Annotated in this window: 59 protein-coding genes and 1 pseudogene (2 of these 60 running past the window's edge); 44 read left to right on the top strand and 16 right to left on the bottom strand. The window is 32.4% G+C overall.

The annotated features are described in order from the left end of the window. The 9 genes from SBL16_RS02365 to SBL16_RS02325 form a co-directional block, all read left to right on the top strand. On the top strand, window positions 1-721 hold the 3' portion of the coding sequence (locus SBL16_RS02365) for an ABC transporter ATP-binding protein (protein ID WP_053017195.1). It extends 77 nt beyond the left edge of the window; the window shows 721 of its 798 coding nt (coding positions 78-798); its start codon lies beyond the left edge, outside the window; the stop codon is at window positions 719-721. 34 nt (window positions 722-755) lie between these two features. Then, window positions 756-1,760: a FecCD family ABC transporter permease gene (locus SBL16_RS02360; RefSeq protein WP_053041172.1), complete on the top strand. Its 1,005-nt coding sequence runs from the start codon at window positions 756-758 to the stop codon at window positions 1,758-1,760. Next, window positions 1,757-2,773, top strand: coding sequence for an iron ABC transporter permease (locus tag SBL16_RS02355; RefSeq protein WP_317952592.1), 1,017 nt, complete (start codon window positions 1,757-1,759; stop codon window positions 2,771-2,773). Before SBL16_RS02360 ends, SBL16_RS02355 begins: the two co-directional genes overlap by 4 nt. Before the next feature lie 275 nt (window positions 2,774-3,048). Then, window positions 3,049-4,011 (top strand): dihydroxyacetone kinase subunit DhaK, encoded by a 963-nt coding sequence (dhaK, locus tag SBL16_RS02350; protein ID WP_107611951.1) that lies wholly within the window; start codon window positions 3,049-3,051, stop codon window positions 4,009-4,011. A 33-nt stretch (window positions 4,012-4,044) separates the two neighbouring features. Further along, a complete protein-coding gene (dhaL, locus tag SBL16_RS02345; protein ID WP_107611952.1) occupies window positions 4,045-4,626 on the top strand; it encodes a dihydroxyacetone kinase subunit DhaL in 582 nt (193 codons plus the stop codon). Next, window positions 4,623-5,003 (top strand): dihydroxyacetone kinase phosphoryl donor subunit DhaM, encoded by a 381-nt coding sequence (dhaM, locus tag SBL16_RS02340; protein ID WP_053018745.1) that lies wholly within the window; start codon window positions 4,623-4,625, stop codon window positions 5,001-5,003. Before dhaL ends, dhaM begins: the two co-directional genes overlap by 4 nt. Window positions 5,004-5,147: 144 nt before the next feature. Further along, window positions 5,148-5,648, top strand: a complete 501-nt coding sequence (locus SBL16_RS02335) for a hypothetical protein (RefSeq protein WP_053017201.1) — start codon at window positions 5,148-5,150, stop codon at window positions 5,646-5,648. A 587-nt stretch (window positions 5,649-6,235) separates the two neighbouring features. Next, the gene (locus tag SBL16_RS02330; RefSeq protein ID WP_107611953.1) at window positions 6,236-7,303 is read left to right on the top strand and encodes a hypothetical protein; all 1,068 of its coding nucleotides are present in this window, start codon (window positions 6,236-6,238) and stop codon (window positions 7,301-7,303) included. 134 nt (window positions 7,304-7,437) lie between these two features. After that, window positions 7,438-8,484 carry an alpha/beta hydrolase gene (locus tag SBL16_RS02325; RefSeq protein ID WP_107611954.1) on the top strand — a complete coding sequence of 349 codons (1,047 nt, stop codon included), beginning with the start codon at window positions 7,438-7,440 and terminating at the stop codon, window positions 8,482-8,484. 235 nt (window positions 8,485-8,719) lie between these two features. Here SBL16_RS02325 and SBL16_RS02320 read toward each other — a convergent pair whose 3' ends face one another. Continuing rightward, window positions 8,720-9,226, bottom strand: coding sequence for a GNAT family N-acetyltransferase (locus SBL16_RS02320; protein ID WP_011276497.1), 507 nt, complete (start codon window positions 9,224-9,226; stop codon window positions 8,720-8,722). A 110-nt stretch (window positions 9,227-9,336) separates the two neighbouring features. Between SBL16_RS02320 and SBL16_RS02315 the strand changes: the two are divergent. From SBL16_RS02315 to SBL16_RS02285, 7 genes and pseudogenes are all read left to right on the top strand, one after another. After that, window positions 9,337-10,261 (top strand): annotated as a pseudogene (locus tag SBL16_RS02315) (NAD(P)H-binding protein). A 14-nt stretch (window positions 10,262-10,275) separates the two neighbouring features. After that, the gene (gene graR / locus SBL16_RS02310; protein ID WP_107611955.1) at window positions 10,276-10,950 is read left to right on the top strand and encodes a response regulator transcription factor GraR/ApsR; all 675 of its coding nucleotides are present in this window, start codon (window positions 10,276-10,278) and stop codon (window positions 10,948-10,950) included. Next, complete coding sequence (locus tag SBL16_RS02305) at window positions 10,943-11,977, top strand: HAMP domain-containing histidine kinase (protein ID WP_107611956.1); 1,035 nt, start codon at window positions 10,943-10,945, stop codon at window positions 11,975-11,977. Before graR ends, SBL16_RS02305 begins: the two co-directional genes overlap by 8 nt. Before the next feature lie 137 nt (window positions 11,978-12,114). Beyond that, window positions 12,115-12,876, top strand: a complete 762-nt coding sequence (locus SBL16_RS02300; protein ID WP_053018741.1) for an ABC transporter ATP-binding protein — start codon at window positions 12,115-12,117, stop codon at window positions 12,874-12,876. Next, window positions 12,866-14,755: an ABC transporter permease gene (locus tag SBL16_RS02295; RefSeq protein ID WP_317952586.1), complete on the top strand. Its 1,890-nt coding sequence runs from the start codon at window positions 12,866-12,868 to the stop codon at window positions 14,753-14,755. Before SBL16_RS02300 ends, SBL16_RS02295 begins: the two co-directional genes overlap by 11 nt. Before the next feature lie 275 nt (window positions 14,756-15,030). Next, window positions 15,031-15,648, top strand: coding sequence for a DUF47 domain-containing protein (locus SBL16_RS02290; RefSeq protein WP_011276491.1), 618 nt, complete (start codon window positions 15,031-15,033; stop codon window positions 15,646-15,648). A gap of 14 nt (window positions 15,649-15,662) precedes the next feature. After that, window positions 15,663-16,667: an inorganic phosphate transporter gene (locus tag SBL16_RS02285; RefSeq protein WP_053017208.1), complete on the top strand. Its 1,005-nt coding sequence runs from the start codon at window positions 15,663-15,665 to the stop codon at window positions 16,665-16,667. A gap of 201 nt (window positions 16,668-16,868) precedes the next feature. Here the strand turns inward: SBL16_RS02285 and SBL16_RS02280 are convergent, their stop codons facing one another. Beyond that, a complete protein-coding gene (locus tag SBL16_RS02280; RefSeq protein WP_053041164.1) occupies window positions 16,869-17,687 on the bottom strand; it encodes a LysM peptidoglycan-binding domain-containing protein in 819 nt (272 codons plus the stop codon). Window positions 17,688-18,216: 529 nt separating this feature from the next. On the opposite strand from SBL16_RS02280, the gene SBL16_RS02275 reads away from it, so the two are divergent. The 5 genes from SBL16_RS02275 (at window position 18,217) to SBL16_RS02255 (ending at window position 23,182) form a co-directional block, all read left to right on the top strand. Continuing rightward, window positions 18,217-18,846, top strand: a complete 630-nt coding sequence (locus SBL16_RS02275; RefSeq protein WP_411840601.1) for a Bax inhibitor-1 family protein — start codon at window positions 18,217-18,219, stop codon at window positions 18,844-18,846. A 321-nt stretch (window positions 18,847-19,167) separates the two neighbouring features. Further along, complete coding sequence (locus SBL16_RS02270; RefSeq protein WP_107612015.1) at window positions 19,168-21,315, top strand: helix-turn-helix transcriptional regulator; 2,148 nt, start codon at window positions 19,168-19,170, stop codon at window positions 21,313-21,315. 148 nt (window positions 21,316-21,463) lie between these two features. After that, window positions 21,464-21,823, top strand: a complete 360-nt coding sequence (locus SBL16_RS02265) for a transcriptional regulator, SarA/Rot family (RefSeq protein WP_053017212.1) — start codon at window positions 21,464-21,466, stop codon at window positions 21,821-21,823. Between the two features lie 154 nt (window positions 21,824-21,977). Continuing rightward, window positions 21,978-22,694, top strand: a complete 717-nt coding sequence (locus SBL16_RS02260) for a YebC/PmpR family DNA-binding transcriptional regulator (protein ID WP_011276485.1) — start codon at window positions 21,978-21,980, stop codon at window positions 22,692-22,694. Beyond that, window positions 22,694-23,182 (top strand): cupin domain-containing protein, encoded by a 489-nt coding sequence (locus SBL16_RS02255; RefSeq protein WP_107612016.1) that lies wholly within the window; start codon window positions 22,694-22,696, stop codon window positions 23,180-23,182. The genes SBL16_RS02260 and SBL16_RS02255 overlap by 1 nt, the downstream gene beginning before the upstream one ends. 59 nt (window positions 23,183-23,241) lie before the next feature. On the opposite strand, the gene SBL16_RS02250 is transcribed toward SBL16_RS02255, so the two are convergent. Further along, on the bottom strand, window positions 23,242-24,345 hold the full coding sequence (locus SBL16_RS02250; protein ID WP_107612017.1) for a 5-methyltetrahydropteroyltriglutamate--homocysteine S-methyltransferase: 1,104 nt from the start codon (window positions 24,343-24,345) through the stop codon (window positions 23,242-23,244). Between the two features lie 221 nt (window positions 24,346-24,566). Here SBL16_RS02250 and SBL16_RS02245 point away from each other — a divergent pair, with 221 nt between their 5' ends. The 4 genes from SBL16_RS02245 (at window position 24,567) to SBL16_RS02230 (ending at window position 27,927) form a co-directional block, all read left to right on the top strand. Continuing rightward, window positions 24,567-25,178: a DUF402 domain-containing protein gene (locus SBL16_RS02245; RefSeq protein ID WP_016930913.1), complete on the top strand. Its 612-nt coding sequence runs from the start codon at window positions 24,567-24,569 to the stop codon at window positions 25,176-25,178. Between the two features lie 142 nt (window positions 25,179-25,320). After that, the gene (locus SBL16_RS02240; RefSeq protein ID WP_037536488.1) at window positions 25,321-26,175 is read left to right on the top strand and encodes a LysR family transcriptional regulator; all 855 of its coding nucleotides are present in this window, start codon (window positions 25,321-25,323) and stop codon (window positions 26,173-26,175) included. Window positions 26,176-26,218: 43 nt separating this feature from the next. Continuing rightward, a complete protein-coding gene (locus tag SBL16_RS02235; protein ID WP_053017216.1) occupies window positions 26,219-27,439 on the top strand; it encodes an MFS transporter in 1,221 nt (406 codons plus the stop codon). Continuing rightward, a complete protein-coding gene (locus SBL16_RS02230; RefSeq protein WP_107612018.1) occupies window positions 27,439-27,927 on the top strand; it encodes a DUF456 domain-containing protein in 489 nt (162 codons plus the stop codon). Before SBL16_RS02235 ends, SBL16_RS02230 begins: the two co-directional genes overlap by 1 nt. Before the next feature lie 153 nt (window positions 27,928-28,080). On the opposite strand, the gene SBL16_RS02225 is transcribed toward SBL16_RS02230, so the two are convergent. Next, window positions 28,081-28,770 (bottom strand): DUF1129 family protein, encoded by a 690-nt coding sequence (locus SBL16_RS02225; protein ID WP_011276478.1) that lies wholly within the window; start codon window positions 28,768-28,770, stop codon window positions 28,081-28,083. A gap of 125 nt (window positions 28,771-28,895) precedes the next feature. On the opposite strand from SBL16_RS02225, the gene SBL16_RS02220 reads away from it, so the two are divergent. The 4 genes from SBL16_RS02220 to SBL16_RS02205 all read left to right on the top strand — a co-directional run bounded on the left by SBL16_RS02220 (window position 28,896) and on the right by SBL16_RS02205 (window position 31,023). Then, window positions 28,896-29,345: a GNAT family N-acetyltransferase gene (locus SBL16_RS02220; RefSeq protein WP_107612019.1), complete on the top strand. Its 450-nt coding sequence runs from the start codon at window positions 28,896-28,898 to the stop codon at window positions 29,343-29,345. A 65-nt stretch (window positions 29,346-29,410) separates the two neighbouring features. After that, window positions 29,411-29,887, top strand: a complete 477-nt coding sequence (locus SBL16_RS02215; protein WP_317952577.1) for an SA0632 family lipoprotein — start codon at window positions 29,411-29,413, stop codon at window positions 29,885-29,887. Between the two features lie 192 nt (window positions 29,888-30,079). After that, window positions 30,080-30,376, top strand: a complete 297-nt coding sequence (locus SBL16_RS02210) for a hypothetical protein (protein ID WP_037536478.1) — start codon at window positions 30,080-30,082, stop codon at window positions 30,374-30,376. Between the two features lie 101 nt (window positions 30,377-30,477). Further along, on the top strand, window positions 30,478-31,023 hold the full coding sequence (locus tag SBL16_RS02205) for a GNAT family N-acetyltransferase (protein ID WP_107612021.1): 546 nt from the start codon (window positions 30,478-30,480) through the stop codon (window positions 31,021-31,023). Between the two features lie 90 nt (window positions 31,024-31,113). Here the strand turns inward: SBL16_RS02205 and SBL16_RS02200 are convergent, their stop codons facing one another. From SBL16_RS02200 to SBL16_RS02185, 4 genes are all read right to left on the bottom strand, one after another. Continuing rightward, entirely contained in the window at window positions 31,114-31,680 is a 567-nt protein-coding gene (locus tag SBL16_RS02200) for a TIGR00730 family Rossman fold protein (protein WP_011276473.1), read from the bottom strand. A gap of 11 nt (window positions 31,681-31,691) precedes the next feature. Continuing rightward, window positions 31,692-32,138 (bottom strand): YaiI/YqxD family protein, encoded by a 447-nt coding sequence (locus SBL16_RS02195; RefSeq protein WP_053018731.1) that lies wholly within the window; start codon window positions 32,136-32,138, stop codon window positions 31,692-31,694. 6 nt (window positions 32,139-32,144) lie between these two features. Further along, window positions 32,145-32,819 carry a hypothetical protein gene (locus SBL16_RS02190; RefSeq protein ID WP_107612022.1) on the bottom strand — a complete coding sequence of 225 codons (675 nt, stop codon included), beginning with the start codon at window positions 32,817-32,819 and terminating at the stop codon, window positions 32,145-32,147. 213 nt (window positions 32,820-33,032) lie between these two features. Continuing rightward, the gene (locus SBL16_RS02185) at window positions 33,033-33,908 is read right to left on the bottom strand and encodes an undecaprenyl-diphosphate phosphatase (RefSeq protein WP_037536471.1); all 876 of its coding nucleotides are present in this window, start codon (window positions 33,906-33,908) and stop codon (window positions 33,033-33,035) included. Between the two features lie 303 nt (window positions 33,909-34,211). On the opposite strand from SBL16_RS02185, the gene SBL16_RS02180 reads away from it, so the two are divergent. Beyond that, window positions 34,212-35,843: an ABC transporter ATP-binding protein/permease gene (locus SBL16_RS02180; protein ID WP_317952572.1), complete on the top strand. Its 1,632-nt coding sequence runs from the start codon at window positions 34,212-34,214 to the stop codon at window positions 35,841-35,843. After that, the gene (locus SBL16_RS02175) at window positions 35,840-37,501 is read left to right on the top strand and encodes an amino acid ABC transporter ATP-binding/permease protein (protein WP_107612024.1); all 1,662 of its coding nucleotides are present in this window, start codon (window positions 35,840-35,842) and stop codon (window positions 37,499-37,501) included. The genes SBL16_RS02180 and SBL16_RS02175 overlap by 4 nt, the downstream gene beginning before the upstream one ends. 148 nt (window positions 37,502-37,649) lie before the next feature. On the opposite strand, the gene SBL16_RS02170 is transcribed toward SBL16_RS02175, so the two are convergent. Further along, the gene (locus tag SBL16_RS02170) at window positions 37,650-38,087 is read right to left on the bottom strand and encodes a MarR family winged helix-turn-helix transcriptional regulator (RefSeq protein WP_037536464.1); all 438 of its coding nucleotides are present in this window, start codon (window positions 38,085-38,087) and stop codon (window positions 37,650-37,652) included. Window positions 38,088-38,310: 223 nt separating this feature from the next. On the opposite strand from SBL16_RS02170, the gene SBL16_RS02165 reads away from it, so the two are divergent. The 4 genes from SBL16_RS02165 (at window position 38,311) to SBL16_RS02150 (ending at window position 42,822) form a co-directional block, all read left to right on the top strand. Next, window positions 38,311-39,240, top strand: coding sequence for a CobW family GTP-binding protein (locus SBL16_RS02165; RefSeq protein WP_107612025.1), 930 nt, complete (start codon window positions 38,311-38,313; stop codon window positions 39,238-39,240). Window positions 39,241-39,313: 73 nt separating this feature from the next. Further along, complete coding sequence (locus SBL16_RS02160) at window positions 39,314-39,610, top strand: hypothetical protein (protein ID WP_037536459.1); 297 nt, start codon at window positions 39,314-39,316, stop codon at window positions 39,608-39,610. Window positions 39,611-39,784: 174 nt separating this feature from the next. After that, complete coding sequence (locus tag SBL16_RS02155) at window positions 39,785-41,350, top strand: SLC13 family permease (RefSeq protein ID WP_107612026.1); 1,566 nt, start codon at window positions 39,785-39,787, stop codon at window positions 41,348-41,350. Window positions 41,351-41,448: 98 nt separating this feature from the next. Further along, window positions 41,449-42,822: a cryptochrome/photolyase family protein gene (locus tag SBL16_RS02150; RefSeq protein WP_037536456.1), complete on the top strand. Its 1,374-nt coding sequence runs from the start codon at window positions 41,449-41,451 to the stop codon at window positions 42,820-42,822. 479 nt (window positions 42,823-43,301) lie between these two features. Here SBL16_RS02150 and SBL16_RS02145 read toward each other — a convergent pair whose 3' ends face one another. The 3 genes from SBL16_RS02145 to SBL16_RS02135 all read right to left on the bottom strand — a co-directional run bounded on the left by SBL16_RS02145 (window position 43,302) and on the right by SBL16_RS02135 (window position 44,845). Further along, complete coding sequence (locus tag SBL16_RS02145) at window positions 43,302-43,580, bottom strand: hypothetical protein (RefSeq protein WP_011276462.1); 279 nt, start codon at window positions 43,578-43,580, stop codon at window positions 43,302-43,304. Further along, window positions 43,577-44,194 carry a DUF1361 domain-containing protein gene (locus SBL16_RS02140; protein ID WP_107612027.1) on the bottom strand — a complete coding sequence of 206 codons (618 nt, stop codon included), beginning with the start codon at window positions 44,192-44,194 and terminating at the stop codon, window positions 43,577-43,579. The genes SBL16_RS02145 and SBL16_RS02140 overlap by 4 nt, the downstream gene beginning before the upstream one ends. 231 nt (window positions 44,195-44,425) lie before the next feature. Further along, complete coding sequence (locus SBL16_RS02135; RefSeq protein WP_107612028.1) at window positions 44,426-44,845, bottom strand: PPC domain-containing DNA-binding protein; 420 nt, start codon at window positions 44,843-44,845, stop codon at window positions 44,426-44,428. 239 nt (window positions 44,846-45,084) lie between these two features. Between SBL16_RS02135 and norA the strand changes: the two genes are divergently transcribed. From norA to SBL16_RS02090, 9 genes are all read left to right on the top strand, one after another. Next, entirely contained in the window at window positions 45,085-46,257 is a 1,173-nt protein-coding gene (gene norA, locus SBL16_RS02130) for a multidrug efflux MFS transporter NorA (protein ID WP_037536448.1), read from the top strand. Between the two features lie 260 nt (window positions 46,258-46,517). After that, complete coding sequence (locus SBL16_RS02125; protein ID WP_107612029.1) at window positions 46,518-47,003, top strand: hypothetical protein; 486 nt, start codon at window positions 46,518-46,520, stop codon at window positions 47,001-47,003. 96 nt (window positions 47,004-47,099) lie between these two features. Then, the gene (gene ybaK, locus SBL16_RS02120) at window positions 47,100-47,579 is read left to right on the top strand and encodes a Cys-tRNA(Pro) deacylase (protein ID WP_053041153.1); all 480 of its coding nucleotides are present in this window, start codon (window positions 47,100-47,102) and stop codon (window positions 47,577-47,579) included. Window positions 47,580-47,732: 153 nt separating this feature from the next. After that, complete coding sequence (locus SBL16_RS02115) at window positions 47,733-48,488, top strand: DeoR/GlpR family DNA-binding transcription regulator (RefSeq protein ID WP_107612030.1); 756 nt, start codon at window positions 47,733-47,735, stop codon at window positions 48,486-48,488. 2 nt (window positions 48,489-48,490) lie between these two features. Next, complete coding sequence (gene pfkB / locus SBL16_RS02110) at window positions 48,491-49,411, top strand: 1-phosphofructokinase (protein WP_037536441.1); 921 nt, start codon at window positions 48,491-48,493, stop codon at window positions 49,409-49,411. A gap of 5 nt (window positions 49,412-49,416) precedes the next feature. Next, window positions 49,417-51,390 (top strand): fructose-specific PTS transporter subunit EIIC, encoded by a 1,974-nt coding sequence (locus tag SBL16_RS02105; RefSeq protein WP_037536438.1) that lies wholly within the window; start codon window positions 49,417-49,419, stop codon window positions 51,388-51,390. Window positions 51,391-51,945: 555 nt separating this feature from the next. Then, window positions 51,946-53,322, top strand: a complete 1,377-nt coding sequence (locus SBL16_RS02100) for a hemolysin family protein (RefSeq protein WP_037536437.1) — start codon at window positions 51,946-51,948, stop codon at window positions 53,320-53,322. Window positions 53,323-53,561: 239 nt separating this feature from the next. Continuing rightward, a complete protein-coding gene (locus tag SBL16_RS02095) occupies window positions 53,562-54,401 on the top strand; it encodes an aldo/keto reductase (protein ID WP_317952563.1) in 840 nt (279 codons plus the stop codon). 163 nt (window positions 54,402-54,564) lie between these two features. Then, on the top strand, window positions 54,565-55,557 hold the full coding sequence (locus SBL16_RS02090) for a glycosyltransferase family 2 protein (RefSeq protein WP_107612031.1): 993 nt from the start codon (window positions 54,565-54,567) through the stop codon (window positions 55,555-55,557). 47 nt (window positions 55,558-55,604) lie between these two features. On the opposite strand, the gene SBL16_RS02085 is transcribed toward SBL16_RS02090, so the two are convergent. The 4 genes from SBL16_RS02085 to queC all read right to left on the bottom strand — a co-directional run. Beyond that, window positions 55,605-56,216, bottom strand: a complete 612-nt coding sequence (locus SBL16_RS02085; protein ID WP_107612032.1) for a DUF2273 domain-containing protein — start codon at window positions 56,214-56,216, stop codon at window positions 55,605-55,607. 104 nt (window positions 56,217-56,320) lie between these two features. Further along, window positions 56,321-57,037 (bottom strand): 7-carboxy-7-deazaguanine synthase QueE, encoded by a 717-nt coding sequence (queE, locus tag SBL16_RS02080; RefSeq protein WP_107612033.1) that lies wholly within the window; start codon window positions 57,035-57,037, stop codon window positions 56,321-56,323. Continuing rightward, entirely contained in the window at window positions 57,037-57,456 is a 420-nt protein-coding gene (gene queD / locus SBL16_RS02075; protein WP_053017232.1) for a 6-carboxytetrahydropterin synthase QueD, read from the bottom strand. Before queD ends, queE begins: the two co-directional genes overlap by 1 nt. A gap of 1 nt (window position 57,457) precedes the next feature. After that, a protein-coding gene (gene queC / locus SBL16_RS02070) for a 7-cyano-7-deazaguanine synthase QueC (protein WP_107612034.1) crosses the window boundary here: on the bottom strand, window positions 57,458-57,671 show its final stretch. 458 nt of this gene lie beyond the right edge of the window; the window shows 214 of its 672 coding nt (coding positions 459-672); its start codon lies beyond the right edge, outside the window; its stop codon occupies window positions 57,458-57,460.

Here is a 57,671-nt window from a genome sequence, read left to right as displayed (position 1 = left end):
ACCAGATGGCAAGGTTACGTCTATCATTGGGCCTAATGGTTGTGGGAAATCTACATTATTAAAAGCATTGTCACGCTTATTAACAATCAAAAATGGCGAAATTCAATTAGATGGTGAAAATATTCATACGCAATCAACTAAAGAAATTGCTAAAAAAATTGCTATATTACCACAAACACCAGAAGTAGCAGATGGTCTTACAGTTGGAGAATTAGTATCTTATGGTCGTTTTCCACATCAAAAAGGGTTCGGCCGTCTATCTGCTGAAGATAAAAAAGAGATTGATTGGGCTTTAAATGTTACTGGCACATCTGAATTTAGACATCGTTCTATTAATGATTTAAGTGGTGGTCAGCGTCAACGAGTTTGGATTGCGATGGCATTGGCTCAAAAAACAGACATTATTTTCCTAGATGAACCCACAACATATTTAGATATCTCACATCAATTAGAAATTTTAGAATTAGTTCAACAATTAAATAAAGAACAAGGTTGTACAATCATTATGGTCTTACACGACATTAACCAGGCGATTCGTTTTTCTGATCATCTTATCGCAATGAAGAAAGGTGAAATCATTGCTTGTGGCGCTACTGAAGACGTGTTGACTAAAGATATTCTAGAAAAAGTGTTTAATATTGATGTCGTACTTAGTACGGACCCTCGTACAGGTAAACCATTATTAGTGACATATGACTTATTCGAACGTAATTATTCATAATATATAGATAAACTAAGAAAAGGGAATTTTTATCATGATGGAGAAAGATAAAAAAGTAAACATAGGTTTTATTGGCTATATTATTTTAGTCTTTGTGTTGTTAATAGGCGCATTGCTTGTATCTATCTTGATAGGTGAAGCGAAAATTAGTTTTTCAACTATTATGGATGCTATTTTTCATTATAATCCTAAAAATCAACAACATAATATTATTAGTGAGATACGTATACCGCGTGATTTAGGTGCGGTATTAGTTGGAATGGCATTATCAGTTGCTGGTGCTGTTATTCAAGGCGTAACTAAAAACGGACTTGCAGATCCAAGTTTAATAGGTTTAAACTCTGGGGCTTCATTTGCATTGGCGTTAACATTTGCTTTTTATCCGGCAGCACCATTCTTAATGCTCATGTGTGCAGGGTTTTTAGGTGCGATGTTGGGTGGCTTTATTGTCTTAACAATAGGTCGATCTAGACGCGATGGCTTCAATCCTATGAGAATCATTTTAGCAGGTGCTGCTGTAAGTGCACTTTTAACGGCTTTGAGTCAAGGTATTGCTTTAACATTTAAGCTGAATCAAACACTTACTTTCTGGACTGCTGGTGGTGTTTCAGGTACGACTTGGAAACAACTTATGTGGAGCGGACCTGTTATTATCATTGCTATTGTTATCATCATAGCAATGAGTAAACAATTAACGATTTTAAATTTAGGAGAGACACTTGCTAAAGGCTTGGGACAAAATATCACGTTGATTCGTGGAGTAAGTTTGTTCTTAACAATGATATTAGCGGGGGTAGCCGTTTCAATGGTAGGACAAATTGCCTTTGTTGGCTTGATGGTACCTCACATTGTCAGATTCTTAGTAGGTACAGACTACGCAAAGGTATTACCATTAACAGCTTTAACAGGCGGTTTACTTATGATTTTAGCTGATACTGTAGCACGAATGTTAGGTGAAGCGCCAGTGGGAGCGATTATTTCATTTATCGGTGTGCCTTACTTCTTATACTTAGTTAAAAGAGGGGGGCGCACAATATGATTCATCCTAAACTAAGACGGAAACAAATCGTTACTTTAGTAATTTTTTCAATATTATTATTAGCCGCATGTACATGGAGTGTGTCTTCAGGAGAATTTAAAATTCCAGTTGATCATTTTTTAAAGACGCTCATAGGTCAAGGTGAATATTATGATCAATTAATCTTAATGGAATTTCGTTTTCCACGAATGTTAATTACTATTTTAGCAGGTGCTGCGTTAAGTTTAAGTGGCGCTATTATTCAAAGTGTCACTAAGAATCCAATTGCGGAGCCAGGTATTTTAGGTATTAATGCTGGTGGTGGATTCGCAATAGCATTATTTATTTCAATAGGACAAATTAACCCTGATAATTTTGTGTATGTGTTACCAGCGATTAGTGTCATTGGCGGTGTAGCTACTGCAATTGTTATCTTTTTATTTAGTGTGAACAAGCGAGATGGCATTACACCTTCAAGTATGGTGCTAATTGGTGTAGGCATGCAGACAGCCTTATATGGTGGTTCTATTACGCTTATGTCTAAATTTAATGAAGATCAGTCAGAATTTATAGCTACTTGGTTTGCTGGTAATATCTGGGGCGATGACTGGACATTTGTAATCGCAACTATTCCATGGCTTATCATTATTATTCCATTTCTTTTATATAAATCTAATGTGCTGAACTTAATTAATACACATGAGCATATTGCAAAAGGACTTGGTGTTAAGATTGAACGAGAACGTGTAGTTTTATTCTTTATTGCTGTTGTTTTATCATCAATTGCCGTGGCTGTTGCAGGTGCTATTGCATTTATTGGTTTAATGGGGCCACACATTGCAAAATCAATTATTGGACCGCGTCATCAACTATTTTTACCAATTTCAATTATTGTAGGTGCCTTCTTACTTGTTTTATCAGATACCATTGGTAAGGTTATTCTTGAACCGACAGGGGTACCTGCTGGTATTGTAGTTGCTATTATAGGCGCACCTTATTACATTTATTTAATGTATAAATCTAAAAGTATTTAAAAATTGGTGAAATAAATAGTAATACTTAAAGATAAAATATATGTAAGACATCGTTTCTAATTAGTTAAATATTAAACTTTTTACGATTGTAGTAATCTTCGTGGGAGTGGACAGACCTTAGTAGTGAATTTTACGATGAAATTCTCTGTGTTTGAGTAAGGATAAATTCTGTTCCATTTCCACTTTTTTATTAAAGTCGATTTAAATGTAAATGATAGCGCATACATTGTGCTTGATTTATAATTAAATTGATAGGCCAAAGGAGGAAGTTGCATATGAAAAAGCTAATAAAACAAAAAGAAGACTTTTTAAAAGATATGTTAGACGGTTTAAAAATAGCAAATAATGATATCGAAATCATTGCAGAAACTGTTGTCGTGCGACGTAAAAAGAAATCTAAAGGCGTAGCGATTGTTTCAGGTGGCGGTAGTGGACATGAACCGGCTCATGCAGGTTATGTTGCGCAAGGGATGCTTGATGCGGCGGTTTGCGGAGAAGTATTTACTTCACCAACACCCGATAAAGTGTTAGAAGCAATTAAGGCTGTCGATACTGGTGATGGTGTTTTATTAATTGTTAAAAATTATGCTGGCGATGTAATGAACTTTGAAATGGCGCAAGAAATGGCGGAAATGGAAGATATTCAAGTAGAGATGGTTGTCGTTAAAGATGACATATCAGTGTCTGAAGAAACGCAAAGACGTGGTGTTGTAGGCACAGTATGCGTTCATAAATATGTAGGTTATTTAGCTGAACAAGGTTTAGCTCTACAGGATATTAAAGAAAAAGCGGAAACAATAGCTTCACAAATTAAAAGTATTGGTATGGCACTGACACCACCAATGGTTCCGACAACAGGCCAATATGGATTTGATATTAATGATGGGGATATAGAAATTGGGATAGGTATTCATGGCGAAAAAGGAATTGAACGAATACACTATGAAGAAATCGATAGTATCGTTGAACGGTTATTAAGTCGATTACTTAAAGAAAATCAAGAGCAATCATTAATCGTTATGGTTAATGGAATGGGTGGTACACCACTATCAGAGTTAAATATTGTGACTAAGTATTGTTCACTTTATTTAGAAAAGCAAAATAGAGATGTAGCGCAATGGTTTGTTGGTGACTATATGACTTCATTAGATATGCAAGGTTTTTCAATCACACTACTTCCTAATAATGAAGAACTACTCAAAGCTTTACAAGCACCTACTACGTCTCGCTACTTTTAAAAAGAAAACTACATTCAAATGAGGTGATTAAAAATGGATGTTAAAGATATGAAACAACGATTATTAAATTTAGAGGCAGTGTTTTCAGAGAAAGAAACATTATTAACGGATTTAGATAGAGCAATTGGTGATGGCGATCATGGTGTCAATATGTTGCGTGGATTTAAAAGTTTGAAAGACAAGATAGATGATAGTAGTATGTCATCGCTATTTAAATCTACTGGTATGGCATTAATGTCAAATATTGGTGGTGCATCTGGTCCATTATATGGATTTAGCTTTGTTAAAATGGCTAATGTTGTTAATGAAGAAATGGACAAAGAAAATTTAAAAGCTGTTGTTACTGAATTTGCTAATGCGATTGCGCAGAGAGGTAAAGTACAACGAGATGAGAAGACGATGTTTGATGTCGTAGATCGAGCGCGTGAAGCTTTAGAAAATGATGAAACAATCACGTTAGAGATACTACAACAATTTGCTACTGATACGAAAGAGATAGAAGCTACAAAAGGACGTGCAGCATACTTTAAAAAGGATTCAATAGGTTATATCGATCCTGGTTCCCAAAGTATGGTTTACGTATTAAGTGCACTGATTGGAGATGACATTGAATGACAACAATTATAATTATTAGCCATAGTGAAGACATTGCGAATGGTACTAAAGCTTTGCTTAATCAGATGGCGCAAGATGTTAACGTTGTAGCTCACGGCGGTGTCGATGGAGGCATAGGTACATCATTTGATGATATCCAAAATATTATCAATAACTTAGATGATGACGCATTGTGCTTTTATGATCTAGGTTCTTCCGAAATGAATTTAGATTTAGCAATTGAGATGTATGAAGGACCACATCATATTAAGAAGATAGATGCACCAATAGTAGAAGGTAGTTTTACTGCCGCAGTGAAACTCTCAGTTGGCGGAACAACTGATGAAGCGATACAAGAAGTCGCTCAAACTTCATTTAAAGAAAATACATTTGACTAATGTTTAAATAATGTGCGTAAATATAATAATCAAATAAATGCGCAAAATAAATTTTATAATTAAGTAATTTATAAAATGAAAATGACAAATGATTGTGATAAAATAGGTTATTATAGTAAAGCGAAAGAGTAGGTGGGCAAGGTCATGCAAAGCAGCATCAAGGAATACGTTTTAAGTGGAGAATTTGAACAAGTAAGACAACTAATGGCCAAAGCAGACTTTTTAGATTTTGAAGAAGCCTACATTTCATGTGCACATGAAAATGAAAGCATGATGTTTTATACTTGTATTTTGGATATGATTAAATTTGAAGAAACGTCTGAATTGCATGATTTAGCATTTCTATTGCTTGTCTATCCCCTAAGTGAGATAGAAGGCGCATTAGATTCTGCTTATTACCATGCGCAAGCGTCCATTCAGTTGACGAATGGTAAAGAAATTAAGAGTCTATTACAAATGTTATTATTACATGCCATTCCAGAACCTGTTATTACTGATTCTGAAGCTTTCAAAGTTGCTAAACAAATTTTGAAATTAGATCCAAGTAATCATGTTGCAAGAAATGCACTTAAAGAAACAGCTAAACGTATGGATAATGTTGTTGTTGATATTAATGAATTACAACAATATGGAAATTCTAATTAATAAGCGTGTGAATATTGTATCATTAAGCAAATAATTACTTTCTAGATTTTAGATATGGAAGTAGGACAGAAATAGTATTTTTCCAAATATCCCCAGGCAAGGATGACTAGGTACGAAAAAAGCTTGATTCAAGATCAATTTCAAATCAGTCAGCTATTGCCAAATTGGTAAAGTAGGCTGAGACATTTTATTTTGTCTCAGCTTTTTTATTTCACGTCATTTTTAAATTTAATTATTTATTTTTAATTTAAAAACTAATGACTAGTGCGATAATAGCCAATATTAAACCTGTAGTTACCCCTTAATTCATTTTTTACCTCTGCTATAATGATTGCTATTAACTGTTTTAAAATGTAGATATGATGTTCATCATTAATATAAAATTAAATATGATTTACTAGTTACTTATTTATGAAAAATAAGATAATTATAATAAATTTTAAAGAATTTTAAATCCTTAACAAGTGTATATAGCATAGTGTTTATAGCCGATAAACGCCGGTTCGTAACCTTTATGCACTGTTGCATATTATTTGAAGTGCGTTATAATGCACAATGTGTCAAATTTAAGGAGGTTATATTTTCGCATGGGATTAAATAAAGAAGCTGTAAAAATTGGTTTCGCCTATGTCGGCATTGTAGTAGGTGCCGGATTCTCAACTGGACAAGAAGTTATGCAATTCTTTACACCATATGGTTTATGGTCTTATATTGGTGTGCTTATTTCAGGTTTGATTCTTGGTTTTATAGGTAGACAAGTTGCTAAAATAGGTACAGCATTTGAAGCTACGAATCATGAGTCAACATTAAAATATTTATTCGGAGAAAAGTTTAGTAAAATCTTCGATTATATATTAGTATTCTTCTTATTTGGTATAGCAGTCACTATGATTGCAGGGTCTGGTTCAACATTCCAAGAGAGTTTTGGCATACCTACGTGGTTAGGTGCCTTAATTATGACTATTGTCATTTATTTAACATTATTATTAGACTTTAACAAAATCGTGAGCGCACTTGGTGTCGTCACACCATTCTTAATAATTATGGTAATACTTATTGCCGTTTACTACTTATTTGCAGGTAGCGTTCCTTTGAATGAAGTTAACAGTACTGTTGATAAAACAAGTGTATTTTGGGGTATAGTTAGAGGATTAATGTACGGTGGTCTAGCTTTTGCAGTGGGCTTTAGTACAGTTGTTGCAATTGGAGGCGACGCTTCTAAACGTAAAATTTCAGGTGGAGGTGCAATGTTTGGCGGTGTGATTTACACTATCTTACTTGCTCTAATTAACTTTGCATTACAATCTGAATATCCTAAAATTAAAGATGTTGAAATTCCAACATTAACATTAGCTAATGCTATTCATCCATGGATTGGTCTTGTTCTAACTGTCATCATGTTAGCAGTTATGTACAATACAATCTTAGGACTATGCTATTCATTCGCAGCACGTTTTACAGAACCATATAGTAAAAAGTATCACATCTTTATCATTATTATGATGATTGCTGCATTTATTTTAAGCTTTGTAGGTTTTGCAGACTTAATTAACTTCTTATATAATATTATGGGTGTTGTTGGTCTGTTTATCGTAGTTGCAGTATTAATTAAATACTATGTACGTAAGAGTGATAATAAAGATCATATAGCATAGATTTAAAATAGCAATACTTTACAATTGAAAGTGAATGTTTTAATCTTAAAAGCAATTCGTATGATTATACGGGTTGCTTTTTCTATTAAATGAACAAGCAAACTTTCTATAATCAATTGAAAGGAACGTAGGGAATGAATACTCAGAAAAAATGGACGATTATCACAGGTGTCATTATCGTGATTGTGAGTGTTGTAGTTGCTTGGGGGCTATACCACCATCAACAAGAGAGTGAGAAGAAAAAACAACAACGTGAAAAAGTTCAAATTAATAATCCTAACGTCAAATTATTTCAAAATATTACCTATAATAATCATCTTCCTGAAAGCCAACTTGATATTATGATGCCTGACGATGTAGATAAGGATACTAAATTGCCAGTTATCTTCTGGATGCATGGAGGGGGTTATGTTGCAGGTGATAAACAATATAAAAATCCATTGCTATCGCAAATTGTGGAACAAGGCTATGTAGTAGTCAATGTTAACTATGCTTTAGCACCTAATTATAAATATCCCACACCACTCATTCAATTTGGTGATGCAATTCAATTTATTAAGCATAATAAAGACCGCTTCCCAATTGATTTAGATCAAGTTGTTATAGGCGGTGACTCTGCCGGTGCACAACTTACAAGTCAATATGTTGCTATGCAAACAAATAGTTCACTACGAAGTGAAATGGGATTTGAACAGCGTTTTACACCATCACAAATAAAAGGCGCTATCTTTTTCGGTGGTTTTTATGATATGAATACAGTTAGAGAAACGGAATTCCCAAGAATTCAAATGTTTATGCATAGTTATACTGGTGCAACAAAATGGGAATCAGAATTCAAAAATATTTCTCAAATGTCAACAATCAATCAAGTGACTAAAGATTATCCTTCAACGTATCTATCAGTAGGTGATGCTGATCCTTTCTACAGTCAAAATATTGAATTTTACCGTAAGTTGAAGGAAGAAGGCATTCCTGTTAGTACATTGTTCTATGATGGTTCACATCATTTACATCATCAATATCAATTTCATTTAGAGAAGCCAGAATCTAAAGAGAATATGAAACGTGTACTCGCATTCTTAAGCAGAAATACTTCATCATCTGGTGTAGAACGAAATCAGCAATCTCCATTTGATGGTTCTACGAGTTCGGATAAAAGTTTCTCATTATCACCTTACTAACCACGATAAAATGATATTATTATCAAACTTTATTGGTTACAACACTATAGCTAAGAATAAAAAGCTTATTTCCTAAATGTTAAATCATTAAGGAAGTAAGCCTTTTTAATTTTTATTATTCTATGATAGTGGTATTTAAATACTATAGGTGTATTGTTATTTAATCTAACATTTTAGTAATGTTGTTTAATATTATTGAGACTAGAGTATAATATAATGATAGTAAATTTAAATATTAAATAAGCAGTTTGGCCATGACATATTTATTGAAGTATTGACCATTAATATATAGCTTATCCTTTAATTCGCCCTCAATATTAAATCCAGCAGCTTTAAAGAGTTCAACTGCGCGCGCGTTTTCAGGGACAACGGAAGCTTCGATACGTCTAATATCATGGTTGATTGACCAAGCTTCAGTCGCATTTACTAATGCCATACCTATGCCATGTTTCTGATATAGTTGTCTAACACCAATTGTGATAACTGCTTCGTGACGTTTGCGCTCAAAATCTTCAGTTGTAATGAATGCGTAACCAACCAGTTGATCATCTTGCTCTGCAACATAAACAGTATTTCTTGGAGAAGTGATAATGCGTTCTAAACGATCGCTAACACTTGAGATGCTGGGCGTATATTCACCCGGGTTATATAATGTATATTCAGATTCATCATAAATTTTGCTTAATAATTTAATAAAGTCTTCAACGTCTTTTATACTAATTTCACGAATAATATGAGCCATAAGGCTTCCTCCCAAATTAATAAACTATTGTGTCTTACATGGTATTATAGCAATAAATCTTAGATATACATAAAATAAAAAACTTTTAAACTAAAGGGGTAATCTTAAATATGAAACCGAATGTACTATTAGCAGGTGGTAGTGGTTATATTGGTAAGTATATAAGAAGTGTTATTGAAAAAGATGCAAACATATATGCCCTATCAAAGTATCCAAATACTAAAAAAGAAGATAATGATCGAATTATTTGGTTGAAAAGAGATATTTATAATTATAATGATGTTGTAAAAGCTATGGAAGGTATGGATATTGCTGTTTTTTATTTAGATCCTAATAAGAATTCAGCAAAATTAACCCAAGCAACGGCACGAGATTTAAATTTGATCGCCGCAGATAACTTTGCCAGAGCAGCAGCTCAACAAGGTGTGTCTAAAATAGTATATATAAGTGGTAGTCGATTTGATAGTGAGACAGTACAAAGGCTAGAGAATTACGGCGTTCCTGTGGAAAAGACAAACACACAAATTAAACGACCACATATAAATGCTGAATTACAGATGTCTAAATATGATGATATAAGAACAGCGATGCGAATGATATTACCTAGGAAATGGACATTATCCTATCTAGTAGACTACTTTATGAAATGGCTTAATGATACACGTGATACATTCATGCACACATATCAAGATAATGATAGATACATTGTTTATGCACGAAAAAAGTCTAAACCATTATTAATTATGGAAAAAGTTGAAGACGACTCGGGACTTATAACACTACACTTGATTTCAGGTTCAATGATAAAATCTAATCAAAAAGAAACAAGGTAAATTAGAATTTAGGCAAATTAAAGGTACAAGATTAGTCATTGTTCATTTATATGATTATATTCCGAAATTACTATGGCCAATTTACTACTTCGTTCAAGCACCATTACAAGGTTTGATTATGCGAGGGTTTGAAATTGATTGCCGAATTAAACATTTTAACGGACGGGTTCAATCAGGGGAAAAAATGAAATATACAAAATAATAGGTGATAAAGTGATGCAAGTATTATTAGTAGAAGATGATCAAACAATCTTCCAAGAATTGAAAAAAGAATTAGAACATTGGGATTTCTTTGTGACAGGTATAGATGATTTTAGTGCAGTAATGGATATTTATGAAGAAACAAATCCTGAAATTGTTATTATGGATGTTCAATTACCTAAATACGATGGATTTTATTGGTGTAGAAAGATTAGACAAGTATCTAATGTCCCCATCTTATTCTTATCATCACGTGATAATCCAATGGACCAAGTCATGAGCATGGAATTGGGAGCCGATGATTATATGCAAAAACCATTCCATACAAACGTCTTAATAGCTAAATTGCAAGCCATTTATCGACGTGTTTATGAATTTGGAGCAGAAGAAAAGAGAACATTGAATTGGCAAGATGCACTTGTGGATCTATCAAAAGATAGTATTCAAAAAGGTGATTCAGTTATCTATTTATCGAAGACTGAAATGATTATTTTAGAAATGTTAATTCAAAAGCAAAATCAAATTGTTACTAGAGATACCTTAATTACTGCGCTATGGGATGATGAAGCGTTTGTAAGTGATAATACGTTAACTGTTAATGTTAACCGTTTGCGTAAAAAGTTGTCTGATATCGGTATGGATACACAGATCGAAACTAAAGTAGGTAAAGGTTACATGGCACATGAGTAACTTGAAATGGTTTTGGTTATTCCTCAAAACGCGAAGTAACTGGATTTTTTGGATTGTGTTTCTACATCTGATTTTATTAGGTATGGCTTACATTGATTATGATATTTCCATCGAGAGTATAGGATTTATAGTAACGTTAAATCTCGGTCTTACAGCGATGTTTTTAATTTTTACTTTTTTAAAAGAAGTAAAGCTATATCAACATTTATATAATAATAAAGAAATTGAAGAAATTAAGCATAAAGATTTAGCAGAAGATCCGTTTCAAAAGGAAGTTGTTAATTATCTTTATCGCAAATTAACGAGTCAAAAGGAACGTGTTGTTGAACAACAATTACACATACAATCGACAGAACAATCTCTAACAGAATTTGTTCATGATATTAAAACACCTGTGACAGCGATGAAGTTGTTAATCGATCAAGAAGAAGAGGGAAAACGTAAAAAGTCATTATTGTATGAATGGGCACGTATTAATGAGTTGTTAGATAAGCAACTTTATTTAACGCGTTTAGAGTCTAAAAATAGAGACATGTATTTTGAAGAGACATCACTGAAGCGTCTTGTGATTGATGAGATCCAATTAACACGTCACATTAGCCAAGCCAAAGGTATAGGCTATGATTTGGATTTAGAAACAAACTTAGATGTATACACGGATGTGAAATGGTGTCGCATGATGATTCGCCAAATTTTATCTAACTCATTAAAATATTCTCAAGGACAAGATATTATTATTCGTTCTTATACAAATGATGGTCATGTAACATTGGAAATTAAAGATTTTGGTAGAGGTATCAGTCACAAAGATTTACCACGTATATTTGAGCGTGGTTTCACTTCGACTGCGAATCGTAATGAAACAACTTCTTCAGGAATAGGGCTATATCTGGTTAACAGTGTAAAAGATCAATTAGGTATTAATGTTCGAGTAGAATCTACAGTAGGACAAGGGACTACTTTTGTATTAACTTTTCCAAAACAGAATGAATTGATGGCCCGTATGACCCAAGTGACAACAATGTAACCTTAAAACTTAGATTTGTTACTCCATCTTCATTTCATCAAAAGCGATAACTTTTATAATTAAACTGATTAAAGTAGTGCGGTATTTCTAAAGTAAACGCACATGTAGATAAAATGAATGGCGAGGTGAACAAAACCGTGGCAATATTACAGGCAAAGCAAATTGCCAAAACTTATGGAAATAAACAAACTGAACAAGAAGTTTTAAAAGATATAGATCTGTCAATTGAAGCGGGAGAGTTTGTAGCTATCATGGGGCCATCGGGATCAGGCAAGACAACGTTATTAAACGTGTTAAGTTCAATTGACTATTTAACACATGGTTCTATTATTTTAGATGGTCAACAATTAGAGAAATTATCTAATAAAGCGTTGTCTGAAATTAGAAAAAAAGATATTGGTTTTATTTTTCAAGAATATAATTTATTACATACGTTAACAGTTAAAGAAAACATCATGTTACCTTTATCAGTTCAAAAGTTAGATAAAAAAGAAATGAATGAACGCTATCAACGTATTACGCAGGCTTTAAATATTTTCGAAATTAGTGATAAATATCCATCAGACATTTCTGGTGGACAGCGACAAAGAACATCCGCAGCGCGTGCATTTATTACGTATCCTAAGATTATTTTCGCGGATGAGCCAACAGGGGCACTTGATACTAAAAATACTCGCGATTTATTACAACGTTTTCAAAAAATCAATGAACTTTATAACGCAACGATAGTAATGGTAACGCATGATCCTTTGGCAGCAAGCTTCTCAGAGCGTGTGATTATGTTAAAAGACGGGCAGGTATTTACTGAAATTTATCAAGGTGAAGATGATAAAAATGTCTTTCACAAAGAGATCTTACGTGCGCAAAGTATATTAGGTGGCATGATGTATGAGTTTTAGTCAAATTATATGGAAGAACTTTCAACAGAATATAATTCATTACGCGATTTATATCTTTTCACTTGTATTAAGTATCGTGTTGTTTTTTAGTTTTATAACAATTAAGTATGTACACCATTTAAATGTGCATCAATCGTTGTCAATGATACAACAAGGAACACAAGTGGGAAGTTATTTTTTATTTATCATTATTGTTGTATTTATTATGTATACGAATATGTTGTTTATCAAACGACGTAGTTATGAATTCGGATTATTGCAAACGATTGGTTTAGGTAAAAAGAGTATTATTTATATGCTAATGCTTGAACAATTATTTATTTTTATTATAACCGCGTTATTAGGTATGATTATCGGTATTTTAGGATCAAAAATACTATTAATGATTGTTTTAAAATTATTAGGTATACATACTTCTGTATCAATCATTTTTAGTTTTCAAGCGATTGCGCAAACATTATTTATACTTGTCATTGCTTATATACTTATCATTATTCAAGCATCTATTTATTTAAGCAAATCTTCAATTAAAAGTTTAATGGCCTCTCAAGACAGTAAAGAAGATAGTCATATTACACTAACATTAGGTGAAGTTATATTAGGTGTTTTAGGTATTGTATTGATATTAACAGGTTATTATTTATCGACGCGTTTTGTCGAGATTGTAGATGATGTGATACTACCGTTTGTTATTCTAATTCTTACTGTTTTAGGAACTTACTTTTTCTTTCGAAGTACGATTTCTCTCATTTTAAAGACGATTAGATACCTTAAAGGTGGTAATGTTTCTGTAAATGATGTTATTTTTACATCATCACTCATGTTTCGAATTAGAAAAAATGCATTTTCATTAACTGTAATGGCAATCATTTCAGCAATAACTGTATCTGTACTGTGTTTCGCTGCGATTAGTAGGGGCTCTTTGACAAATGAAGTTCTATTAGAATCTCCTCATGAGGTTACACTTAAAGAAGAGAAAGTAGCTAATGAATTAGGTTTTGAATTAAATCGACATCATATTCCTTACCATTACGATTTTAAACAAGTTGTTTATTCTCAACTATACAAAGATCATTTATTTGATAAAAATCAGGTGCAACCATACGCGATTACTGTAACGAGTGAAAAATATTTCCCTAATGTTTCTATAGAGAAGGGTGAGGCTAATTTAATTATGCCTGAAGGGTTAATTCATGATTTATCGAAACATACACCGCATGGTACGGCTTCTATAGGAACTAAAAAGCATCATGTAAAGATTAAATTGAATAAAGTGATGGATAAAATTTATTTTAAACAGAGTATTGACTTAGGAGGTCCTACTTTAGTTTTAAATGATACAGATTATAACTATTTGAAAGCACATGCGAAAAATAAATATATCGTTTCACAATATGGTTTTGATTTAAAACACAATAGAGATATACCAAAACTTGAGAGTATAACAAAGGATCTTGATGGTAATGTTCAAACGCGTAGTGAAGTGGTGAGCGAAGTATCAAGTTTGACTGGAATATTGTTATTTGTAACATCATTTTTAGGAATTGCATTTTTAATCGCTACAGGGTGTATTATTTACATTAAACAAATTGATGAAACAGAAGATGAGTTAGAAAGTTATTCTGTATTACGTAAATTAGGTTTTATTCAAAAAGACATGGCAAAAGGGTTAAAACTCAAAGTGGCATTTAATTTTGGTATACCACTTATTATTGCCTTATTACATTCATACTTTGCGGCAGTGGTCTTTATGAAGGTTATAGGCTTTGATAATAAAGTTCCTATTTTCGTTGTAATGGCTATTTATACAATCATTTATAGTATTTTTGCAGTTATCGCCTATAATCACTATAAAAGAACGATAAACCACTCAATTTAAGTCAATATTTATCTAATATTTCGTATTTGTAAAGAATTTGTAAATGTAATTGTGGTTATGTAAATTTTGTGATATTTTCAAATAGGGACAAATTCAGTAATGGAGTATTACGTGAATAACAGTAAAACATTATATTTACATAAAATTTACAAATAGTCAGAAAATAGACTCTTTGAATGTTCTTATTGTAAATGTATTCTTTATCTAAAGTTGTCTTACAATAATAAAAATTTACAAATGTGATTGGAAACGATCGCTATAATGGAGGCTTTATAATGTTTACTAAGAAAAAGGATAAGTTCATGGTTCAATTAGAGGAAATGGTATTTAATTTGGACCGTGCTGCAGTTGAATTCGGGAAAATGGATTTCAATACGCACTTAGATTTAAAAGCTTATTCTGACAATATCAAGACATATGAGTCACATGGTGACGAATTAATGCATCAAGTTATTACGGATTTAAATCAAACATTTATTACACCAATTGAACGTGAAGACATTCTATCTTTATGTAATGCAATTGATGACGTTCTTGACGCAATGGAAGAAACTTCAGCAATGTTTGAAATGTATTCAATTGAATATACAGATGAATACATGGCAGAATTCGTAGAAAATATCCAAAAAGCAGTAGCGGAAATGAAATTAGCTGTTGGTTTATTAGTTGAGAAGAAATTATCTCACATGCGCATTCATTCTATTAATATTAAAGAATTTGAAACAAATTGTGATGGCATTTTACGTCAATCTATTAAACACATTTTCAACAGTGAAACAGATCCAATCACACTAATTAAAATAAAAGATATTTATGAAAGCATGGAAGAAATCGCAGATAAATGTCAAGTTGTAGCAAATAATTTCGAAACGATTATTATGAAAAATAGCTAAGGGAGTTTTAATTTATGGAATATGTATTAATTATCACTATAGCTATCGTTATATTTTCTTTAATCTTTGACTTTATCAATGGATTCCATGATACAGCCAACGCGATTGCTACAGCAGTATCGACACGTGCCTTGACTCCTAGAACTGCAATATTTTTAGCGGCAATTATGAACTTTATCGGTGCTTTAACATTTACTGGTGTTGCCGGTACAATCACTAAAGACATTGTTGATCCATTTAAGTTACATAATGGGTTAGTAGTTGTATTAGCCGCTATTTTAGCAGCAATCATTTGGAATTTATTAACATGGTTTTATGGTATTCCAAGTTCATCATCTCACGCATTAATAGGTTCAATCGCTGGTGCAGCGATTGCAGCACAAGGATTTGGTGTACTTCACTATCAAGGTTTTACTAAGATTATTATTGTTTTAATCATTTCACCAATTATTGCATTTTGTGTCGGATTCATTATGTACACAATTGTTAAAATTGTCTTTAAAAATGCTAACCTTACTCGAGCGAATCGTAATTTCCGATTCTTCCAAGTATTTACAGCAGCATTACAATCATTCTCACATGGTACGAACGATGCACAAAAATCAATGGGTATCATTACATTAGCTTTAATCGTTGCTAATATTCAAGATCCTACAAACGTTGAGCCGGCATTATGGGTAAAAGTTGCCTGTGCAACTGCAATGGGTCTAGGTACTGCAATTGGTGGATGGAAAATTATTAAAACAGTAGGCGGAAACATTATGAAAATTCGCCCAGCAAATGGTGCTGCTGCTGACTTATCATCAGCATTAACAATATTTGTAGCTTCATCATTACACTTCCCATTATCTACTACACACGTTGTATCATCATCAATTCTTGGTGTAGGTGCTTCTAACAGAGCTAAAGGTGTTAAATGGAACACTGCACAACGTATGATAATTACATGGGTTATTACATTACCAATCTCTGCGATTTTAGCCGCATTGATATTCTATGTTATGAACATTTTCTTATAATATATTAAAGAAGGGCTAGCGATACATTGTCGCTAGCCCTTCTTTAATATATATGAAGTAAGACATAATAGAATTTAAATCATCTTTTGAATTCAAGTTGAAACAGTGGGATGATTTATTAAATTTTATTATTTTAATGCAGAAAAAAAGAGCAATCCAATTGAACTTAATTAGCTGCTCTTATACTCTATATTTAATTTCTTAGTGAATGAAGTTGTAGCTTGAAACTACAGATGCAGGAATTGTTCTAGTATTAGTGTTATATGGTCCGTTAGCATAATTCATTTCTGAAATTAAGATACTACCATCAGCATTAACACGTTCAACATAAGCTACGTGTCCATAGTAGCCAGTAGTTGTTTGCATGATTGAACCTACAGTTGCGTTATGATCTACTGTATAACCATCTGCTGCTGCATTGCCTGCCCAATATTTTGCATCTGACCAATAAGTACTAATTGGTTTACCAGCTTGAGCACGTCGGTCGAATACGTACCATGTACATTGACCAGCAGTATATAGGTTTTGGTGACTAAATGTTGGACTAGAATAACCGCCACTTCCGCCTACATTATTGTTTGTACTAGGATTTGTTTTACTAGGTGTTGTAGTTGAACCATTAGGTATTTTTAATTTTTGATTTGGTGTAATTAAGTAACCTGATAAATTATTGGCTTTCATTAATGCATTGACAGTTACACCATTTTTACTAGCAATTGCATATAAAGAATCGCCAGCTTTTACAGTATATGTTGATGAAGAAGTTGTTGCATTTGAACTGGCATTGTTAGAGTTATTACTGCTGCCCCCAATAGTAATAACTTGACCAGGGAAAATCATATTGTTTGAAAGATTGTTGCTCTTCTTAATACTATCTACAGATGTATTATATTTACTAGCGATGCTCCAAAGCGACTCGCCGGATTTTACAGTATGTTGTGTTGATGCTTCAGCATTATGGTTTGATAATACTGCAACTGCTCCGGTTGCGACAGAAGCTGCGACTGCTAACTTTTTCAACTAAATATCCTCCTTGAGAAAATTGATTTTATTTATAATTAATAAATTCCTAAACTATTAATTTATCTTATATATTCATTTACATATATCACGTATTCATACTATCAAAAAAAAGACACAATTTGGGCGTTGTTATTATCTTGTAATATTGTTAATATTTGTCTCTTATTATGTAAAAGCGTCTAATCTATTGATATGATAGCATTCATTAAATGTTTGACTGCACATTTTAGTAAAAAAATTAAGCGATTTGTAATATTTCTATTAGAAATAAATATGAGTTGAGTGGAAAAATTTAAGCTCAAAATGGCTTAACAATAGGCTTTAAGGTTGTGTTAAATTTAATTGCAGTGCATATTTTGCGGTCTAGTATTAATAACTAATGTAAATGTAATTGTAGAAAACATATCATTCGTTAATGATTTATTTTTTGAAAAGTAGTTAGAATGCGATACAATCATGTTGAAAAAGTGATATCTGATAAGGAGAGATTCATTGTATGTCTCAGTCGTATAACAATACACACCACATGAAGACAAAACATCGAGATAAAGATAGAACGCGTGATTACGCCAAGGTATGGCTATTTTTTATGTATTATTGGATTATATTTGGAATTGGATGTTACTTCGGACAATACTTACCTTTGGAATGGAGACGTCCTTTATCTATAGCATTATTAGTACTTATTTTGGCAACGTTATTTATTCAACGTGCGCGTAAGTATGGTTTGGTTATTTCGCATATTTACGCCATTATTGTAGGTCTTTTATCATACGCTACTTTTACAACCTATATGCAAAATTTAGGACCAGAGGTCTTCTATAAGAATGTCTTATTAGCAATTGGCGCATTTATAGTTTTCGGTATTTTAGGTTTTTTCATTATTAATGATGCTTCTAGTATTGGTAAATATTTATTTGTAACATTAATTGCGTTAATTATTGCCGGGTTGATTGGAATGTTCATTCATAATCCTATATATCATACTGCCATTACGGTTGTAGGTTTAATACTTTTTCTATTATATACATTGTATGATTTCAATCGTATGAAGCGGGGGAATTTTTCACCACGTGAAATGGGTTTTAATCTATTTATTAATTTATTGAATATTATAAAAGATGTATTAAGACTTGCAAATCGCTTTAAAAATTAAATAAGAAAGAATATAATGAGAAACTATATCTTTGAGATGTCTACGTGTTGCATTCAATGATTTTATTTTGTTTAGTAATTGTATGATTGATCGTATTACTATATACATGATTGAATTTGAAGCAATAACGGGACATTTTTTTATCAAATTCATAACTTAAATTAATAATAACAAGAAATTAATTTATAAAAAATTGTATTTTTGATTTGTTTATCATGTTGTGGTAAATTTACATTTAATCACCATGATAGTGCTAAGAAACAAAAAGGAAATTAGTACAACATTTAGAAAGACTATCATGAATTAGAAAGAGGTTAATCAATGTCTAATACCAATATTCATATATTGACTAAGAATGAATACAAAATGACACGTTGCCAAGACGGTATTATTCTGTTGTTTCCGATAGAAGGTCAACTTAAACTTCAGCACTTTACTAAAACTGTTAACGTCGAAAATGACATTTACGTTATTAATAATACAGATATTTTTTCAATTCTAAAAAATAAAAAAACCATCATGCTTTATATCGCTAGTGATTGGTTTAGAGATCGCCATTTTGATTTCTTCAATTATAAATACTCAACTAATCTAGTTAAGTCCATTAACTCCATTAAACGCATATTATTGCAACTTGCCCTAAACCATTTAAACGCAGACTCAGTTTCTGAAGATACTACATATATTACTTCTGTTGTTGATATTATTGGGAAAGAAGGCGCCATTGAGAAATCAATCGCAAATCATCAATATAACTTCTCTTTTTACGGTGAATTAAGCGAAATATTAGAATATATCAATCAAAATATTACTAAGAAATTAACGCTAACGGGTATAGCATCAAAATTATTTACTTCTAAATCTAATCTTTCGGCACAGTTTAATCAATTGCTAAATATGGGTTTCAAGACATATGTAGATACTTTAAAAATTGCAAATTCATTTGAATGGCTATTAACAACGGAATACACGATAAGTTTAATAAGCGAAAAAGTAGGATTTAGCAATGCTTCAAGTTATTCTAAAACATTTAAAAATTATGTTGGCATGACTCCCAACGAGTACCGATACTGTGATAGATATGAAAAATCTATTGATATGGATTATGAAATTATAAGCGAAGGAAATATTGACTACATTAATCAATTAATCAAGATTAAACAACAATATTATAACCAACACGATGATCATATAATCTACGCAGATTCAACAATTGGTTCTACTGTGAATCCGTATTATTTAGTGCTTCAAATTAATACTATAGAAGAAATAAGATTATTATTTTTTCAAGATTTTGCACGACCTTTGTATTACGAACACTCAACATTGAAGTTTTATTTAAATGTAGATATGCGTGATATTAAAGATCAAATGACAAAGTATGAGAGACAACGATTGTTTGAATACATCATTATTAATGAATTAAATGTAGTATTTAGACTGGAAGATTTAACGTTAACGGATTTTTTAGAGTCTAATTTTGAGGATGTAGCAAACTACTTCAGAGAACATCAACTTCCTACGAGTGGTAATCATAAATTAGGTCTTATATTTGATTTAGATGAAGTGAATTTGAAATCCATTTATCGAATTATTTTAAAAATACAGCATAAAACGCAACAATTTTCATTTGGGTTAGAAATAAGTAAGCTACTAAACGACCCTGTATTGTTTAAAACATTAGAATCACAAATCAAACGCATTAATTTTGAATTTTTATATATTGATAATGCACAACTAAAAATGCCTTACCTAATTGAACAGAATGAACATTTACTGGTGAAAAATATATTACGATACCAAAATATTAGACAAATATTAAAGCAATTTGATCTAGAAGATCAGAAAATAATATTTTTAAATTTTGAAAACCACAAATTTTTAAATAGTAAATATAATGATTTGAATAATAGTGCACCTTTATTAATTGAGACATTTGTGAGAACAGCGTCATATTTTAACGGAATTGGCTTTAACTTCAAGCATAGTGGTAATTTGTTTAATGCACTTCACATATTCGATGAAAACGGTTTTAAGTCGATATTAGGAGCGATTTTAGAGCAACTCATTGAAATTAGTATGAAACCCAAATTATTTAATGAAAATTACATCTTAATTGACAATGAAGACCAATATACTGTTCTAATTTACGATTGGCGTGTTTTAGAAAGTGAATCATTGCAAGTCAATTATGATCAAACAGATATATTTATTGATTTTACAGATGATGTATTAAAAGATACCTATTTAGTTCAAATTCAACTCATCGATGACTATAACGGTAATATTAATCATCTTATTTCTCAGCGTATTAGAAAAAAACATAAATGGTCAAAACGATTTTTAAGAAAACTAGATTATTTAATTCATCCAACATTTCAAATGATAGAACATAACTTTAATAATGCACCTCTTCAAATTAAACTTAATTACAATGCGTTGTATATCGTTAAAATTTTAAAAAAATAAAATCTACTCAATTGTGTTTTGCGCAACTATATTTAACATTGTTAGTAAATTCGACAAAAATTTCTAAACAAAGTTATAGGACATACCTAAAAATATAAAGGATAATAGTAATTAAGTTGTCTGCTTATATTTGGAGGTGCAAAAATCATTGAATAATGACAAATTAAATAGATTACTAGAATTCTATAAACAATATAAAGCATTGTCAGAGTACATAGATAAACAATATAAGTTGACATTAAATGATTTGGCTTTGCTCAAACTTGCTCATGAACATATTGCTAAAGATCAAATGTTAATGCAAAAATTTCTAAAAATAGCAATTAGTGAGTTAGAGTTAAGTAGAACTAAATTATTAGTCTCAATTCGACGACTTATAGAAAAAGAAAGACTAAGTAAGGTTCGATCAACTGAAGATGAGAGAAAAATTTTTATCTATATGGATGAGAAGAATGTTAAAAAATTCGATGCTTTATTCAATGATGTTGAAGAATTCTTAGATATTTAATTTAATATGTTGAACGAGAATACTGACAAAGACATTCTGTCAGTATTTTTTTATGCTTATTTTTACTTCGTACAATGCGTTTATTTCCTTTTTAGACAATGCTTTATTAATGCTATATAATAAGGAGTATTGAGTATGAAAGTGAGATGACATTATGGGACGTAAATGGAATAATATTAAAGAGAAAAAGGCCCAAAAAGATAAAAATACAAGTAGAATATATGCGAAATTTGGTAAAGAAATATATGTAGCAGCCAAATCTGGTGAACCAGATCCTGAATCTAACCAAGCATTAAGATTAGTACTTGAAAGAGCGAAGACGTATTCAGTACCTAATCATATTATTGATAGAGCAATTGACAAAGCTAAAGGTGCTGGTGATGAAAATTATGACCACCTACGTTACGAAGGCTTTGGACCAAGTGGTTCAATGCTTATCGTAGATGCATTAACTAATAATGTAAACCGTACGGCTTCAGATGTGAGAGCTGCTTTCGGTAAAAATGGCGGAAATATGGGTGTATCAGGTTCTGTAGCTTACATGTTTGATCACACGGCTACTTTCGGCATTGAAGGTAAATCAGCTGATGACATTTTAGAGGCATTAATGGAACAAGATGTTGATGTTAGAGATGTAATTGAAGATGGAGATCTTACAATCGTTTATGCCGAACCAGACCAATTTGCTCATGTACAAGATGCATTACGCCAAACAGGTGTAGAAGAATTTAAAGTTGCTGAGTTTGAAATGTTACCTCAAACTGATATTGAATTATCAGAGGATGACCAAGCAACATTTGAGAAATTAATTGATGCACTCGAAGACCTTGAAGATGTTCAAAATGTTTTCCATAATGTGGATTTAAAATAATGAAGAAAAATGCAGATTATTGGATTAAACAACTTGATCTAACACCTCATCCAGAAGGTGGCTATTATAAAGAAACAATTCGAGAAACAACAAATGAGGCACAACGTGCACCATTCAGTAGTATATACTTCTTGTTAAATACTGGTGATATTTCTCATTTTCATCGTATCGATGCGGATGAAGTATGGTATTATCATGCAGGTGAATCTTTGACCATTCATATGATTACACCTCAGGGGAGCTATCAATCAGTACAATTAGGTGCTTCAATTGAAAATGGCGACGTATTGCAGTATTTAGTGCCTAAAGGTACTATTTTTGCATCGAGTTTAACAGACAGAGAAGGCTATAGCTTGGTTGGATGTATGTGCCAACCAGCATTTGATTTTAATCATTTTGAATTATTCACACAAGATGAGTTGTACAGTATGTATCCTCAACACGAGGCAATTATTAAACAGTATGCCTTATTAAACAGAGACCAATAGACTTAAAAACACAAAGTTAGATTCATCTAACTTTGTGTTTTTTAGAATTCAATAAGGTACTAATTAGCGCTGCCTAATAACTCATTAGATAGCTCTACGACATATTTTAATTTAGTCCATTGTTGTTCTTCTGTGAGCTGATTACCTTCTTCAGTTGAAGCGAATCCACATTGAGGACTCAAACATATTTGATCTAGGGAGATGTATTGTTGTGCCTCTTTAATACGTTGTTTAATTAATTCTTTATCTTCAAGTTCGGGTGTCTTAGAAGTAATTAAACCTAGTACGGCATAAGCATCCTTATCAAAATAGCGTAAAGGCTCAAAGTCGCCAGAACGCTCATCATCATATTCTAAGAAAAATCCATGCAGGTGCTCTTTAAATAAATACGGAGCAATCGCTTCGTAACCACCTGAAATTGCCCATGTTGATTGATAATTACCACGACAAATGTGTGTAGTTAAAATTAAATCTTTTGGAAGACCTTCGACAGCATCATTTATTACCTTATATGCTAATTCACGAGCTTGAACTTTTTCTTCATCTGTACGTTGACGTCCTCGAACTTTATGTGTACCGTCAGTCAGACCAGCCCAATATACATCGTCTATTTGTATGTATCTTGCACCTAAATCATAAAAATGTTGCAATGATTGGCGATAAGCTTCAGAAATATCATGAGCAAAGTCTTCAATATTTGGATAAATATCTTCATTCAATATGTTAGGGTGGAATAATTGGTTTGGACTCGGAATTGATACTTTTGCGGTAGCGCGTCCATTAACTCTGTCATATAAGAACTTGAAATGGTCAAAATGGGGGTGATTAGGATTATATCTAACTTTATCAACTACTCTTACATTATGGGCACGCGTTTCTAGCCCTTCAAATTCTAGCCCGTGTTCAGGAGTGTAACCTTCGACACCATCTAGATTTTCTAAGAAATCAAAGTGCCACCAACTTCTTCGAAATTCACCATCAGTAATACTATGTAAACCTATTTCTAATTGCTTCTCTATAATACGGTCGATTTCCTCATCTTCTATTTGTTTTAACTCTGCACCACTGATTTCATTTTGATTATATTTAGCGCGAGCGTCCTTTAATCTTTGAGGTCGTAACAAACTTCCAACATGGTCTGCTTTAAAAGGTCTGTAAGTCAATAGCAGTTCCTCCTTTATCAATTTATTTAGAATTTTCAGATAATATAAACATAAATTATCAAATACGAGTATTTTTGTCAATTTTCCCTAAAAATTAATTAGTTGTAGTAAAATAAAATTGAAAATTTTTATATGTTTATGTGCGTAATTCAATTAAAAACGACCAAAGATGACATCAATTAGTTAGTTTAATATAATAATGACAAGGAGTTGGTGGCTTTATGAAAATTAAATATATAGATAAACGTCACTGGCGTCGCCTATTAGAACGTGATTACATAGAAGTTAAGGTGAATAATAATAGATTTAAGGGTATTATTGGCTTGGTCACGATGAAGAAGGTTCGTGAACCTTTAGAGGTGACGGTAGTAGGCCAGAATATAATTGTTGCTGATGACAATTATCAATGGTTGCAAATTTTGCCGGAAAAGAAACGATATAGTATTACTGCAATGTTTGATGATAAAGGAAATCCATTGGAGTATTACTTCGATATCAATATTAAGAATATTACTCAAAAGGGCAATGCTAGAACACTCGATTTATTCTTGGATGTGCTTGTGTTACCATCAACTGGAGAATATGAGCTCGTTGATGAAAATGATTTGAAATTAGCATTAAAAAATGAACAAATCACTAAAAAGCAATATCATGAAGCTTATATGATTGCGCATCAATTGATGATTGAAATCAATGAAAATTTTGATGATGTTAATAATCGAATTATGTATTGCTATAACAAGATGGTTGGTAAGTTGAAAAAGCCAAATTATAATAAGACGTATAAAAAACATATTCAACATCATAAGCCACATGTAAATAAAGGGAAATGATGGAACTCTAAGCCTTTAATATTAGGAGCGAAGCGGAACGATAAGTAAATGTGAAGCATTGTTTATATAGTTTTCGTTTCGGTCTTAAATTTTTTTGTTGCTCATAGCCATGTTCATGAATAAACATTAGTAGGGGGAAGCTATGAAAATAGAAGACTATCGATTATTAATTACATTAGATGAAACCAAGACGTTACGTAAAGCAGCAGAAATATTATATATTTCTCAACCAGCTGTAACACAACGACTTAAAGCAATAGAGCATTCATTTGGTGTAGACATATTTATCCGTACAAAGAAACAATTAATCACTACCACTGAGGGTGCTATGATTATTGAGCATGCTCGTGACATGTTAAAACGAGAGCGTGTATTTTTTGATAAAATGCAAGCACATATTGGAGAAGTGAATGGTACCATTTCAATCGGCTGTTCATCATTGATTGGTCAAACGTTATTACCAGAAGTATTAAGTTTATATAATTCACAATTTCCAAATGTTGAGATACAAGTTCAAGTAGGTTCTACAGAACAAATTAAAGCAAATCATAGAGACTATCATGTGATGATAACTCGAGGAAATAAAGTAATGAACTTGACTAATACACACCTCTTTGACGATGATCATTATTTTATCTACCCAAAAGAAAGAAAGAGCGAGGTTTCTAAATTACCTTTCATAGAGTTTCAAGCTGATCCTATCTATATTAATCAAATTAAAGAATGGTATAATGAGAATCTTGGACAAGACTATCACGCAACGATAACAGTGGATCAAGTTGCTACATGCAAAGAAATGTTAGTAAGTGGTGTAGGGGTTACGATTCTTCCGGAAATCATGATGAGAAATATAGATAAAAATATGTTTGAATTTGAAAAGGTAAACATCGACAATCAACCACTTATTCGCTCAACGTTTATGAGTTATGACAGTAGCATGTTACAACTCCCTCAAGTTGAGTCATTTGTTACTTTGATGCTTAACTTTATTCGCTAATCATTGAAACACGTGTAATTAAAAAAAGAATAGAGGTAGAAAAATGTTTGCAGCATTGTTGCATATAAAAAACTACAAATTATTCGTTGTGAATATGATGCTTTTAGGTATGGGGATTGCCATCACAGTACCTTACTTCGTCTTATTCGCGACTAAAGAGCTAGGGATGACAACTAACCAATTCGGTATTCTACTTGCCCTAGCAGCAGTGAGTCAATTTACAGTCAATTCTATTGTCGCTCGCTTTTCAGATACGCATAGCATTAATAGAAAAGTACTCATCATTAGTGCACTTATGATGGGGGCTATTAGTTTCTCGATTTATTTTTATATTCATAATATTTGGTTGTTTATTATTGTATACGCTATTTTTCAAGGGTTATTCGCTCCAGCAATGCCACAATTATATGCATCTGCACGTGAATCCATTAACGTTTCATCTTCAAGAAATAATGCTAAATTTGCCAATACTGTTTTACGTTCTATGTTTTCTTTTGGTTTCTTATTTGGTCCGTTAATCGGAGCGTATTTAATTCAATTTATGGGATATGCTGGACTTTTTGGTGGCACCGTCTTTATTTTATTATTCACACTTGTTTTACAAATCTTCTTCTATAAAGATTTAAATTTATCAGCAAAAGAGCAAGTTGGTGGTACAGCCAATATTGAGAAGACTGCGCCTAATATGATTAAAGATAAAACACTATTTATTCCATTTATAGCATTTATTTTATTACATATAGGTCAATGGATGTACACAATGAATATGCCGCTATTTGTCACAGATTATCTTAAGGAGCAAGAGGGATATGTAGGAACGCTAGCAAGTTTATGTGCCGGCTTAGAAGTTCCCTTCATGGTTATATTAGGTATGTTATCTGCTAAGTTAGCTACTCGAACGTTGTTAATCATAGGTGCTATTAGTGGTGGTGCCTTCTATTTTAGTATTGGTGTTTTTGAAAATATCTATGCTATGATGATCGGACAAATCTTCTTAGCACTATTTTTAGCTATCTTACTCGGATTAGGTATTAGCTATTTCCAAGATATTTTACCTGATTTCCCAGGTTATGCTTCAACATTATTTGCGAATGCAATGGTGATTGGACAGTTGTTAGGAAATTTATTAGGTGGTGCAATGAGCCATTGGGTTGGATTGGAGAATGTTTTCTTCGTTTCAGCAACATCTATTTTCATAGGAATGATATTGATATTCTTTACGAAAGATCAAAAATATACGGAAGCGGATGTGAAAGTTAAGTAATGGAAGTTGTTTTATGGATATTAATACTATTATCATTTGTTTTAGCATTTGTAGGTTTAATTAAACCTATTATTCCATCTGTACTTGTGTTATGGGTAGGATTCTTAATTTATCAATTTGGATTCTCTCAAGATGGGTTATCATGGATATTTTATGTAGCTATGATTTTGTTCACTGTATTTATTTTAGTATCTGACTTTTTAATGAATAAATACTTTGTAAATCGCTTTGGCGGTTCTAAATTGGGTGAGTATGTAGCGTTAATAGGTGTGATTGTTGGATGCTTCGTCTTTCCACCGTTCGGTATTATCATCGTACCTTTTATAGCAGTGCTCATTGTAGAATTAGTGCAAGATTTTGATTTTGGAAAAGCACTTAAAGCAAGCATTGGATCTGTAGTAGCATTTTTAGCGAGTTCGGTTGCACAAGCGTTAATTATGTTCATTATGGTCATTTGGTTCTTTATAGATGTGTTTTTAGTAGGATAATTAAAAAAAGGTTAAGTCATTTATATCAAAGTGGTTTTGAGTTTTCAATTCGTTTTTTGAGAACATCATTGCACACGTATGATACAGATGCTTAACCTTTTTTATTTTTTATAAAATGCTACTTTACAAGTCTTAGTTCATTGTGACAACGTATTATAAGATAGTATTTGAATCCTTGTTAACAAAATGATGTTGTATATAAAAAGCGATTGGCGTAATGATGGCTGAAATTATAATAAATGACCAATTACTAATAAGAATGTAAGGACCAAAAGCTAAAAATGATTGCGGAATAAAAAAGACATAAAATAGAGCGACTAACAGTAAAGCGATAATAGTGTAATTAAATAACCACACCCAATGTGAATTATTGAAACTTTGAAGTTGAACCGTCTTAAATATGACTAATATAAACATAAAGATAATAAATAAACCTGCTATGACACTAATCGGAAATGTATACAAGTAAACTTCATTATTATCTCCACCAATAAAAAAGCCAATAAAGCCTTTAAAGAAACAAAAAATACCAATTAAAAAAATAAAATTCCTAAAAATATACTTAAATATATTTTGAAACGTTTCATTAGGCAATGATTTAATTTCTTTTTTAGCATGTGCTTTTGGATTATGTTCGAAAAACTCTAATGCTAACGTACCTTCATTCTCAGCTTCTAATAATCTTTTTAATATACGACTTAGCATTACCTCACTGTCATGCGGATTGACGCGTAAATCAGCGCGGATGTATGTCATATAATTTTCAAAGATTTCTCTATCTGTATTATTTAGGCGCAATGATTTTACATTATTTTCACGTGCTAATTTCGCAGTGGATTTCATTGACTAAGCTCCTTAACGTCTAAACTTATTTTATTTTTAAAAATAATAGATTATTATATGTTAAATATGGATAATCATACCATAGATAAATATAGAATATAATGTATAACATAAAGGAAGTCATTATGCGAAAACTAACTGTTAAAGATATGGAATGGATTGAATCCATCGCGAAGATACAAGAACATTATATTGAAAAGCGAGAAATACATTACAATGCGACACATCTATCAATTGGATTACGTCAAGATATGATTATTCAACGATTAAAGCACAGTAATGATATAATTTTAATTGAATTGAGCGAAGACACACGACGCTTAATTTCGTTTATTTGGGGTCATTTTGAGGCAGTTCAAGAAAAAGTAATCACTGAGATGATATACACAGACCTTCATTTTCGAGGACTGGGTCATGCTAAGCGTCTAAAGATTGCTTTAGAAAATTGGGCGATTGAAATGGGTGCTAAATCAATTGAAGGTATGGTTGATGCTACAAATGATGCAATGATTGAGTTCAATAAAGCGAATGGTTATGCGATAAGTCATGTAAAAATGCGTAAAGACCTAAGGTAAACAAATGAATAGGTTCTTAATTCATGTTAAAATAATATTACTCATTTGTAATAAAGGAGAAAAGCATGAAAAAATGGTTGATACTTCTACTTTCTGCGACACTTATGTTGTCTGCTTGCGGTAAAAGTGATGAAAGAGCATCATTAGAGAAAGATGTTAAAGAACTACAAAAAGAAAATGATGATTTGAAAAATCAAAAGAAAGATTTAGAAAAGCAAAAAGAAAAACTTAACGACCAACGTGAAAAGCTTCAAAAAGAAGTGGATGATTCAGTTGCGACAGAATCTGCTAAAGATGATTCAGAAAGCGATGAAAGTGATAGTAGTGACTCAAATCAATCATCAGATAGTGATACATACAAACAGTCTAAAAGCCAAAGTACCACTGAAAATAGCACGTCAAGTAACGAAACGAATACTTCTAAGACAAATGGTGGTAGTGATTCACAGAAATCTAACCAATCTAGTAATACTCAAGAGGCTCAATCAAATAGCGGTGAAAATGCTACAAGTGAACAAAGTAGCTCAGACGATACATCATAAAGTAGCCGTTAATAAAATTACTTAAATAATGAAGGCAATTTAGCCGGCCTCATACGTCAAGTTTGACATGTACGGATGTAGGGTAAACTAAATTTAAATCATTTACAATTCACATTTTAATCATTTTATAAATTAAGCTTAACTACATAATAAAACGTTTAATCATAAATTATAACATTGGAGAGATGACATATGCATGAACAAGATTTTCACATTTTAGAAGGGCGCGAAATCACATTACCTGAATTAGGACGTGAAATTGAAAATATTACTGGACGTACAATTGTTGATTCTACTGGTGAAATCAAACGTGTGGTTGCACACTTACCAAACTTTGAATCTGATACCGACACATTTGTAGCTACATTTAAACTTAACCATCGTAATGACTTTGTAGATGCGACTTTTGTTGCACCTAAAAATCAACGTGATCGTTTAAAAGAAATTCCAGTACACATTGAACTCGTTAGTTATATATCTAGAGGTTAATTAGTTACTCAATCAAATTTAAAGACGGATAAAGTGTGCTATGGTCTATATCCATATCGCACTTTTTTACTCATGTATTTCTTTAAAATGGGGTGTTGAAAATGGCTACATATATAGAAACAGAAAGACTTAAATTACGAGACTGGAAGCAAGAAGATTTATTGCCATTTCAAAAGATGAATGCTAATCCTCAAGTGCGACGCTATTTTCCAAGTTTATTAAGTTATCGACGTTCTGAATTAGATATGAAAAAAATGGATGACATTATTAAAGAAAGCGGTATAGGCTTATTTGCAGTTGAACTTAAAGAAACTGGCGAATGGCTTGGTTTTATTGGGGTTAATTATATACCTCAAGATAGCCAATACCCATTTGAGGAATTACCACTATATGAAATTGGATGGCGTCTTATTCCAGAAGTATGGGGTAACGGACTTGCCACTGAAGGTGCAACAGCTGTGTTAGCATTTGCCAAAGAAAAGGGGATTGAAGCTATTTATAGCTTTACTGCAGAAAATAATTTGCCTTCTAGAAAAGTAATGGAAAAAATTGGCATGACATTATATGACCATTTTGAATTACCAGAGTTAAGCAAATATCATATGTTAAAAAGACAAGTACGTTATTATAAACAATTATCAATATAAAATTAAAAGCGACATGAGATTGGATGGTTATATTATGTGATAAATAATCACTTTTATAAATATAATAGTCCAAAACATGTCGCTTTATAATTAATCGTATGTACGTATACCTAGGGGTTTAAAATTAAGTAACCCATTAATTAAATCTTCTTTAGAATTATATAAAGGTGCTAAATGTTTATATTTTTCATCAATAAATCCTTCTTCAATCATACTATTTATAAGTTGTTGAAGTGGATTGAAGAATCCATTTAAATTGTAAACGGCAATTGGTTTTTCATGAATGCCAATTTGCGCCCAACTATAAGTCTCGAAAAATTCCTCAAGAGATCCAGCGCCACCAGGGGCCATTACAAAAGCATCTGCAAGTTCCGCCATTTTTTGTTTGCGTTCATGCATTGAATCTACAAGAATAAGTTCGCTCACTTTTTGACTAGTGATTTCTTTTTCATCTAACATCTTAGGCATTACACCAATAGCATGTCCACCGTGATCTAATACACCATCTTGAATTGCACCCATAATACCTACAGAACCTGCACCAAAAACTAATTCATAGCCTTGCTCAGCCATATATTTACCAAGTTCGTATGCTTCTTTAACATAAATGGGGTCTTTACCTTTACTAGCACCGCAATATACTGCAATTCGCTTCATTATTCTTCCTCCTATAGTTGTTTGATAACAGATTTAAATGCACGCTCAAATTGTTTTTTATCTTCTTTTGAAAAAGGGGGAGGCCCTTTATGACGACCGCCTTGCTTTCTTATCTGTGCATTATTATAACGTTGTTGTAATAACATATCTATATTACTTGAACGATACAAATGCCCTTTATGATGCATTACAATCTTAACTTTAGATAGTAATAAACTGGCAAGTCCATAATCTTGAGTTATTACAATGTCTTCTGGTTTAGCTAGCTTTACAATTTTATAGTCAACAGCATCAGGTCCATCATCAATATAAATTGTTTCAACGTGATTTGGGAGCACTTTATTTGAGTAATGGCTAAAGCTGCGTAAAATGGTAACAAAAATGCCTGTCCCAGTAGTTAATTCAATTACTGAATCAACTACTGGACAAGCATCTCCATCAATGATTACACGTGTCATAAAGCGTTACGCCTTATTGTTATCTTCATTTTTATTTTGTGTAACAACACTTTCAGCTTCATGATCTTTGAACTTTTTCATTTCTTTGATGCGTGCTTTTTCTTCTTGTTTTTGTAATTTCTCTTCTTCTTTATGACGTTTATCAATATTTTTTTGGAGCTTTTTATCTAGCTTATTAACGTCTTTTTTATTATCTTTCTCGAGTTTTTCGCCTTTTTTCTCTGTCTCATCATCAAGTTTACCAGGAGTTAAACCAACTTTTTCTTGATATTTTTGAGTTTTCTTCATGTCTTTAATGCGTTGTTTTTCGTTCTTTTCACGCTCTTTTTCTTCTTCTTTATGACGTTGTACGATATTTTTTTGAAGTTTTTTATTCATTTTGTCAGCTTCTTTATAGTTTTTCTTAGCTAACTTTTCGCCTTTTTTCTGAATGTATTCAGGATCGTTTTCTTTTGCAATTTTCTTTAATTCACGTTTGTTGTCGAATTCTTGTTTTTTATCTCCTAAATACTCTTTTGCACCTGTTGCTTTATTTGCAATCGCTTGTCCTGCATTTGACGTTGCATGAGTTGCTTTTTGTACCTCAGGATGAGATTTAATACGCTTACGTTCTACTACTAGTGGCACAATAATGATTGGTAAAACATTAATCGCCGTTTTAATGATTTTCTTTTTGTCCATACTCGTTGCCTCCATTAGATTTACTATTTATCTTCATTACCCTATGATACATCATACTAAACGAAGGAACTAGCTAGAACCCTTATATTAACTTGAGTAAAACTAGGTAGGTTAAGAGAGTGTCTTAGTCAGCTCATTGACTAAAAAAATCGCCAAAGATTAAATCTTTGACGATGTTATGTGGCATAAAGCCATTATTAGATTGATTTATAATTAACCTGAAATGCCTTGTCCAATTCCAAAGCCGAAGTATAGAATGGCTATAATTATTACCAATACGATTCGATAAATTGCAAATGGTACTAACTTCACTTTATTAATTAAGTGTAAGAATGTTTTGATTGCAATCAAGCCAACAATAAAGGCAGCCAAGAATCCAATTAAGTAAAATGGAATATGTGCAAGTTCAATATATTGATAGTTTTTAACTAATGATAGTGCACTTGCAGCTAGCATAATAGGTACAGCCATAATGAAGGTAAAGTCAGAAGCAGACTTATGATCTAACTTCATCAAGACACCTGTTGAAATCGTAGAGCCAGATCTACTGAAACCAGGCCACATTGCTACCGCTTGAGAGATACCAATTACGAATGCTTGAACATAATTGATTTGGTCAACTGACTTAGGATTTTGAACTTTTTTACTATATTTGTCTGCAATAATCATATAAATTGCACCTAAGAATAAACCAATCATTACAGTAGGAACACTAAATAAATGCGCTTCAATAAAATCGTCGAATAACACACCTAATATACCAGCTGGAATCATACCAACTAATACGTGTAGTAAATTTAATCGACGTGGTTTAGAACGAAATTCTTCATTTATTGAAGTGTTTCTATACTTGCCAATATGTAACATTTCGAAATAACGCTCACGGAATACCCATGCCGCAGCAAAAACAGAACCTAATTGAATTACAACTTTAAATGTAAAAGCTGAATGAGGACCTAGAAATTCAGTCGATTTTAACCACATATCATCCACTAGAATCATATGACCTGTAGATGAAACTGGAGCAAATTCAGTTAAACCTTCGACAATACCTAAGATAAGGCCCTTGATAAACTCGATAATAATCATAAGTAACCTCTTTCTTTTATTAAAAATTTAAAATATTGTTGTCTTTAAATATATTGTTGTCAAAATTCACTTTTCTATAATATCATAACGCATCAAATCAACGCTAATAATAATGAGATAACTAATAATTAATTTTATATACAATATATCGCAGTACCTTTACTAATTTACTGATATAACTAACTTACCGTAACGGACTTAAGGTTGAGATGTTATGTTCATTATATTGTCACTGTTTTTTAAAAGATATTAAATGATAAACAATTGAGAACCTTTTATAATAATAAATTAGGTGAAGATAAAGTGAAAAAACTAATGAATTTAGTATTTAAATATAAAGTATTTCCATTATCTATGGGAATTGTAAGTATGTTATTAGCAATAACAGTAGTGGTTCAGAATATAAGTATTGCGAGTTTTTTAAATCAAGTGCTTTACAATCATTTGAGTTCTTTAAATTCATTATTGATTATCATCTTAATCGTTTTAATTCTTAGAGCAACATTGAATATGATTAACTTAAGATTAGGTGATATGTTAGCTGGCAAAGTTAAACATCAATTGCGTCGAGAAGTTGTTTTGAAAGAATCAACTATTGCTACAGGAACGCAAATTAATATTTTAACAGAGACAATAGACGGACTATCCCCGTTTTTTAAAAATTATTTGCCACAGGTCTTTAAATCTATGATGATCCCTTTAATGATTATCATAGCAATGTGTTTTATTCATTTAAATACTGCATTAATAATGATAGTTACAGCACCGTTTATTCCACTTTTTTATATCATTTTTGGACTTAAAACACGTGATGAATCAAAAGATCAAATGACGTATTTAAATCAGTTTAGCCAACGTTTTCTTAATGTGTCTAAGGGACTGATTATACTTAAACTTTTTAGACAGACAGCCCACACGAAAAAACAAGTATACGAAGATAGTACACAATTTCGAGATTTAACGATGCGCATATTAAAGAGTGCATTTTTATCAAGTTTGATGCTCGAATTCATAAGTATGCTTGGTATTGGATTGGTTGCTTTAGAAGCAGCATTAAGTCTTGTTGTTTTTCATAATATTGATTTTAAAACAGCAGCTATTGCAATTATATTAGCTCCTGAATTTTATAATGCTATTAAAGATTTAGGACAAGCTTTCCACACAGGTAAACAAAGTGAGGGTGCTAGCGATGTAGTTTTTGAATTTTTAGATTCTGAAAACACACCGCTTACTAATCAAGAAATAGTAAAAGAGCAACAAGAATCACTTATTAAGATGCGCAACGTCAATTATCAGTATCCTAATAGTCCTTCTTATGCCATTCGTGATATATCGCTCAAGATAGATAAGGGTGAAAATGTAGCGATTGTTGGACCAAGTGGTGCAGGTAAAACGACTTTAGCCAAATTACTTACTCAAATAGTACGTCCGACGAGTGGGCATGTGTCCTTTAACAAATGTGTTAATCAAATTGGAATGCTAAGTCAAAATCCTTATATTTTTTCAGCATCAATTAAAGACAACATAGCAATGTTTAAAAAAGTTGATGACGACCAAATTCTTCATGTGTTAGAGATGGTTGGACTAAAAGAAAAGGTAATGTCTCTAAAAAATGGTATTCATAGCAGAATAGGTGAAGGTGGAGAAATGTTATCAGGCGGACAAATGCGTCGTATTGAGTTATCAAGGGTGTTATTAATGAATCCTGATATTGTTGTTTTTGATGAACCTACCACTGGCCTGGATTTAGAGACTGAAACTGTTATTCAACAAGTAGTCGCACACCATTTTGAAGGGGTAACGATGATTATGATTGCCCATCGCGATTCAACGATTCGTCAAGCAACGCGACGATTATTTATAAAAGATGGTTACTTAGTTGAAGATGATCAAACGATTTCTGTAAGACTTGAAAAAGGTGGTGACTTAGTGTGAAACCACAAATTCGATTTCGACCTGACAAAGATTTAATATTAGCAATATTGACGGGTGTTATTGGGAGTGTCGTTGCATTAGCAATGTTCTTCTTAAGTGGGTACATGGTAACTCAAAGTGCTTTAGGCGCACCTTTATATGCATTAATGGTGTTAGTTGTATCGGTTAAGTTGTTCGGGTTTATGCGTGCGATTGCAAGATACGGGGAGCGTTTACTATCACACAAAACGACATTTACAATGTTACGAGATGTTCGGGTTCAATTTTTAGAAAAATTAATCCCTAGAGTACCTAATTTATATCGTCAATATTCATCCGCTGATTTATTGACTAAAATGATAAGCAAAGTAGAAGCTTTACAAAACATCTATTTAAGAGTCTATTATCCACCGGTTGTCATTGGTTTCACAGCAATTATTGCAGCAGTAACGTTGGTATATTTTAGTGTTATGCATGCTATAGTTATCATTATAAGTATGTTGTGTTCACTTTGGCTTGTACCGTGGTTGAGTGCTAAACGTGTAGGCAAATTAAAGCAACAAGTTGCACAACAGCAACAAACTACGATTACCCAATTTTACGATTACAAAGAAGGCTATGCTGAGTTAAATCGTTTTAACAATGTAGAAGCCTATCGTGAAGAGTTAATGAATGCATTAGAATCGTATGACAAAATGCAATCGAAAGAAACGCGATTTTTAACTTTATATGATTATATGCTAAATATAATCGCAATGATCGCTATATTTGCTACCTTAGCATTAGGATTTATTCAAGTTAAAGAAGGACAATTAAATGTTGTGTATTTAACGAGTATTGTTTTGATGATGTTAACTTTATTCGAACAAACAGTGCCTATGAGTAACTTTGCATATTACAAAGCAGATACTGATGAAGCGTTAAATAGTTTAAATGATGTTCTATCATATCCAGTAGATCAATCTAAGCAATCATTGGTAACAAAACAGAGTAACGTATACAATATTAGGAATGTATCATTTAGTTACGAACATCAAGAAATACCAACGTTATCCAATATTAATTTAACTGTTGGAAAAGGGGAAAAAGTAGCGATTGTTGGACCATCTGGTTCAGGAAAAAGTACATTATTACAAATTATGAGTGGTTTGTACGATATCGATAAAGGACAAGTTTCTCTCGATGGTCAGAACATATCACAACTAGATGAAGACATTCGCTTTGAAAAGCTTAATGTTCTTTTACAATCACAACAATTATTTGATGGTACATTACGTTACAATATGTTCTCCAGTAAAAATGATGATGTCATTCAACGTGTCCTAACGAACCTTAATTTAGGCTATCTAGATTTAGAAAAAACAATCACATTAGATGGAAACACATTATCAGGTGGTGAGATGCAACGTATTGCATTAGGGCGACTTTTTCTAAAAGGTTCCTCAATATGGTTATTAGATGAACCAACGACTGCATTAGATGAGGATAATACTAAACAAGTGATGCAATTGATTGATGAACAAGTTGAAACATTGGTTATTGCAACGCATGATTTAAAATTACTGCCATATTTCGACAAGATAGTTGTTCTTATTGATGGACAGATTAAAGAACAAGGGAGTTATGATGAACTAAGTCATGGTAACCATTATTTAAGTCGTTTATTAAAAATGAATTAGACAATGTTTAAATACACGCTTACGTTGTCTTAAAACGAAAAACCTGAGGTATCTGTTATAGATAACTCAGGCTTTTCGTTATTGATAAATATATAGTAATTTGATTCGAAACGAATAACTTTAATTGGCTTAGTATTAGCATGTCATTTTACTTTGACTCGGTAAAAGCATCGATGACTTTCCCTAATAGACGATTGAGTTCATGTACTTCATCATTACTTAAAGAAGAAGCATTCGCGACTTTTTGAGATGCATCGCTTAATTCAGGTTTGATTTTTTCGCTTTTCTCAGTAAGATGAATAAATACTTCACGTTGATCAACTTCAGAACGTTCGCGTTTGATGAGGTCAACTTGTTCCATTCTTTTTAATAAAGGTGATACAGTACCAGTATCTAAAGCTAGTTCTGTAACTACCTTTTTAACATTTACAGGAGATTCATCCCATAAAATACTTAGCACTAAAAATTGTGGGTACGTAAGATTGTACTTTTTAAAGACTTTATTTGAATAGTAGCGATTAACTTGTCTTTGTGCATTGTACAAACTAAAGCAGAGTTGCTCTTTCAAATTATGTTGTTCAGACATTAAAGTTCTCCTCCAGACATTCTATCCGTCTCTCTATGTTTCGGATTAAATTTCGTCTATGTTGTATAAAATATAACTTGCAACACACTTCGTTTCAATGCCATGCTAAAATTAAAGTATGTTTAAATTCTAGAAGATATTTCTATTTTAATCAAGTGTAATCTAAAATAAATACATATATTATCATATTCAAATTAATTTTAAAAAGAAAAGAGATTTTAAAATGATAAATAATAAAAATGAAAAAATATCAATTACAATCGTAAATGGCTTTTTAGGAAGTGGTAAAACTACATTTCTAAAACATTATATAGAGCAATTATTAAAAAAAGATGAGAAAATAACAATTATAATGAATGAATTTGGATCATTTGACGTTGATAGTTTATTACTTGGAAATGATGTTTCCATTCATTCATTAATTAATGGCTGCGTATGCTGTGATTTAAATAACGATTTAGTTAACCAATTGAAACAGTTGATTGATCAAACAGATACGAGTCATATTCTTATAGAAGCAACTGGTTTAGCGCATCCCCTTGAGATTTATTCGGCTTGCCAAGACCCTACAATAATAAAAAATGTTCATGAACCAACAATTATTGGTATTGTAGATGCACAAAGATTCACTAAAAAAGAAGTCTATAGTCCTTCAACAACTCAGTTATTAGAAGAACAATTACGTTATAGTGATACGATAATACTAAATAAAACTGATTTAATAGGTGAAGAAGCACTTAACGACGTTAAAGAAAATTTAAATAAACTCAATCCACAAGCGCCTATAATTATTACCACTTATAGTCAATTTAATGATGACCAAATCAACGGTAAAGTGATTCAACATAATGAAATTAAGCATAAACATACACATCATCATGGGATTCAGTCGATGCAGTATACATTTACAGCAGCAATAGACCGTCAGTTATTTTATCAATTTATTATGCGTTTGCCAGATAGTGTACTTCGCTTAAAAGGATTTGTGAAGTTTAGAGATCTACCAGAAGTAACATATGAATTTCAATATGCAATAGGCTTACCTGATTATGGCATTATCGATAAAGACGTACCGATGACTATCGTTATCATTGGAGAGTCATTGGATACAGATAGATTACGTAATCAACTTGATATGATTCAATTCACATAATATCGTTTTGTCACAGTTATGACATAGGCGTTTACTTTTTTATGTTTTATAATAAAAATAGGAGGGTTTGACCATGAATAACGAAGATAAACGTACGAAGCAAATTCGTTTTGAATTTAGATGTATTACGATTCCTTATACAGTTTTTGCTATTATCGTACTACTGTTTAATATATTTTATACCAACATTAAAGTGACAATGGCTTTATTCGGACTCTTTTTTGCATACAATTTAGGTATTTTATTCATAGCTTTTATTAATCGCTTCAAACGAACACTTATTTTATCTTTAATTTTGACTGTTTTGAGTGCGGCTACATTCTTTACGCTATTATATGTGTTTGGCTTGAATCGTGAAATTTTTGGTTAAATAATTTTGTTAAGAATGACATAGACTTTGTGATAGTCAGTAAGACGCTATCACAAAGTTTTTTATGCTTAAAATAATATGAAAAGTGAATATTTTGTGTATTTTCTCACATTAAATCATTGATGAAGCGCTTTCTTGATATACTGAAATTGACGAATTAAGGGAGTGGTATCTATGGAAAAAGTGCAGGCTACACAGGAGAATAATAACCTATTAAAAAATAAAAAGGAAAAAAAGAGTAAAAGTGGTTATAAGCCAATTTGGATTATTATAAGCTTTGCCATTTTATTAATTATCTTGTTATTACCAACACCGGCAGGGTTACCAATAATGGCAAAAGGAGCACTTGCCATCTTAGCGTTTGCCGTTATTATGTGGGTAACCGAAGCTGTGACGTATCCAGTATCAGCAACAATGATTTTAGGTTTAATCATTTTAATTTGTGGATTTAGTCCAGTCCAACAACTGTCAGAGAAACTAGGTAATCCAAAAGAGGGAGATAAAATATTATCTGGCGCAGATTGGTTAGGCACGGGAAATGCATTAACGCATGCCTTTAGTGGATTCTCTACATCTGCAGTTGCATTAGTAGCTGCGGCATTATTTTTGGCAGCAGCGATGCAAGAGACGCAATTACATAAACGTTTGGCTTTACTAGTGCTATCAATTGTAGGTAATAAAACACGTAATATTGTTATCGGTGCAATCTTAGTTTCAATTTTACTGGCTTTCTTCGTTCCTTCAGCAACTGCAAGAGCGGGTGCAGTTGTACCAATCTTATTAGGTATGATTGCCGCATTCAAAGTATCAAAAGAAAGTAAACTTGCATCACTTTTAATTATTACAGCAGTCCAGGCCGTTTCGATTTGGAACATTGGTATAAAAACAGCGGCTGCTCAAAATATTGTAGCTACTAATTTTATTAATCAGAACTTAGGACACGATGTGTCATGGGGAGAATGGTTCTTATATGCTGCACTATGGTCTATCCTTATGTCAATCGCATTATTCTTTATCATGATGAAAGTGATGCCACCTGAACATAAAGAAATTGAAGGCGGTAAAGAATTGATCAAAGAAGAATTAGATAAATTAGGACCAGTCTCTTTTAGAGAATGGCGTCTGATAATTATATCTGTATTATTACTTTTCTTCTGGTCTACTGAAAAGATTCTACATCCTATAGACTCTGCGTCAATTACTTTAATTGCTTTGGCAATTATGTTAACACCTAAAGTTGGTGTTATTACATGGAAAGTTGTAGAAAAAACAATACCTTGGGGAACAATTATAGTATTTGGAGTAGGGATTTCACTAGGGAATGTACTATTAAAAACAGGCGCTGCACAGTGGCTGAGTGACCAAACCTTCGGGCTTATGGGGTTACAACATATGCCACTCATAGCTACTATTGCTCTTATAACACTATTTAATATCTTGATTCATCTTGGGTTTGCGAGTGCAACAAGTTTATCTTCGGCGCTTATACCAGTATTTATATCACTTACAGCTACATTACATTTAGGTGATCAATCGATTGGATTTGTGCTAATTCAACAATTTGTAATTAGCTTTGGTTTCTTATTACCCGTTAGCGCACCACAAAATATGCTTGCTTATGGTACGGGTACATTCACAGTTAAAGACTTCCTAAAGACAGGAGTACCACTAACTATTATTGCCTATATCTTAGTAATTATATTTAGTTTGACATATTGGAAATGGTTAGGATTGGTTTAAAGGCTTTGGTATTCCATTAAGTCGAAACATAAAGTTTCTGATTTTAATTATTGGAAAAAGGGTAAAGTTAATGAACCTTTAATAACAGGAGTGAAATGATGACTATAGGTGTAATACTAAATCGCGTTTTCCGAATTAATAATAATCCATTATTTGAATATATTCATCAGAATAAAGAGGATATTGAGAAATGCTATCTCATTATTCCACAGGAAATATTTGAAGAAGATGGCACAGACATGAAAGCAAATTATTATTATGGTGTAATGCAATCATTTCTAAATGACTTAAGACAGTATGATATTGAACCCTACTTGTTAGACTATAGTGATTTAGGAGATTTTTGTGAGGATAAATCTATCAGTGAAGTTATTGTTGCTGGCGATATTATGAGTTATCACCAAGAAAGTTATGATATTCGTCATTTAAAGAAGGCTTTCAACAAGCACAATATTACAGTTACCACAGTGCGTGCCAATCACTATTTCAAACCAAGCGCTACGATGAACAAACAAGGGGAACCATACAAAGTGTTTACCAGCTTTTATAAGGCACATCGTTCTAAACTAAGAAAGCATGACTCTTATGCCTATAAATTAAAGGACTTGTCCGATTTATTCGTGAAATCTCAGCAAAAGTTAATCCAAGATTATTCGAAGTTTGGCCTTTCAGAAACAAAAGCAATTAAAAAATGGAATGATTACATAGATCAAGACATACAAAATTATGAAACCAATCGTGAATATTTGCCTGAAGTCTTAACGAGTCAGTTAAGTATCATTTTAGCTTATGGCATAATAGACATTAAACAAATTGTTACTCAATTGTTAGAGCGTTATGAAGAGGACGAACATAATATTGAACAGTTTATACGAGAATTGATGTTCAGAGAGTTCTATTATGTGTTAATGACACAATATCCAAACACAGCTCATGAGGCATTTAATGAAAAATATCGTGACATTAAATGGGAGTATAATAAGGATGAATTTAAAAGTTGGTGTGAAGGGCGTACTGGTTTTCCAATAGTTGACGCAGCAATGACTGAACTAAATCAAACTGGATTTATGCATAATCGTATGAGAATGGTTGTTTCACAGTTTTTAACGAAAGATTTGTTCATTGATTGGACATGGGGTGAGGATTATTTTAGAAGAAAATTAATCGATTTTGATTCCGCATCTAATGTACATGGTTGGCAATGGTCTGCATCTACAGGAACAGATGCTGTTCCTTACTTTAGAATGTTTAATCCAAGTCGTCAGAGTGAACGATTTGATAAAGATGCTTTGTACATTAAAACGTTTATACCACAGTTAAATGATGTTACTCCTAAATTATTACATGAACCTTTTAAACATGAAGCGGAGTTAGAACAAGAAGGTATTAAACTAGGTCAGGATTATCCAAAACCACTAGTCGATCATAAAGAAGCAAGAGACCATGTTATGTCAGTATTTAAACAAATATAAAAAATAATTGGAGTGAGATAGCAATCAAATTAAATGCTGTCTCACTCCAAATTACTTTTGTTAGAAGGGGGTGGGGCAGAAATAATATTTTACAAAAATTATTTTACCCCAGCCTGCTTTGCTTGTAGATTTTCTTGTTGAAAATTTCTTTGCTGGGGCCCCGCACCCCAGCTTGCTTAGCGTGTAGAATTTCTTGTTAAAAATCTCTTTGCTGGGGCCCCGTACCCCAGCTTGCTTAGCATGTAGAATTTCTTGTTAAAAATCTCTTTGCTGGGGCCCCGTACCCCAGCTTGCATTGCTTGTAGATTTTCTTGTTGAAAATCTCTTTGCTGGGGCCCCGCACCCCAGCTTGCTTAGCATGTAGATTTTCTTGTTGAAAATCTCTTTGCTGGGGCCTCGCACTCAACTACGTTTCATTATCTATATTCGAACTACTTACGTAAGTGTGTGAACACTTATCTTCACCAAGGTTTTAAGTGTTATTTTAAGGCAAATAAGCATATATAAACGGCTACGTATTCTAAGAAAGTAACCAAATACATATATTTTAATCGTAGTTTGACATTTAATGGCACTTCCCATTTAGGATAACGGCGTTCATAATAAAAAATTTGAACGAGATACAAACCAATGCCAAGTGGTAATAACATAAGGATAATACTATGTGTCATACTAAAACCATTTTTATGAAAGAAATGTCCAATAATGAGTTGTAAAGCAATAATAATAATTAGAAGAATCATAATGTGCCAAATCATTTTGCCACTCTCACTCCTTTCACGAATATAACGATTACGGTTTGTAGTAATGCCATAAGTAAAATAAATGTTATGGATTGTGTATTTAAAGATGCAATCACCTGACGAATAATAGTGAAAGGTTCAGTAATCAAATGAACAGTATGGAATCTTAAAAAATGTCCCATATAAATACCTAAACCATTTAAGAACATAAGTACTACAATTAGAGTACGATTTAGCCATAATTTTGAAGTAAAATGCATCAAATTTATAAATATAAGAATCATACAATACATTGCTAAAAAGACACCTAATAATAGGTAAGTAAAATATAGCCATTCCATAATATTTAATTGAACATAAAAATCAAATGTAAATTGATTTAAATGAATTAAATCCGTTAGCATATAAAAAGTATTAGGCACTAGCAATACAAAAATTAAACCAAATATTATAAATAGTGGCCATTCATATTTTTTTCTTGGCTTAAATAATCTTAATAGTAAACATAACTCAAATGGTATATAAGCTAAAAAGAGGTTTAAACTCATAAAATTAAATACACGTGTTTCAAATAGTGAGAATGTGAAAAGTATTATGAAATATATTCTGGCAATATAACGCGAAGTCATGTTATACACTACTTTCTTTAAAAAAATGAGAGTTTATTTTAGTTAGTCAATGATTAATAATAAAGGTTACCTAAATGGTAATCAAATATTTAAGCATTATGTTTATCTAGTCAAAAGAAATTTAAAGATATAAAACGCTATTTTAATGTAATAAATGAGGAATACATATAATAACCCATAGATGCATATCTAAATATGTCATCTATGGGCTAATTTAATTTATACATTGCATTAAGGTCTTAATAAGTTCAATTTAGTTTCTTCATCATGTGTACGATTAACATCTAAGTTAGTCATTTGAATTACTATTTCAGCCGTAGCTGATACAACAGCTTTCGTTAAATGACCACTCAATGTTTGGAAATCACGTGTTCCGAATGTTCCATGTAAATGCGCAAATGGTTTATCATCAATATGTGAAATATTGCCAAGTAAACTTGTTAGTTCTAAAGCTTCATTAACTTCACGTGCTTCATATTTTTGAGTGTCTAAATTATAAAAATTCAACGTTACATTGTCACATGCGCCTATACCACTAACTGAACCGAATTTCATTTCTTGTTCCACAGCAAATTGTGTTAGGACTTCTACAATATCTTCGCCTTTGTCTAGCACTAAAAGAAACGTTTGACCATCTTTATTATATTTCATCATCGTCACCTCAATTTGATAAGTTACCTACATTATACTAGCCAGTAAGTTTTATTGCTTAGAATTTAAATCTTACTATTGTAATATAGAAGTTAAATAGTATACAATGTCCTAATATTATGTAATTTTCAACTATGTTATTAGATGTAGCTCATTTATATTTAATCAGAAGCGTGATTAAAATTGATCTTCAATGAAATGATGAAATTTACCAAATAAAAATGAAATGAGGTGTCATCATGAAAAAACAATTATTTACATTGTACTTCAATATTTTCTTAATCTTTGTAGGTATCGGATTGGTAATACCTGTACTCCCCGTTTACTTGAAAGATTTAGGTCTAAAAGGTAGCGACTTAGGCATATTGGTAGCAGTGTTTGCCTTATCTCAAATGATTATTTCACCATTCGGTGGTACGATGGCTGATAAACTTGGAAAAAAATTAATTATCTGCATTGGTCTAGTTCTATTTGCCATATCGGAGTTTCTATTCGCTATCGGTCATCATTTTCCTGTATTAATCGCTTCGCGAATATTAGGTGGTTTTAGTGCAGGGATGGTAATGCCTGGTGTAACTGGTATGATTGCAGATATTTCACCAGCTAAAGATAAAGCCAAGAACTTTGGGTACATGTCAGCTATTATCAATTCAGGCTTTATTTTAGGTCCAGGGATTGGCGGATTTTTAGCGGAATTCTCTCATCGAGCTCCATTTTACTTTGCGGGAACTTTAGGTGTATTAGCATTTATCATGTCTTTATTATTAATTCATAACCCACGCAAAGAAACAACTGAAGGATTCCATTCAATTGAACCGGAAGTATTTACAAAAATTAACTGGAAAGTCTTTATTACGCCAATTATTTTGACATTAGTACTGGCATTTGGTCTATCAGCATTTGAAACATTATTCTCGCTTTATACAGCTGAGAAAGCCAATTATACACCACGTGATATTTCAATCGCAATTGTTGGTGGTGGCGTAGCAGGAGCGGTATTCCAAGTCTTCTTCTTCGACAAATTTATGAAATACATGACTGAATTAACCTTTATTATCTGGTCATTACTCTATTCAGCGATTGTACTTGGTTTATTAATCTTGTCACATAGCTATTGGACGATCATGTTTATTAGTTTTATCGTGTTCATTGGATTCGATTTGATTCGTCCAGCACTTACGAACTACTACTCTAACATTGCAGGTAATCGTCAAGGTTTTGCGGGTGGATTAAACTCCACATTTACTAGTATGGGGAACTTTGTAGGTCCATTAGTAGCAGGCGCTTTATTTGATGTTAACGTGGAATTTCCTTTATATATGGCAATCATAGTTATGTTGTTCGGTATCGTGATTATTTTTGTTGAAAAAGCACTGCAAGCAACGAGACGTCGAAAACACACAACGAAGTAAAGATCATAGAATGGATAAGTAAGAGACAATATGAATATTAAATGAAATAGGCAATGATATCATTCGTTTTTAATTGAAAAATTGACGATGTCATTGCTTGTTTTTACATTTATGTTGTTAAATTGTAACAATATAGCGTCGATTATTAATAGAAGTATTACAAAGATTACAGTTATTTTAAATTGCAGTCTACATAATTATTTTTACTCTCTATATATGTTAAGATAAATAAAAATTTAGAGAGAAATGTGGGTAAGGAGATGAATTTAAAAAACATACTTTTAGGTATGGTGGCTGTAATTTTATCGTTATGTCTAGCTTTCTTATTATTTATAGCTACAAACCAAAATGCCTTAGCTAAAGTGCATCAGACTATTTCTACATTTTCAAAGATGAGTAGTGTCTCTGCAACTGAGAAAATGTTAGATATTACTACAAGTCACACAGCTAAAGCATCAGAAAAAAATGCTGATGAACGCAAAATGGAAACACACTATAATAAAATAGATTCCACTTCCCATGACAACGCAAATAGTAATAAGCATGAATATTCTTCTGAAGAATATAGAATAATTGCTCAAAATTATACGAATCATCAATATGGTAAAGTGGTCAATTTAGAACGTAGTGGTGAAACGAATCAAGATATTACGTATCAATTGAATCCAAACCATCAATCACAAAGTAGTAATATTGCAGTAAATAAAACTGGTAAAATAGAAGCCTTATCTAATAACGCACAATGAGCGCGCCATTTCTTATAATAGAGAAGAGCGCTCTTTTTATTTTTCATAGAAAGCGTAGTAAGATTATAGATAAAGATGAAATTGAGGTGAACGTGTATGAAACATAAGAAAACAAATGCGATGCGTATGTTAGACAGAGCTAAAATAGATTATGAAGTCAAAACATTTGAGGTGGAAGATGGGCATATGGATGGTGAACGCGTTGCAGAATTAGTCGGTGAAAATGTCCATGATGTTTTTAAAACACTTGTATTAGAAAATGCTGAACATGATCATTTCGTATTTGTAGTTCCAGTCAGTGAGTCATTAGATATGAAAGCAGCGGCCAGTGTCGTTAATGAAAAGAAATTACAGCTAATGCCATTAGATAATTTGAAACAAGTAACAGGTTATATACGAGGTGGTTGTTCTCCAGTAGGCATGAAACATTTATTTCCAACTACGATTGATCAATCTGCTTCTTTACGTGAAAAAATTATCGTGAGCGGTGGACAACGAGGAATTCAAATTGTGTTACAACTTGAGGATCTTGTTTCAATGACAAATGCACAAGTAGAAGACATTACTCAAAAATAGCAATATAGTGACAGATATTACAAATGGGATGACAAATTGTGTAATATCTGTTAATTTTTAAACCGAAATGAATGTTTTTGATTGTTTTTGACAATTTGTGATTGAAAAATGTAAGCGTACACATTATAATGTGAGTTGAAGCGGGGTGGTTAAATGATTTCTGAAAAAAGACATGACTTAATACTTCAGGAATTAAGGAAAAAAGATTTTCTCACACTCCAAGAATTAATAGAGCAAACAGGTTGCAGCGCTTCAACTGTTAGAAGAGATTTATCGAAATTGCAACAACAAGGTCGACTTCAAAGAGTTCATGGAGGAGCAACATTAAATAGTAATAGAAATAATGAACCAATTCTGTCGGATAAATTGTCGCAAAATTTAAAAGAAAAAAGAGTGATTGGTCAATTTGCTGCAAAACTCATCGAAGATAATGACTGCATTTTTATGGATGCTGGTTCATCAACGATTGAAATGATTCCATTCATTAAAGCACAAAATATTGTAGTGGTTACAAATGGATTAACGCATGTTGAAAAGTTACTTAACCAAGGCATCAAAACTTTGATGATAGGTGGACAGGTTAAAGAAACAACATTTGCCACAGTAGGTGCTAGTGCACTTGATACATTGAGTCGTTATTGTTTTGATAAGGCTTTTTTAGGAATGAATGGTTTAGATTTAAAATATGGTCTTACGACGCCAGATGAAAAAGAGGCACTAATAAAAGAGAAGGCCATGGAACAAGCAAATCAATCATATGTTTTACTTGATCATTCAAAAATAGATGAAGTTTATTTTGCACATGTACCAATTAGTCAAAACTATGTTGAAATGGTGGTTTCAAAGCAAACAATAGCACTTTCACATTTTGAACAATATAAAGAAAAGTACGTGTTTATAGGAGGGTAACCATGATTTATACAGTAACATTCAATCCATCTATTGACTACATTATGTTTACTAATGGATTTGAAATAAAAGGGTTAAATAGAGCGACATCTACTTATAAATTTGCAGGTGGGAAAGGTATCAATGTATCTCGTGTTTTAAAAACACTAGGTGTACCATCTACAGCATTAGGGTTTGCTGGAGGTTTTCCTGGAGAATTTATAGCTCAAACATTAGAAGAAAGTCAAATTAAAACGGACTTTATTGAAGTTGATGAAGATACACGTATTAATGTAAAACTGAAATCTGGTGACGAAACTGAAATTAATGCACCAGGACCGTCTATTACTGATGACCAATTCCTAGCATTATTAAATCAAATTAAACAGACAACAAAGGAAGATACAGTTATTGTTGCTGGTAGTGTACCTAAGAGTATTCCAAGTGATGCGTATGCTCAAATTGCAGAAATAACTCAAAGCACAGGTGCAAAATTGGTGGTTGATGCTGAAAAAGATTTAGTTAACACAGTGCTAAAATATCAACCATTATTTATTAAACCTAATAAAGATGAATTAGAAGAAATGTTTGATATGACTGTTGAGAGCGACCAAGATGTTGTTAAGTATGGTCGTGAAATCTTAAAAGAAGGTGCACAATCAGTCATTATATCTCTAGGTGGAGATGGTGCAATTTATATAGATAAAACGCGTAGTATAAAAGCCCAAAATCCTAAAGGACAAGTCGTTAATACGGTTGGTTCAGGAGATAGCACTGTTGCTGGTATGGTGGCAGGTCTTGAATCTGGATTATCACTTGAAGATGCATTTCAACAAGCTGTTGCTTCTGGGACAGCAACGGCATTTACTGAAGATTTAGCAACAATAGAAGATATAGAAAAAATTAAATCACAGGTTACTATTACAGTACTTGATGGGGAGTGAAATTAATGAGAATCACAGAATTACTAACAAAAGATACAATTGCTATGGATTTATCAGCTTCTGACAAAAATGGTGTGATTGATGAATTAGTGAATCAATTAGACAAAGCGGGTAAATTAAGTGACATAGCACAATTTAAAGAAGCGATTCATAATCGTGAATCACAAAGTACAACAGGTATTGGAGAAGGAATTGCAATTCCACACGCAAAAGTAGCAGCAGTAAAATCTCCAGCCATTGCCTTCGGTAAATCTAAAGAAGGTGTTGATTACCAAAGTTTAGATGGTCAGCCTGCACATTTATTCTTCATGATTGCTGCTCCAGAAGGTGGCGCACAAACACACTTAGATGCGCTAGCTAAATTATCTGGTATCTTAATGGATGATAAAGTGAGAGAAAGCTTATTACATGCAAACTCTCCTGAAGAAGTACTTCAAATTATTGATAATGCAGATGATGAAGCAACTAAAGAAGAAGAAAAAGAAGCACAAGAACAAGAAGCAGCTGCCGCTGGTGCAACAAGTGGTTCTACAAGCACAACAGACGCTAATGAACCTTATGTATTAGCTGTTACAGCATGTCCTACAGGTATCGCACATACTTATATGGCTCGCGATGCATTGAAAAAACAAGCTGACAAAATGGGCGTTAAAATGAAAGTTGAAACAAATGGTTCAGGCGGTATTAAAAACCATTTAACTCAACAAGACATCGAACGTGCGACAGGTGTTATCGTAGCTGCAGATGTTCATGTTGAAACAGATCGTTTCGACGGTAAAAACGTAGTTGAAGTACCAGTTGCTGATGGTATCAAACGACCAGAAGAACTTATTAATACAGCACTTGATACAAGTCGTAAACCATTTGTAGCACGTGGTGGTAACTCTAAATCTACAGATAGTGAAAGTAATGAGAAACAAAGCTTTGGTAAAGCGTTCTATAAACACTTAATGAACGGTGTATCAAATATGCTACCTTTAGTAATCGCTGGTGGTATCTTGATGGCTATCGTATTCTTATTCGGTGCTAACTCATTTGACCCTAAAAGCTCTGAGCACAACGCTTTTGCAGAACAATTATGGAATATAGGTAATAAGAGTGCTTTTGCCTTAATCATTCCAATCTTATCAGGTTTCATCGCTCGTAGTATTGCAGATAAACCAGGTTTCGCAGCTGGTTTAGTTGGCGGTATGTTAGCAATTTCTGGTGGTTCTGGATTTATCGGTGGTATTATTGCAGGTTTCTTAGCAGGTTACTTAACACAAGGTATTAAATATATTACACGTGGCTTACCACAAGCAGTTGAAGGTTTAAAACCAACGTTAATTTATCCATTATTAAGTGTAACTATCACTGGTTTATTAATGATTTATGCATTTAACCCGCCAGCAGCATGGTTAAATAACTTATTATTAAATGGATTAAATAGCTTATCAGGTTCAAATATTGTATTACTTGGTTTAGTTATCGGTGCAATGATGGCTATCGATATGGGTGGACCATTTAACAAAGCAGCTTATGTATTCGCTACTGCAGCCTTAACAGAAGGTAACGCGGCACCAATAACTGCAGCAATGGTCGGTGGTATGATTCCACCATTAGCAATTGCGACAGCAATGATATTCTTTAAACGTAAATTTACTAAAGAACAACGTGGTTCTATCGTGCCAAACTATGTGATGGGCTTATCATTCATCACTGAGGGTGCAATTCCATTTGCTGCAGCTGACCCACTTCGTGTGATTCCATCAATGATGGTAGGTTCAGGTGTCGGTGGTGCAATTGCATTAGCATTAGGTTCAAGAATCAATGCACCACACGGTGGTATCATTGTTATTGCAGCGACTGACTTTAGTCATATCTTACAAACATTAATTGCTTTAATTGTAGGTACACTTGTTTCAGCGATTATGTATGGTTTATTGAAACCAAAAGTAACTAAAAACGAAATTGAAGCTTCAAAAGCTATGGATGAATAGAAATAAAAATCTCTTGCCCTAATAATTGGGCGAGAGATTTTTTAATACTTTAATTTATTCTTCATAACTAGACGAGGAGTCTATATTATCAAGATTGGGACAAGATAATGAATTCATTATGAATTATGTCTTGCTCCATTTTTGTCTTAGTCATAAATTACAGTGATAATAAAACATTATCATTTCAAATTGGTATAGAGTTATTAAAATATGTAAAAATGGGTAGACATATGAGAGTATGTCATAGGAAGTAAAGCGTTTTAGTGATAAAGAATATATGCTTTGTGACTCCCAAACGCTTTAGTTTAGTCCTCTCTTGACTATTACGCAATATTAGTTTTAAATGATAAGTTGTAACTTTTTAATCAAAAGCGTTACAATCAACTATTTGTAATTAATATATGATAAAATAAAAGTAATACATTTTTTCGGGGGTGTCGCAATGGGAAGGTCTTAACATGTGTTTATATCGTCAAAGCACATTACGAATTAAATTCGTGTTACCCATATGGGACACATTTATTTGGAGGTGAATCCCTAGGAATAGGGAATTAATTGGATACAGTGACCATAATAAATTTAGTAATATTTTTTCTATTAATAGCATTAACAACAGTATTCGTAGGTTCAGAATTTGCATTAGTTAAAGTACGCTCAACGCGTATTGAACAGTTAGCTGAAGAAGGTAATCGTAGCGCTAAAATTGTCAAAAAGATGATTGCAAATCTTGACTATTATTTATCAGCCTGTCAATTAGGTATTACAGTTACTTCATTAGGATTAGGTTGGTTAGGGGAACCAACATTTGAAAAATTGTTGCATCCACTATTTAACTTATTACAGTTACCTGATGCATTAACTACAACAATCTCATTTGTAATTTCATTCATCGTAGTGACTTATTTACACGTAGTATTAGGTGAATTAGCACCGAAATCTATAGCAATTCAACATACAGAAAAATTAGCCCTAACTTACGCTAGACCATTGTACTATTTCGGTAATATAATGAAACCTTTGATTTGGTTAATGAATGGTTCAGCACGTGTGATAATTAGAATGTTGGGTGTTGATCCAGACGCTCAAACTGATGCTATGTCAGAAGAGGAAATTAAGATCATTATTAACAACAGTTATAATGGTGGAGAAATCAACCAAACAGAATTAAACTATATGCAAAATATCTTTTCATTTGATGAGAGACATGCAAAAGATATCATGGTACCACGTACTCAGATGGTGACTTTAAATGAACCATTCAATGTTGACGAATTATTAGAGACGATTAAAGAACATCAGTTTACACGTTACCCAATTACTGAGGATGGAGACAAAGACCATATTAAAGGTTTCATCAACGTTAAAGAATTCTTAACAGAGTATGCTTCTGGGAAACCTATCAAAATCAATAATTATATCCATGAATTACCAATGATTTCAGAGACAACTCGCATTAGTGATGCGTTAGTTAGAATGCAACGTGAACACGTACATATCAGTTTAATTATTGATGAGTACGGTGGCACAGCTGGTATTTTAACAATGGAAGATATTCTTGAAGAAATTGTCGGTGAAATACGTGATGAGTTTGATGATGATGAAGTAAATGACATCGTTAAACTTGGTGAAGATACGTATCAGATTAATGGACGTGTCCTTCTTGATGACCTCAATGAAAAATTCAACATTGAATTTAAAGATTCAGAAGACATTGATACAATAGGTGGTTGGCTCCAAGCCCACAACACTAACTTACAAGTTGAAGATCATATCGATACACAATATGATCGTTGGATTGTGTCTGAAATGGATAATCATCAACTAGTTTGGGTTGTACTTAAATATGAGTTCATCGATAATAGACCAACATTCGGTGAAGACGAAGATGAAAGTGAAGATAAAAAAGATAATAGCGATGAAAGTCGTGAATAATTTAAAGAGTATTGGATGAATTAATACTATACAAAGCTATATCGCAAATTTGCATAAACTGACTGAGCTGAGAAGGCGCTCTAAATGAAGCGTTTCTCAGTTCTTTTTAACTTTGAGGGCTGGGACAACGAATTCAAAAGAATTCTGTCCCAGTCCTTTTAATTGTTCAATACACTCTATTAGAGTTATCCTAATTATTAATAGATTGAAAATTATCAAGAACGTTAGGAGAAGATATTATGGTAAATGACACACAAATTTTAAACAATGCTTATCCGATGCCGAGACTTGGCTTAGGTGTCTATAAGGTTACAGATGAAGAAATGGAAACAGCGATTCAAGCTGCATTAGATGATGGTTATCGTGCATTTGATACAGCATATTTTTATAATAATGAAGAAGCACTCGGTAAAGCACTAAAAAATAGTGGAGTGCCTCGAGAAGACTTGTTTATTACAACTAAACTATGGAACGACCATCAAGGTTATGATAGTACACTTGAGTATTTTAATCGCTCATTAAATAATTTAGGTTTAGAATATATCGATTTATATTTAATTCACTGGCCTTGCGAAAAAAATGAACTTTATATTGAAACATATAAGGCATTAGAAAAATTATATGAAGAAGGTAAAATAAAAGCAATTGGAGTATGTAACTTCAAAGTGCATCACTTAGAAAAATTAATGCGTGAAACTAATATTGTACCTCAAGTTAATCAAATTGAAGTACACCCTTACTTTAATCAACAAGAAGTCCAAGATTTCTGTGATAAGCATGATATAGTAGTTACTGCATGGATGCCATTAATGAGAAACAGAGGATTGTTAGACGATCCTACTATAACAAAACTAGCAAAAGCGTATGATAAAACACCAGCGCAAATCGTATTACGTTGGCACGTGGCACATAATCGTGTTGTCATTCCAAAATCTAAAACACCATCACGTATAAGAGAAAATCATGATATATTTGATTTCAACCTTGAACTAACAGAAATAGCTGAAATAGATAGTTTAAATCGCAATGCGCGTCAAGGTAAAGATCCTGATGAAGTGAGTATAGGTGATTTGAAATAAATTGGTTTCTATTAAATGGAATCAGACATTGAAAATTATAGAATGATTGTATATTTTTTATTTAATTTTTATTAATTGTTTGTTAATTGCATAGTTTTTAGTAGAATAGTTATTTATTTTATTGATAAAATAGTACTAAGAATGATGAAAAGGATGTAATTTAATGAAAATCAGAGTCATTGTGCCTTGTTTTAACGAAGGTGAAGTCGTAACAAAAACTTACGACAAATTGACTGAAATTTTGATGAAAGATAGCTTGGATAAAGGGTATGATTATGACCTTTTATTTGTCGACGATGGTAGTAAAGATAACACAATCGACCATGTTCAACATTTAGCAAGCTTAGATCAACATGTTAAATATATTTCTTTCAGCCGAAATTTTGGTAAAGAATCAGCAATGATAGCTGGTTTTCAACATAGTGTGAAATGTGATGCTGTGGTGATGGTAGATGGAGATTTACAACATCCACCAGAATTCATTCCACAAATGATAGAAGGATTCCAAGAGGGGTATGACCAAGTTATTGCTAAGCGAGATCGAACAGGAGAGAACATAGCCCGTAAGTCAATGACTAAGTTATATTATAAATTGATAAATAGCTTTGTCGAAGACATTGAATTCATAGATGGTGTCGGTGACTTTAGATTATTGAGTCAACGCGCAGTTAAAGCAATGGCTTCTCTTAAAGAATATAATCGCTTTTCAAAAGGTTTATTTGAATGGATTGGTTATAATACTAAAATCTTTACATATCAAAATGTAGAACGAGAAGCGGGTCATTCTAAATGGACATTCACTAAATTATTAAATTATGGTATTGATGGGCTAATTTCATTTAATAATAAACCTTTACGTGCGATGATTTATCTTGGAATGACGATATTCAGTTTAAGTATCGTTTATATCTTGTATCTGCTGATAGGTATAATGGTCAATGGCATTAATAATCCTGGTTATTTTACAACGATAGCTGCGGTATTACTTATTGGCGGAATTCAATTGATTTCTATTGGTGTAGTAGGTGAATATATTGGACGAATTTACTATGAAGTTAAGCAACGACCTAAATATATTGTGCAAGCATCAAATTTAAAAGAACCAACGCACGATCTCAAAGTAGTAGAGCAAGAGAAAGAAAAAGTACATTTATAAAAATCAAAATAAACGCTTGAAGTTTTAAATGATGAAACTTCAAGCGTTTAATTATTTTCTATATGATGTTTTAAATTAGTATTTTTAAGTTGCCATGCTAGATAGATACCTAAAAGAATATAAATGATTAAGAAGATATACCAGAATGGCGTCAAAAAAGTTAATAATACAATCGAAATTATAATAAGCATATAGCCTATAGTAATTGGAAATTTAAGCTTTTTTATAAATTTAAAAATTCCAAGTTCTCCTCTAGAGAAAGTACCTAAAAATATCGCACTAGCACCTATTAAGAATATTGTTGGCGCTAAGTATGGAACAGACATGTAAATTGATTGATCACTTGATCCATAGGTAATAAATAATGAGCAACTTATTATGATAGAAAATATCAAGGCAATCGATTTATACTCGTAAATAACAAGTGTATAGTGTTGATAATTCAAGTAATATTGAAGTCCCAACCAACATATAAAAAAAGCGATTGAGCATAATGTTATAAAATTAAATTTGTCGATGACGATAGCATTAATTAAAGCGTTAATCGTTATTGCTATTAATACGGAGCTAAATTTAAGCTGTTTGAATTGGTGCTTATATAAGTCAAAGCCGAGTACACCAAGCACTACGGCGATATTAATTAATACATATATAATCATGCTGTACTCCTATCTAACATAGTTCATTAGAACATTATACCAATTAAAACAAACTTAATCATTTCAAAACACTTAAAAAATATTTTTCATTTATAAAGTAATTATTAAACACCCTTTTTGTTACTCCACAGTAACGTATGCAACTGTGGTAAAACATAAACTTGGTTCATATCATTACTAGCCATCACTCTATCAACTAATGCTTCATATCGACTTAAAAGTTTTTCTGTATGGTTGTCAACTTCATCATCTAGGTAGGGATTACCGACTTGTAAGTAAAAAGGAATGTTTGGATAGCGATGATGTATCATTTTAGCGAATTCGTAATCATCATCATCAAAAATAACAACCTTTAAATTAAGTGTTGATTCAATGCATTGTTCGATTACACTATCTAATATGTCAATGTTAGGTTTCATGTTAGAGCTTGGTGGTTTAGGACTTATAGTTAAATCGTTAATTTGTCTCATCCATGGTTGGAATTTACTTCCTTGAGTCTCTAAAGCAGAGTATATCTGTTTTTCTTCAAATAAATCCACTAAATCTTGTATACCTTTAATTAGTGCTGGGTTACCTCCAGATATCGTAACGTGATCAAAATGGTCACCGCCGATTTTTTTCAGTTGATTATATATTTCTTCAGCTGTCATTAACTGAATGTCTTCTTTAGCGCTTCCATCCCAAGTGAAAGCAGAGTCACACCAACTACAACGATAATCACAACCTGCAGTTCTAACAAACATCGTTTTGCGACCTATAACACGTCCTTCACCTTGAATCGTAGGTCCAAAAATTTCGAGTACTGGAATTTTAGCAGCCATTATTTATACTCCTTTGGGCGATATACGACATAACTAGTCGGCGTTTCACGTAGATAAACTTGGACACATTGAGGTTGATTATCACAGTTTTGTAGATGAGTTTGGACCATTTTATATATTGTTTGAGCTACAACTTCAGTTGAAGGACTCTTATCTTTAAATTGAGGTAAATCATTTAATAAGTAGTGATCGAATTGGTCGTGGATTAGTTTTTTTAAATCACTAAAATTGATTAAGAAACCATTATGATCGAGTTTATCCCCTGCAATTGTTAAATTAACAAAGTAAGTATGCCCGTGTGTTCTCATACATTTACCGGCATCTTCACTTGGAATGTAATGCGCGGCTGAAAAATTAAAATCTTTATTAAGTTCAAAACTATAGGGGTGGGCAACTGACGGATAGAGTTGTTGAATCATTTTAATTCGCTCCTTTTGCTTCTAAATAATATTGTAGACCACGTTGTCTTAATTGACATGCTGGACATTCTCCACAACCATCACCAATAACACCGTTATAGCATGTAAGTGTATTGTGTCGAATATAATCTAGAACACCTAATTCGTCACTAAGTTCCCATGTCTGTGCTTTGTCTAACCACATTAAAGGAGTATGAATAACAAAGTCTTTATCC

Source organism: Staphylococcus sp. NWU MK-U1, assembly GCF_033283505.1.
In the GTDB taxonomy this organism is placed as follows: domain Bacteria; phylum Bacillota; class Bacilli; order Staphylococcales; family Staphylococcaceae; genus Staphylococcus; species Staphylococcus haemolyticus.
Note: the sequence above shows the minus strand (reverse complement) of the source record. Positions and strands in the feature narration are given on the sequence as shown.

Coding starts and splice junctions, on each gene's coding strand:
- SBL16_RS02260 (WP_011276485.1), top strand. CDS start 21,978: ATGGGACGTAAATGGAATAATATTAAAGAGAAAAAGGCCCAAAAAGAT.
- SBL16_RS02135 (WP_107612028.1), bottom strand. CDS start 44,845: ATGAAATATAATAAAGATGGTCAAACGTTTCTTTTAGTGCTAGACAAA.
- SBL16_RS02235 (WP_053017216.1), top strand. CDS start 26,219: ATGTTTGCAGCATTGTTGCATATAAAAAACTACAAATTATTCGTTGTG.
- SBL16_RS02270 (WP_107612015.1), top strand. CDS start 19,168: ATGTCTAATACCAATATTCATATATTGACTAAGAATGAATACAAAATG.
- SBL16_RS02285 (WP_053017208.1), top strand. CDS start 15,663: ATGGAATATGTATTAATTATCACTATAGCTATCGTTATATTTTCTTTA.
- SBL16_RS02150 (WP_037536456.1), top strand. CDS start 41,449: ATGACTATAGGTGTAATACTAAATCGCGTTTTCCGAATTAATAATAAT.
- SBL16_RS02185 (WP_037536471.1), bottom strand. CDS start 33,908: ATGATTATTATCGAGTTTATCAAGGGCCTTATCTTAGGTATTGTCGAA.
- SBL16_RS02170 (WP_037536464.1), bottom strand. CDS start 38,087: ATGTCTGAACAACATAATTTGAAAGAGCAACTCTGCTTTAGTTTGTAC.
- dhaL (WP_107611952.1), top strand. CDS start 4,045: ATGGATGTTAAAGATATGAAACAACGATTATTAAATTTAGAGGCAGTG.
- SBL16_RS02355 (WP_317952592.1), top strand. CDS start 1,757: ATGATTCATCCTAAACTAAGACGGAAACAAATCGTTACTTTAGTAATT.
- SBL16_RS02245 (WP_016930913.1), top strand. CDS start 24,567: ATGAAAATTAAATATATAGATAAACGTCACTGGCGTCGCCTATTAGAA.
- SBL16_RS02095 (WP_317952563.1), top strand. CDS start 53,562: ATGGTAAATGACACACAAATTTTAAACAATGCTTATCCGATGCCGAGA.
- norA (WP_037536448.1), top strand. CDS start 45,085: ATGAAAAAACAATTATTTACATTGTACTTCAATATTTTCTTAATCTTT.
- SBL16_RS02255 (WP_107612016.1), top strand. CDS start 22,694: ATGAAGAAAAATGCAGATTATTGGATTAAACAACTTGATCTAACACCT.
- SBL16_RS02215 (WP_317952577.1), top strand. CDS start 29,411: ATGAAAAAATGGTTGATACTTCTACTTTCTGCGACACTTATGTTGTCT.
- SBL16_RS02225 (WP_011276478.1), bottom strand. CDS start 28,770: ATGAAATCCACTGCGAAATTAGCACGTGAAAATAATGTAAAATCATTG.
- SBL16_RS02290 (WP_011276491.1), top strand. CDS start 15,031: ATGTTTACTAAGAAAAAGGATAAGTTCATGGTTCAATTAGAGGAAATG.
- SBL16_RS02125 (WP_107612029.1), top strand. CDS start 46,518: ATGAATTTAAAAAACATACTTTTAGGTATGGTGGCTGTAATTTTATCG.
- SBL16_RS02295 (WP_317952586.1), top strand. CDS start 12,866: ATGAGTTTTAGTCAAATTATATGGAAGAACTTTCAACAGAATATAATT.
- SBL16_RS02190 (WP_107612022.1), bottom strand. CDS start 32,819: ATGGACAAAAAGAAAATCATTAAAACGGCGATTAATGTTTTACCAATC.
- SBL16_RS02085 (WP_107612032.1), bottom strand. CDS start 56,216: ATGATTATATATGTATTAATTAATATCGCCGTAGTGCTTGGTGTACTC.
- dhaK (WP_107611951.1), top strand. CDS start 3,049: ATGAAAAAGCTAATAAAACAAAAAGAAGACTTTTTAAAAGATATGTTA.
- SBL16_RS02335 (WP_053017201.1), top strand. CDS start 5,148: ATGCAAAGCAGCATCAAGGAATACGTTTTAAGTGGAGAATTTGAACAA.
- pfkB (WP_037536441.1), top strand. CDS start 48,491: ATGATTTATACAGTAACATTCAATCCATCTATTGACTACATTATGTTT.
- SBL16_RS02360 (WP_053041172.1), top strand. CDS start 756: ATGATGGAGAAAGATAAAAAAGTAAACATAGGTTTTATTGGCTATATT.
- SBL16_RS02210 (WP_037536478.1), top strand. CDS start 30,080: ATGCATGAACAAGATTTTCACATTTTAGAAGGGCGCGAAATCACATTA.
- SBL16_RS02090 (WP_107612031.1), top strand. CDS start 54,565: ATGAAAATCAGAGTCATTGTGCCTTGTTTTAACGAAGGTGAAGTCGTA.
- SBL16_RS02165 (WP_107612025.1), top strand. CDS start 38,311: ATGATAAATAATAAAAATGAAAAAATATCAATTACAATCGTAAATGGC.
- SBL16_RS02325 (WP_107611954.1), top strand. CDS start 7,438: ATGAATACTCAGAAAAAATGGACGATTATCACAGGTGTCATTATCGTG.
- graR (WP_107611955.1), top strand. CDS start 10,276: ATGCAAGTATTATTAGTAGAAGATGATCAAACAATCTTCCAAGAATTG.
- SBL16_RS02145 (WP_011276462.1), bottom strand. CDS start 43,580: ATGATTTGGCACATTATGATTCTTCTAATTATTATTATTGCTTTACAA.
- SBL16_RS02160 (WP_037536459.1), top strand. CDS start 39,314: ATGAATAACGAAGATAAACGTACGAAGCAAATTCGTTTTGAATTTAGA.
- SBL16_RS02230 (WP_107612018.1), top strand. CDS start 27,439: ATGGAAGTTGTTTTATGGATATTAATACTATTATCATTTGTTTTAGCA.
- SBL16_RS02330 (WP_107611953.1), top strand. CDS start 6,236: ATGGGATTAAATAAAGAAGCTGTAAAAATTGGTTTCGCCTATGTCGGC.
- SBL16_RS02305 (WP_107611956.1), top strand. CDS start 10,943: ATGAGTAACTTGAAATGGTTTTGGTTATTCCTCAAAACGCGAAGTAAC.
- ybaK (WP_053041153.1), top strand. CDS start 47,100: ATGAAACATAAGAAAACAAATGCGATGCGTATGTTAGACAGAGCTAAA.
- SBL16_RS02140 (WP_107612027.1), bottom strand. CDS start 44,194: ATGACTTCGCGTTATATTGCCAGAATATATTTCATAATACTTTTCACA.
- SBL16_RS02220 (WP_107612019.1), top strand. CDS start 28,896: ATGCGAAAACTAACTGTTAAAGATATGGAATGGATTGAATCCATCGCG.
- SBL16_RS02155 (WP_107612026.1), top strand. CDS start 39,785: ATGGAAAAAGTGCAGGCTACACAGGAGAATAATAACCTATTAAAAAAT.
- SBL16_RS02205 (WP_107612021.1), top strand. CDS start 30,478: ATGGCTACATATATAGAAACAGAAAGACTTAAATTACGAGACTGGAAG.
- SBL16_RS02320 (WP_011276497.1), bottom strand. CDS start 9,226: ATGGCTCATATTATTCGTGAAATTAGTATAAAAGACGTTGAAGACTTT.
- SBL16_RS02115 (WP_107612030.1), top strand. CDS start 47,733: ATGATTTCTGAAAAAAGACATGACTTAATACTTCAGGAATTAAGGAAA.
- SBL16_RS02240 (WP_037536488.1), top strand. CDS start 25,321: ATGAAAATAGAAGACTATCGATTATTAATTACATTAGATGAAACCAAG.
- queD (WP_053017232.1), bottom strand. CDS start 57,456: ATGATTCAACAACTCTATCCGTCAGTTGCCCACCCCTATAGTTTTGAA.
- queE (WP_107612033.1), bottom strand. CDS start 57,037: ATGGCTGCTAAAATTCCAGTACTCGAAATTTTTGGACCTACGATTCAA.
- SBL16_RS02195 (WP_053018731.1), bottom strand. CDS start 32,138: ATGACACGTGTAATCATTGATGGAGATGCTTGTCCAGTAGTTGATTCA.
- SBL16_RS02105 (WP_037536438.1), top strand. CDS start 49,417: ATGAGAATCACAGAATTACTAACAAAAGATACAATTGCTATGGATTTA.
- SBL16_RS02200 (WP_011276473.1), bottom strand. CDS start 31,680: ATGAAGCGAATTGCAGTATATTGCGGTGCTAGTAAAGGTAAAGACCCC.
- dhaM (WP_053018745.1), top strand. CDS start 4,623: ATGACAACAATTATAATTATTAGCCATAGTGAAGACATTGCGAATGGT.
- SBL16_RS02275 (WP_411840601.1), top strand. CDS start 18,217: ATGAAGACAAAACATCGAGATAAAGATAGAACGCGTGATTACGCCAAG.